The following is a 57,671-nucleotide window of genomic DNA, read 5'->3' on the forward strand; positions in this document are numbered from 1 at the left end:
CCGGGGGTGGCGCATTCCGCGTGCCCGGGGGTTGGCCGGTGGTGGTGCTCGGCCGTGCGGGGGATGTAACCGGGGCGGCCTGCCGGATGTTCCCGGCGGCTCGGCGCACTGGGACTCGACGGTCTCGGTGGCCGGCCACCTCGGGGTCTGCCAGGTATAACGACCCGGGCCGGCGGCCGATTCCGCCCCGGAGGTAGCCCCGACAACCCGACACTGACCGCGAAACCGGACAACCAGCCCAGCCGGCGAACGGACACGGCGGACGAGGCGGCGTGATCGACTCGGGTTCACAGAAATCGCGGTATCCGAGTGTCGGGGATGGCCCGACATCATGAAAGTCGAGTGTCATGTCGGTCCACGCCGTTCTGCGCCCGGACGGGGTCGACTCGGAGGCAGAGCGTCGCGCGGATTGGCCCGGCCAGCACCTCGCCGGCCCGAAGGGCACCGAGGTCGAGGCGCCCGTCGGGGCAGCGCGGCGGCGGCCAGATCGACGGTACGCAGCACCGGAGGACAGCGCGGGTTCCAGCACAAGATCGTGCTGGAACCAGGAAACAGGCCCCTCCCGACGTGACGAGACCACTACATCCAGGATCGAGCACGATCACGCTGGGCGCGACGGCGGGTACGGGGTGAGGCGGACGGCCCGGTATCGGGCAAGGCGCGACGGCCGGTATCGGGCAGCGGGGATGGTCAGCGCGGACCGGATGGAGGCGGCGGCTGAGTCGAGGATCAGGACGTGGCGGGGTCGGTCTCTGGCACGGTGCGCTGAGTGGGGATGGTCGGGGTGCTCGGCCAGGGGACCTCGGGTGCGCGGTGGAAGGTGATCCCGGCGGCCGCCCAGCGCGGACCCTGACCGGCCAGCCGGTCACGGAAGTCGGCCCAGTCGTGGGTGGCCCGGGGTGACCAACCCAGCTCGGCGATGGCGGGGAGTCGGGGCAGGAGCAGGAACTCGATGTCGGCCAGCGAGGTGACCGACTCGGTCCAGAGCGGGGCTTCCACCCCGAGAACGGCGGTGGCGGGCACCTCGGCGACGTGTGTGCCCGGATCCCAGTCGTACGCCTTGCGCACGTCGATCAGGCCGGCCCAGTCGTGGCCGATCGGGGTGTCCGGGGCGTACTTCATGTCCAGGTAGGCGTGGTTGCCGGGGGAGACGACGAGTCGGGCGCCCCGACGGACCGCGTCGGCCGTGGTGGGGTCGTCGGCGTTCGTGCCCCACCACTGGAGGACCCGCCCGTCGAGGTGGGCGGCCGGTGCGAGCTGGTGCCAGCCGACGACCGTCTTGCCGAGGTCGGCCACGATGCGCTGGACCCGCTCGACGAAACCGGTGTAGACCTCACCCTTGACCTTGAACGCCTCGTCGCCGCCGATGTGCAGCAACGGCCCGGGGGTGAGTGCGGCCACCTCGCCCAGCACGTCGGCGACGAAGTCGTACGTCCGTTCGTCGGCCGGGTCGACGTAGCTGAAACCGACCTCGGTGCCGGTGTACGGAGGAGGCGCGATCTTGTCTGGTGCCAGCTCCGGGTACGCGACAAGCGCCGAGTTGGTGTGCCCGGGGAGGTCGATCTCCGGGACGACGGTGATGTGGCGGGCGGCGGCGTAGGAGACGATCCGCCGGTAGTCCGCCTTCGTGTAGTGCCCCCCGGGGCCGCCACCGACCTCGGTCGTCCCGCCCACGGAGGTCAGCCTCGGCCAGGAGTCGACGGCGATCCGCCAACCCTGGTCGTCGGTGAGGTGCAGATGCAGGTGGTTGAGCTTGTAGCGGGCCAGGTGGTCCACCACGCGCAGGACGTCCTCGACGGTGAAGAAGTGCCGTGCGACGTCGAGCATCGCGCCCCGGTACGGGAAGCGGGGGGTGTCGGTGATGGTCCCGCCGGGCAGCGCCCACCGTGCGGTGACCGGGGTCGGGCTTTCGATGGCCGGTGGCAGCAGGTGGCGCAGGGTCTGCACGCCGTAGAACAGGCCGCTGGCGGTGCCGGCGGTGAGGCGTACCCCGTCGCGGGCGATGTCGAGCCGGTAGCCCTCCGCACCGAGGTCGACGGTCGCGTCCAACACCAGCGCGATGCCGTCGACCCGCTCCGGCGCGTCGGTGGACGGCGGCGCAGGCGTGACGGCGTCGGTGGCCGGCAGTGGACGGGAGGCGGCGTGGACGACCGGCAGCGGGTAGCCGGTGGCTGGGCGGAGCAGCTCGGCGAGTTGCGTGGCGACGGCCAGCGCGGCGGGGTCGGCGCTGACCACGATGACCGCTTCGGCCGGGAGCACCCAGTCCTCGGTCGGATCCGGCTGGACCTGCGCGGGGGCGGGGACGACGTCGGCCAGCCGATGCGGGGCCGACGGGGTGAGCAGGTCGCCCGCCGCCCGTTCGGCGGCCTGGGCCAGCCTGGCCGGGTCCGGTTCCCGCGTCGGCAGCGGCACCTCGCCGGTGGCGGGGGCGGCGGTGGGGCCGGGGGAGGGAATGGTCGACACGGCGGCGACTCCGGGGGGTGTATTCGCGTCGGTTATGGCAAAAGCGAGGTTCACCGGCTGGCGTGTCGTCAAGCGTACGACGCTCGGCCGGGATGCGTGATGGTGCGCATGGAAGCGTTCCCAAAAACCGGTACGAACACGGATAGTCGTGATGGCTGTGCCAATTGTCACCGAACGGTCCCAGGTCGCCCGATGTTCGCTTAACCTTCGCCCACCGATCGGCGTCGACCCCGGGATTGCCGGCGGTCCGTCCCGGGGTAGGAAAAAACTGAACCTTCGTTAAGTGTCCATCCGGCGCGTGTGTGGAGGCTTTGGTGGCAGCGCAAGGAACCGTCGATCACAAGTACGTCTACGACTTCTCCGAAGGCAACAAGGACCTCAAGGACCTGCTCGGCGGCAAGGGGGCGAACCTCGCCGAGATGACAAACCTCGGCCTGCCCGTTCCCCCCGGCTTCACCATCACCACCGAGGCCTGCCAGGCGTACCTCGCGACGGGACAGGAGCCGGACGGGCTCGCCGATCAGATCGAGGCGCACCTGGAATCGCTGGAGCGCGCGATGGGCAAGCGCCTCGGCGACCCGCAGGATCCGCTGCTGGTGTCCGTCCGCTCCGGCGCCAAGTTCTCCATGCCCGGCATGATGGAGACCGTCCTCAACGTCGGCCTCAACGACCAGAGCGTGGAAGGACTCGCACGACAGGCCGGCGGCGCGGGCGATCAGGCCGCCTCCGGCGGCAACGACAGGTTCGCCTGGGACTCCTACCGCCGCCTGATCCAGATGTTCGGCAAGACCGTCTGCGAGGTGCCGGGCGAGGAGTTCGAGCACGCGCTCGACGAGATCAAGAGCGCCAAGGGTACGCAGAACGACCTCGACCTGGACGCGGACGACCTGCGCGGGCTGGTCGACGCGTACAAGAAGATCTTTGTGAAGCACACCGGTCGGGAGTTCCCGCAGCAGCCGCGTGAGCAGCTCGACCTCGCGATCCGGGCGGTCTTCGAGTCGTGGAACGCCGAGCGCGCGGTGCTCTACCGTCGCCAGGAGCGCATCCCGGCCGACCTCGGCACCGCGGTCAACGTGGTGACCATGGTGTTCGGCAACCTGGGTCCCGATTCCGGCACCGGTGTCGCGTTCACCCGTGACCCGGCCAGTGGCGCGCAGGGCATCTACGGCGACTACCTGGCCAACGCCCAGGGCGAGGACGTGGTCGCCGGCATCCGCAACACGGTGCCGTTGCAGGAGTTGGCGCAGCTCGACAGGTCCTCCTACGAGGAGCTGCTCGGCATCATGGCCCGGCTGGAGGAGCACTACAAGGACCTGTGCGACATCGAGTTCACCATCGAGCGCGGCAAGCTGTGGATGTTGCAGACCCGGGTCGGCAAGCGCACCGCCGCCGCCGCGTTCGTCATCGCCGGGCAGCTCGTCGACGAGGGCCTGATCGACCTGGACGAGGCGTTGCACCGGGTCAACGGCGCACAGCTCGCCCAGCTCATGTTCCCGCGCTTCCAACTCGACCACGAGTTCGAGGCGGTCGCCACGGGCATCGGCGCGTCACCCGGCGCGGCGTCCGGCACCGTGGTCTTCACCTCCGCGCGGGCCGTCGAGCTGGCGGCCGAGGGGAGGTCGGTGATCCTGGTCCGCCGGGAGACCAACCCGGACGACCTGAACGGCATGATCGCCGCGCAGGGCATCCTCACCTCGCGCGGCGGCAAGACCAGCCACGCCGCCGTGGTGGCCCGGGGCATGGGCAAGACCTGCGTCTCCGGCGCCGACGAGATCGACGTGAACGTGCCGGCGAAGCGGTTCACCGTGGCCGGGCAGACCGTCGACGAGGGTGACGTCGTGTCCATCGACGGCACCACCGGCAAGGTCTACCTCGGCGAGGTGCCGGTCATGCCGTCGGAGGTGGTGCAGTACTTCGAGGGCAGCCTCGACCCGGAGCACATCGACAACGCGCTGGTGCGGGCCGTACACCGGATCATGACGCACGCCGACGGGAAGCGGCGGCTGGCGGTCCGCACGAACGCCGACACCGGCGCGGACGCGGCCCGGGCCCGGCGCTTCGGCGCCGAGGGCATCGGGCTGTGCCGCACCGAGCACATGTTCCTCGGCGACCGGCGGGAGTTGGTCGAGCGGCTGATCCTGGCTCGTGCCCCGGGTGAGCGGGAGGCGGCGCTGGCGGCGCTGCTGCCGTTGCAGCGGGCCGACTTCGAGGAGATCTTCCGCGAGATGGACGGCCTGCCGGTGACCGTCCGGCTGATCGACCCGCCGCTGCACGAGTTCCTGCCGCCGCTGGAGCAGCTCGCCGTCAACGTGGCGGTCGCTCAGGAGCGCGGCGAGGACGTCGCCAAGGAGGAGGCGCTGCTCGCCGCCGTCCGGCGGATGCACGAGGAGAACCCGATGCTCGGGCTGCGGGGCGTCCGCCTCGGTCTGGTCATCCCCGGCCTGTTCGCGATGCAGGTCCGGGCCATCGCCGAGGCGGCCGTCAGCTGCGCTCGCGGCGGCGGGACGGCGAAGCCGGAGATCATGGTGCCGCTGGTCGGGGCCGTGCAGGAGTTGGAGACGGTCCGCGCCGAGGCCGAGAAGATCATCGCCGAGGTGGTCGGGGACAGCGGGGTCGAGGTGCTGATCGGCACGATGATCGAGGTGCCCCGGGCCGCGTTGACCGCCGGGCAGATCGCCGAGGCCGCCGAGTTCTTCTCCTTCGGCACCAACGACCTGACCCAGATGGGCTGGGGTTTCTCCCGGGACGACGTCGAGGGCGCGTTCTTCTGGCGCTACCTCGAGCTGGGCATCTTCGGCATCTCGCCGTTCGAGTCGATCGACCGCGACGGCGTCGGCCGGCTGGTGCGGATCGCCGCCGAGGAGGGGCGGGCCGCCCGTCCGGGCCTGAAGTTGGGCGTGTGCGGCGAGCACGGCGGCGACCCGGACTCGGTGCACTTCTTCCACGAGGTCGGCCTGGACTACGTGTCCTGCTCCCCGTTCCGGGTGCCGGTGGCCCGGCTGGAGGCCGGTCGGGCCGTGGTGGAGACCGGCGGGTCGGACAGTCGTTGACGCGGGCCGGCGGCGGACCGGGTCACCCGGTCCGCCGCCGGCACCGACGATCAGATCGGCGGGCGCCGCCAGGTCGGCCGGGACGAGCGGCGCAACTGGGTGGGCAGGGTCGCCATCGGGGTACGCACGGCGAGTGGCGCGTGCCCATTCGGAACGGCGGTGGCGCCGCCACCGCCGACACGTGTGTCCAACACCGATCCGGTCCGCCGGGCCACCGCCCGAGCCTCCTGGTGCAGCGTCTCCAGATCCTCCACCGGCGACGCGGTGACCAGGGTCAGCAGGGCGGTGCGCCCCGCCGGGTAGGTCACCACGCAGCCAGCCGTCGTGCAGACCACCGACTCCCGGAACTCACCCCGCCGGACGGTGTCGGCCACCCGGTGCCCGAGCCCGAAACTGGCGGCGGCCAACGCGGCGAGATGGGTGGCGTCGGTGCTGGGCAGATCGCTGGAGATGAGCAACCCGTCGGTGCCGGCCAGCACCGTCCCGGCGACGTCGGGCCGGCGTCGACGCAGCCCGCGTAGCTCCGTACCCACCACCGTGTCTGCGTCCACGAGCTGCTCCCTTACCGGTCGGGATCTGCGTGTCGGTCGGCTCGTCACTTTCCGCGCTGGGAACGCTACCGCTGGCCACCTCCGCCCGCGAGCCTGTAACCCAGGGCGATCGGTCCACAACTCCGGGCCGATCGGCGGTTGTGGACGATTCAACGACGCGTCGGGGGCACGTCGACCAACCGTGACGGGCGTAACCTTGGCTCGCTCGCAAACGGCTGATTGCGTACGCCGTCGAACGGGAAAGGTGACTGAATGACAAGCGTCTGGGAGAACCTGACCGTCGACGCCCGCGATCCGGGCCGGCTGGCCCGCTGGTGGGCTGAGGCGCTCGGCTACCAGGTCATCAGGGACACTCCCGACGAGGTGGAGATCCGCCAGTCCGCGGACCGCCTGCCCGGCCTGGTCTTCGTGCCGGTGACCGAGGGCAAGGACCGCAAGAACCGGCTGCACCTCGACCTGCGCCCCGCCAACCGGGAGGCCGAGGTCGAGCGGCTCGTCGACATGGGTGCCCGGCACGTCGACATCGGCCAGGGCGACGTCGAGTGGACGGTGCTGGCCGATCCGGAGGGCAACGAGTTCTGCGTCCTGCGTGAGCGCGAGGAGTGAGCCGGTTTTGCGAGCCCCGCAGTCGCGAACACCGGCGGCTGCGTGAGCGCGAGGAGTAAGGCGGGCGCGCCGGACGCGCGGTTGGTGCGCGAGGCGCCCAAGGACACCGGGCACCGCCGGTCACCGTACGAGCGCGATCGTGCCCGGGTGCTGCACTCCGCGGCGTTCCGGCGGCTGGCCACCAAGACCCAGGTGCACACGGCCGGCACCGACGACTTCCTGCGTACGCGGCTGACGCACTCGCTGGAGGTGGCGCAGATCGCCCGGGAGATGGGTGCCCGGTTGGGCTGCGACCCGGACGTGGTCGACGTCGCCGGGCTCGCCCACGACCTCGGGCATCCGCCGTTCGGGCACAACGGCGAGTCCGCTCTGGACCTGCTGGCCACACCCTGCGGTGGCTTCGAGGGCAACGCGCAGACGTTGCGGGTGCTGACCCGGCTGGAGGCGAAGGTGCTCGCCCCGGACGGCTCGCCCGCCGGCCTCAACCTGACCCGGGCGTCGCTCGACGCGATCGGCAAGTATCCCTGGCCGCGTCGCCCCGGGCAGCGCAAGTTCGGGGTGTACGCGGACGACGCGCCGGTCTTCGGCTGGATCCGGGCCGGTGCGCCCGGCGACCGGCGCTGCCTGGAGGCGCAGGTGATGGACTGGGCCGACGACGTCGCGTACTCGGTGCACGACGTGGAGGACGGCATCCACGGCGGGTACGTCACGCTGGGTCCGCTGCTCGCGGACGCCGACGAGCGGGCCGCGCTCTGCGCCGACGTGGCCGCCGCCTACTCCGGCGAGTCCGCGGCCGACCTGGCCGAGGTGCTGGTGGACCTGCTGGCCGACCCGCTGCTCGCCCCGCTCGCCGGGTACGACGGCAGCCACCGCGCCCAGGTGGCGCTGAAGGCCACCACCAGCGGACTGACCGGCCGGTTCGTCTCGGCGGCGGTGGCCGCCACCGAGGAGCGCTCCGGTCCCGGCCCGCACCGCCGCTACGACGCCGATCTGGTGGTGCCGAGGCTGGTCCGGGCGCAGTGCGCGCTGCTCAAGGGCATCGCCCTGCGGTACGTGATGCGCCGTTCCGGTTACCGGGGCCGCTACGAACGACAGCGGACGATGCTTGCCGAGGTGGTGGCCGCGCTGCTCCGGCACGCCCCGGACGGGCTCGATCCGATCTTCGCCCCGCTGTGGCGGGCGGCCCCGGACGACACCGCCCGACTGCGGGTGGTGATCGACCAGGTCGCCTCGCTCACCGACCCGGCGGCGGTGACCTGGCACACCCGCCTGACCGGTAGGAGCGCACCGCCGACCGACCACGAGCCAGCTTAGGCTAGCCTAACTGACATGACGGAACGTCCCAGGAACGTCACCTCGGCCCACGTGCTGCGCAGCGAGCGGCCCACCCCGCACCTGATCCGGCTCGTCCTCGGTGGGGACGAGATGGTCGGCCTGCCGGTCGGGGAGTTCACCGACCACTACATCAAGCTGGTGTTCCCGCAGCCCGGCGTCGCGTACCCGCAGCCGTTGGACCTCGCCGCGATCCGCCGGGACCTGCCTCGGGAGCAGTGGCCCCGGCTGCGCGCGTACACCGTGCGGCGGTGGGACCCGCTGGCCGAGGAGCTGACCGTGGACGTGGTGCACCACGGCGACGAGGGGTTGGCCGGCCCGTGGGCCGCCGCGCTGCGTCCGGGTGACCCGGTGCACTTCGTCGGCCCCGGCGGGGCGTACGCGCCGAGCCCGGACGCGGACTGGCACCTGCTGGTCGGCGACGAGAGCGCCCTGCCGGCGATCGCCGCCGCGTTGGAGCGGCTGCCGCTGGGCGCGCCGGCCCACGTCTTCGTGGAGATCGGCGACCCGGCGGACGAGCAGAAGCTGCTCAGCCCCGGCGCGGTCGAGCTGACCTGGTTGCACCGGGGCGACCGCCCGGTGGGCGAGGCGCTGGTCGCTGCGGTACGCGCGCTGGAGTTCCCGAGCGGGCAGGTGCACGCGTTCGTGCACGGCGAGGCGGCCTTCGTCCGGGACCTGCGCCGACTGCTGCGCGGCGAGCGGGGCGTGCCCCTCGACCGGCTCTCCATCTCCGGTTACTGGCGACGCGGCATGGACGACGAGGGCTGGCGCTCCACCAAGGCCGACTGGAACAACCAGGTGGCAGCCGAGGAGGCCACCGCCGCCTGAGGGTCGTTCAACCCTCCTGCGTCTGGTTCGACTCCCGGGCGCTGGTGAGTCGTCGGCTGAGCAGCACGGCGTACCCGACGATCGCCGCCGCGAGCAGGGACAGCATCAACTTCGGCTCGTGCACCGTCGCGGTGATCAGGCTGACCGAGAGCACCCCGTAGGCGGCGATCGCCAACCGGGCGCGGCTCGGTCGGGTCCACAGCCAGTACAGGGCCAGGCCACACAACGTCCAGATCACCATCGACGCGCCCAGCAGCAGCCGCAGCTCCAGCGGCAGGCGGGCCGCGTTGTCGTCGACAAGCCGGACCACCTGGCCGAGCGACCAGCCGAGCAGCAGCAGCGCGCCGCCGAGGGGAATGTGCAGGAAGCTGTACGCCTGCCCGCCGCGTAGGCGGCTCTGGAGGAGTCGGGTGGTGACGAATGTGGTGTAGACCCACCAGACGGCCGCCGGGATCAGGAAGGCCATCGCGGCGGTGAGGATCATGTGCGGCGGAGGGTGGTCCGGCACCGCGAAGAGCAGGCTGGCCAGCGCGCTGCCGAGCACGATGATGGTGAACTGGCCGATCCGTTCCGGCAGGTGCCGGTTGTCCACCGGCCAGCGGTTGAGCCAGCGGACCCCGACCCACGGCGTGGCCAGTTCGATGACCATCGCGACGATCCACAGGACGGGACGCAGCTCGGTGGGCGCCATCAGCGACACCAGCCAGATCAGCCAGCCCGACCCGAAGCCGATCAGGTAGACGGTCGTCACCAGGCGGGCCATCGGGCTGGTCGGACGGGCCCGCAGGTACAGCAGGAGCAGCACGCCCCGCACGATCAGGTAACCGACCGGCAGGAGCACGCTCTCCGGCACCTCGTCGACCCCGAGTGTCATCGCGCCCGCGCCGACCAACGCGACAAGCACCAGCAGTCGGTGCGGCGCGTCGTCCGGGTCGAACCGGGTGTCGTAGTAGACCTGCCCCAGCCAGGCCCACTGGATCACCACGAAGAGCCCGATCACGGCCAGCACGGCCGTCGGCGACGGGCTCGGCTCGTTGCCCAGCCGGGCCGCCACCGCCGCCAGCGCGTACACGAAGATGAGGTCGAGGAACAGCTCCAGCCAGGTGGCGTGCCGGTGGCCGGCCTCGTCGGTCCGCGGGGCCAGTCCACGCAACCCCATCCGGCTGGCCAGCCAGTTCGGTACGTGGGGGGCTCCGGTCCGTACCCTGCGCATCTGGTCATGGTCCCCGGGCGGACCCGGCCCGCGGGCCGGAACCGCCCAGCCGGTCGGTGGTGGGGGTCACCGGCGCGGCCGGTGACCCCCGCGGTGGTGCCGGGTCAGCCGAGGTTGGCCCAGGTGGACCAGGGGCCGCTGGTGGTGGTCTGCCACATGCTGTAGAGGCTGCCGTTGCCGCCGCCGACGAACACCTGGAGTCGTCCGTCCGCGTTTGTGGCGACGGCCAGGTCGGTGGTGAGGCCGTTGCCGCCGAGGCTGGTCCAGTCGGAGAACGGGCCGTTGGCCGTGGTCTGCCACTTGTGGTAGAGCTTGCCGTCGCCGCCGATGGCGAACAGTTCGATCCGGCCGTCGGTCTTGGTGACGGCCTTGATGGCGTGCAGGTCGGTGCCGTCGAGGTTGGTCCAGGCCGACCAGGGGCCGCTGGTGGTGGTCTGCCAGATGCTGTAGAGGCTGCCGTTGCCGCCGATGACGAAGGCTTGCAGGCGTCCGTCGGCGTTGGCGGCGATGGTGAGGTCGGTGGTGAGGTCGTTGCCGCCGAGGCTGGTCCAGTCGGCGAACGGACCGTTGGCCGTGTTCTGCCACTTGTGGTAGAGCTTGCCGTCGCCGCCGATGGCGAACAGTTCGATCCGGCCGTCCTTCTTCTTCACGGCACTGAGCGAGCGCAGGTCGGTGCCGCCGAGGTTCGCCCAGGCCGACCAGGGGCCGCTGGTGGTGGTCTGCCAGACGCTGTAGAGGCTGCCGTTGCCGCCGATGACGAAGACCTGAAGGCGTCCGTCGGCGTTCGTGGCGACGGTGAGATCGGTGGTGAGGTCGGTGCCGCCGAGGCCGGCCCAGTCGGCGAACGGCCCGTTCGGGGTGGCCTGCCACTTGTCGTAGAGCTTCGAGTCGCCGCCGATGGCCAGCAGCTCGATCCGGCCGTCCGGCTTGGTCACGGCCGTGGGGGCCTGGAGGTCGGTGCCGCCGAGGTTGGCCCAGTCGCCGAACACGCCGTTCGCGGAGGTCTGCCAGGTGCTGTACACCGCACCGGAGCCGCGGGTCTGGAACGCCTGCAACCGGCCGTCGGCATTCAACGCCGCCGTCAGCGATCGGGCGGCCGGCCGCCGGGTGCCCCACTGGCCGAAGTCGATGGCCCAGGCCTCGTTGCGGTCACAGTCGGCCCCGCCGATGGGCACGCCGTTCTCCACCTGCCGCAGCTGTGCGCGGCTGTCCCACTGACCGGACGACCACGCGTACGTCTGCCAGCCCCAGCGAATCTTGCCGGCGTCGAAGAGTCGCTTGATCACGTAGTAGCCGCCGTAGGCGCCGACCCGCGCCCGGCCCAGCACCGAGGCCACTCCGTCGAAGTACGCGTTGATGGCGGGCTGCTGCGACGCCGAGGCGTCGAAGTCCACGCTGAAGTAGATCGGCCTGCCCGCCGGCATGCCGCAGGCCAACGCCTGGCTGTGCGCCTTGGTGGCGTTCTCGACCCCCTTCGCGTACCCCAGCAGCGCCTCACTGGCGGTGTACTCCCAGTTGGAGACGATGTCGATGCCGCCCGCGATGAGGGCGTCCGCCTCGCTCCGGGTGAGATTCTTGCCGGTGGTGCTGTCGCTCAGATATCGGCAGGCGAAGGTGTAACCGCCGGCCTGGAGGGCGCTGATGCTCGGGCGACCCCACGAGTAGTCGACGCCGCGGCGCAGGGCGGCCGCGGCCGCCGGGGATCCGAAGCTCAGCCCGGTGACGCCGCCGGCAGCGATGGCGGCCAGACCGGCCAGCACGCCGCGTCGGGAGATCTGGTTGGACAGGTGCGGTGCGGAGGAAACACGCATGGGAAGTTCCTTTCCAAGGGCTACCGGGGCGTACGAGGGCGCGGCTCCGCCGAGGGGCGGACCGGGAGTCTGCGGTGGAGCGGGGGTCACCGGCCGCGCCGGTGACCCCCGCGGTGGTGCCGGGTCAGCCGAGGTTGGCCCAGGTGGACCAGGGGCCGCTGGTGGTGGTCTGCCACATGCTGTAGAGGGCGCCGTTGCCGCCGACGACGAAGACCTGGAGTCGTCCGTCGGTGTTGGCGGAGATGGCGAGGTCACTGGTCAGGTCGTTGCCGCCGAGGCTGGTCCAGTTGGAGAACGGCCCGTTGGCCGTGGTCTGCCACTTGTGGTAGAGCTTCGAGTCGCCGCCGATGGCGAACAGTTCCATCCGGCCGTCGGTCTTGGTGACGGCCCGGACGGCGCTCAGGTCGGTGCCGTCGAGGTTGGTCCAGGCCGACCAGGGGCCGCTGGTGGTGGTCTGCCAGATGCTGTAGAGGGCGCCGTTGCCGCCGATCACGAAGACCTGGAGGCGTCCGTCGGCGTTGGCGGAGATGGCGAGCTCGGTGGTGAGGTCGTTGCCGCCGAGGCTGGTCCAGTCGGCGAACGTGCCGTTGGCCGTGTTCTGCCACTTGTGGTAGAGCTTGCCGTCCCCACCGATCGCGAACAGTTCGATCCGGCCGTCCTTCTTCTTCACGGCGCTGAGCGAGCGCAGGTCACTGCCGCCGAGGTTCGCCCAGGCCGACCACGGGCCGCTGGTGGTGGTCTGCCAGATGCTGTAAAGGCTGCCGTTGCCGCCGATGACGAAGACCTGGAGGCGTCCGTCGGCGTTCGTGGCGACGTTCAGGTCACTGCTGAGCCCGCTGCCGCCCAGGCTGGTCCAGTCGGAGAACGGACCGTTCACCGTGCTCTGCCACTTGTGGTAGAGCTTCCCGTCCCCACCGATCGCGAACAGCTCGATCCGGCCGTCCGCCTTCGTCACCGCCGTCGGCGACTTCAGGGCGCTGCCGCCGAGACTGACCCAGTCGCCGAAGACGCTGTTGGGGGCGGACTGCCAGGTGCTGTGCACCGCACCGGAGCCACGCGTCTGGAACGCCTGCATACGACCGTCCGCGTTCAGCGCCACCGACAGCTTCGTGGCCTGCGGCTTCGCGGGAGTCGTCGGGGAGGTGATCAGACCGGTACGCCGGATCGGCTTGAAGCTCGACAGGTCACCCGAACTGTTGAAGCCCAGGTGGCCAAAATTGCTGTTCTTGTACGGGTTCTGGACCGTTTCGTCATCAGTGTTGAACGAATAGACGTAGGCGCCCTTGCCGTGGTCGTTCCGATCCGCCCAGAACGCGAACAGCTCTATGTGGCCGGACCGTACCATCGCGTCGCCGGGCTGCCAGTCGTCTCTGCTCCCCAGCGTGTACCAGCGGGAGTTGGACCCCTGGAAGTCGCCTGTGACGTAGCTCGTGTTCAGGTGCCAGGCCATCGACACCAGACCGGAGCAGTCGCGCCGGTAGGTCTTGTCCCCGTCCACATCGCTCGCCCAGGTGCCGGTCTGCGTGTACGTGATGCCGCGCTCCACCCAGTCCTGGGCCCGGGACAGGACCTCGTTGCGACTGATGGGGCCCTCGATTTCGGAGGCCTGGGCGGGGGCCGGTGACAGGCCGACCAGTCCAGTGGCGATCATGGCCAGTGCGCCGATGATGCTGCTCGCTCGCCGCGTACGGCGGATTCCTGACTGCACAACTTTTCCCTTCGAGGTGGATGAGTGCCGGGCGGTGACGACCGGACCGGGAGCATCGAGACCCTTGGCTGGATCTGCTGCGGCCGGTTAAGATCCGCGACACAGGCGTCACCGTGGGTACCGTCCGAAGTGGTCGGTCCCTGGTTGGTCCTGCTATGCGGTTGTGGGTCGGCAACCGTCCCTTCGGATGAGGACACATGAGCCGTGGCACCCCGTTGAGCGGTGTCGCGTGCTGTTCGCGGTGACTGGCTGGGGAGACCCTCGCAGCCGGATGCGGTAGCGAACCTGAACGGATCCTTGACAGCGTGGGCGGCCCCGATCGTGGGCCGTGTAGGCACTACGGGCGCGGGGGCGAAGCCGTGGAACTACGGATATTGGGTGACCTGCAGGTTGTGGTCGACGGGCAACCGGTGGAGCTGGGTCCGCCGAAGCAGCGGTTGGTGTTCGCCGTACTCGCCGTCGACGCGGGTCGCAGCGTGCCGATCGAGGCGCTCGTCGATCGCGTCTGGGACGAGACGCCGCCGGCCGACGCACGCGGCGTCCTGTACACCTACCTGACCCGCATCCGGCGGATCCTGACCACCGCCCGGTCTGCCGAGACGGTGCCGATCACCGTGGGTCGCAGTCAGACCGGCTATCTCCTCTCCGCCGACCCGGACCGCGTGGACCTGCACCGGCTGCGCCGCCTCGCCGAGCAGGCGCAGGGCCTGCCGGCCGAGCATCCGGACCGCCCGGCTCTGCTCCGGGAAGCGATCGACCTGTGGCGCGGGGAACCCCTCGACGGCCTGCCCGGCGACTGGGCGTCGCGGGTCCGGGAGGGTCTGCGTCAACAGCTCATCCGGGTCCTGCTCGACTGGGCCGACAGCGAGATCACCCACGGCCGGCCCGGCCCGGTCACCGAGCGGCTCACCCTGGCCGTGGACCGAAGCCCGCTCGTCGAGCCGTTGGTGCTGAGCCTGATGCGGGCCCTCTACTTCAACGGACGCCGAGCCGAGGCACTTGAGCTGTACGCCCGGACCCGGGCCCGACTCGTTGACGACCTGGGGGTCGACCCGGGGACAGACCTCCAGGACCTGCACCGGGAGATCCTGCGCGGCACCCTGCGGGCACCGGTGGCGCCCACACCCGTTGTCGAGGTGCCGCGCCCGGCGCAGCCGTCTGCCGTCGTACCCGTGCCGGTGGAGGCCGACCCGGAGCCGCCGCACCGCACCGGCGCGGGACCCGGGTGTCAGCTCCCGGCCGACCTGCCCGATCACGTCGGGTGCGAAGCGCAGATCTCCCGCGCGCTGACGGTGCTGCAACCGGATGGTCGGCCTGCCGAGGGCACCGCCGCACCCGTGCTGATCCTCTCCGGTCTGGGTGGGGTCGGGAAGACTGCCCTCAGCATCCGACTGGCGTATCTGCTGCGGCACGCGTACCCGGATGGTCAGATCTTCGTCACGCTCAGTGGTCGCGGCCGTGACCCGGGGGAGGCGGTCGACCGGGTGTTGCGGGCCCTCGGCGCCACGAACATCCACCAGCTCCCCACGCTGGCGGACAAGCTTGGGCAGTACCGGGCCATGTTGAGCGGGCGGCGCTTCCTCATCGTGCTCGACTCGGCGGTTAGCGCCGAGGAGGTCCGGCCCCTGGTGCCCGGCGGCCCGGGCAGCGCCCTGATCGTGTCCAGCCGGGCACTGCTGACCACCGTTCCCGGTGCCGAACACATCGAGGTGCCACTGCTCGACCAGGCCGACTCGATCCACCTGTTGGATCGCGTCATCGGGCCGGACCGGGTGGCGGCGGAACCGGAGGCGGCCGACGCGCTTGTGGAGATGTGCGCGGGTCTGCCACTCGCCCTGCGGATCGTCGGCGCGCGGATCGCGGCGCGCCCACACCGCCGGATCGCCCGCCTCGCCGAGCGCATGCGGGACGAACGCGGGCGGCTCGACGAGATGACCGCGGACGGGTTGGCCGTGCGGGTCAGCGTCGGGGTCGGCTACCAGGCGCTCGATCCGGCGGCCCGACGGGCGTTCCGGCTGCTCGGCTTTCTCGGGGTGCCGAGCTTCGCCGAGTGGCTGGTGGCGGCGCTCATCGGCGGGTCGGTGGACGATGCCGAAGAGCTGTTGGAGCAACTCGCCGACGCCCGGCTGGTGACCGCCCTACCCGACCCGACGCACGGGCTGCTCCGCTACCACATCCACGACCTGGTCCGGCTGTTCGCCTGGGAACGCGCCGTCGACGAGGACGCCGACGTCGCGCTGCGCGCCGCGGTGGCCCGAGTCCTGGCGACGGCCACCGACCTGGGGGAACGGCTCAACCAACGGCAGCCGTACGCCGTTCCGCCGCTCTACCGGCAGACCCCGCAGCCGGTCGACGTGCCGACGGTCCCGCTCCCGGCGGACCATCAGCTACCCGGCTGGCTGGAGGTCGAGGCGTCGACACTCATCGTCGCGGTGGAGCGGGCCGCGGACCTTGGCATGGACGTGGCGGCCTGCGCGCTGGCGGACGCGCTGGTCTATGCGTCCTTCGCCGTCCGGAACGACTTCGTCGGCTGGGGGCGCACCCACGCGGCGGCGTCCGCGGCGGCACGTGCCGCCGGGAACGCCGTCGGCGAGGCGGTGATCGCGTGCGGCATCGCGCTGCTGCGTTACAAGGAGGACCGGTTCGTCGAGGCCGAACAGAATTTCCGCAGCGCCATCGAGCTGTTCGAGGCGTCCGATCACGAGCACGGGTCGGCGGCAGCGCGCAGCGGGCTCGGCGCCGTGCTGCGCGAGGTGGGCCGGCACCGGGAGGCCGTCCCGTTGCTGACCGCGGCGGCCGAGGTGCTGAACCGGATCGGCGGCGACAACGCGGCCGCGCACGCCACCTACGGGATCGGACACTGCCTGCGGGATCTCGGCGACGACGAGGAGGCGGTGCTGTTCATCGGCCGGGCCATGGATGCGTACCGGGCGCTCGGTCACGTCCGGGGGGAAGCCATCGCCGCCCGGGGGATCGGCCTCGTGCACCGGGCCCGGGGTGAGCTGGACGACGCGCAGCGCTGGTGCGCTCAGGCCCACGAGCTGATCGTGGCGAGCGGTGACGAGCTGCTCGCCTGCTACACCGAGCAGGCGCTGGCGAAGGTGTGGCTGCGGCAGGGTGACGTGGGTCGGGCACTGGCGCCGTTGGAGCGCAGCCTGGCGACGTGCCGCCGGTTGAATGACAGGTTCGGCAGTGCGCTGGTCCAGCGGACCGTCGGTGAGCTGCACCTGGCGGCTGGGCGGCCGGGGGCCGCCCTGGAGGCCCTCGGGCTGGCCCACGACGGTTGGGCCGAACTGCACCATGATCTCGGTGCGGCACGGACATTGCGCGATCTTGGTGCGGCGCACGCCGCGTTGGGTGACGTCGCGTCGGCGCACCGGGTGTGGGAGACCGCCGCGTTGACCTTCGAGCGGCTCGGCACGCGGGAAGCCCGCGAGGTGCCGGACTGGCACGAGCGGTGGCGGTGCGGGTGCGCCGCGACAGCCCTGGCGGGCCGGACCGTGACCGGTGCGCACCTGGTCTGACTGCCGGTGACCTTGGCTTCCAGGTTTCGTCAAGACCAACCGCAGGCCACCTCCCTAGCGTCGGACCAGCACCGGGCATCGCCCCGGACGGCAGTCCGACGAGAAGGAGAAATGATCATGACGATTCGACGCAGTGGCGCGTGCCTGGTGGCGGCGGTGGCGCTGGCCCTGCCGGCGGCCGGATGTGCGCACGACGAGCGCACCGGCGGGGCGGCGAGTGCTCCCGCCCCGACCTCGTCGGCGCCGGTCGCCGCGGCGGAGCCGACCGCTCCCGCGCCGGAGCCGACCGCTCCCGGACCGCAGGCGACCGTCCCGACCTCCGGCGTCCCCGCGCCACCGGCTTCCGCCTCGGCTCGGCCCGGTGCGGGCGCCGGTCGGGCGGTCGACCCGGCCCCGACCACCACCCGGCCGATCCGTCTGGACGACGAGCAACACGTCACCGACACGCCGTCCTGCCGCCCCGAGGTCCTGCTCGCGGCCACCAGAGCGGCAGTGAGCGGGCAGACTGTGCAGGACGTCGCGGTCTTCGCCTGCCGCAACGGCTACGCCCGGCTGATGGCTGTCGCCCCGCAGCCGGCCGAGATCCCCGACGGCCAGATGTTCCTCCACCAGGAGGCCAAGGGCTGGCGGGTCGTCGCGCGTACCTCGGCAGCCACCGACTGCGGTGACACGGGCCTCAACGCCGCCGTCCAGACGGCGTGCGCCGGCCTGGCCTGACCCTGCGCGGACCGGCCCGCGGGCCGGAACCGCCCAGCCGGCAGCGGTGGCCGCCACACCGGCATCCCCCGGCCGGCGTGTCGTCGGTCCGGCAGGGCAGGATGTACGCCGAGGGGGTGGCGCATGGCTGGGCGGATCCGGGACGAGGACATCGCACTGGTCCGGGAACGCACCTCGATCGGGGATGTGATCTCCGAGACCGTCACCCTGAAGTCCGCCGGCGGCGGCAACCTGAAGGGCCTGTGCCCGTTCCACGACGAGAAGAGCCCGTCGTTCAACGTGTCCCCGGCCCGCAACGTCTGGTACTGCTTCGGTTGCGGGGCCGGCGGCGACGCCATCAAGTTCCTGATGGACGCCGACCACCTCAGTTTCGTGGAGTCCGTCGAGCGGTTGGCCGGCCGTGCCGGCATCCAACTGCGCTACATCGAGGACGACAAGGGCACCCCGCGCCCCCGCCCGCAGCAGGGTCAACGGCAGCGCCTGGTCGCCGCGCACGCCGCCGCCGTCGAGTTCTACCGGGCGCAGCTCAGCACGGCGGGCGCCCGGCCGGCCCGGGAGTTCCTGGCCAAACGGGGCTTCGACCGGGCCGCCGCCGAGCGCTACGGCTGTGGCTTCGCGCCGGAGGGCTGGGACCCGCTCACCAAGCACCTGCGCCAGCAGGGCTTCACCCACCAGGAGCTGGTCACGGCCGGGCTGTCCCGGGAGTCCCGCTCCGGCACCCTGATCGACAGGTTCCGCCGTCGGCTGCTCTGGCCGATCCGCGACCTCGCCGGCGACGTGATCGGCTTCGGCGCGCGCAAGCTCTTCGACGACGACGACGGCCCGAAGTACCTGAACACCCCCGAGACGCCGATCTACAAGAAGTCGCACGTGCTCTACGGCATCGACCAGGCCAAACGAGAGATCGCCAAGCAGGGCCGGGCGGTCATCGTCGAGGGTTACACCGACGTGATGGCCTGCCACCTGGCCGGGGTGACCACGGCGGTGGCGACCTGCGGCACCGCGTTCGCCGCGGACCACATCTCCGTGCTGCGGCGGCTCCTGTTCGACAGCGACGAGGTGGCCGGCGAGATCATCTTCACCTTCGACGGTGACGCCGCCGGCCAGAAGGCCGCACTGCGGGCCTTCGAGGACGACCAGCGGTTCGTCGGGCGCACGTTCATCGCGGTCAGCCCGGACAACATGGACCCGTGCGACCTGCGGCTGGCCAAGGGTGACCTGGCCGTGCGGGATCTGGTCGCCCGCCGGGAGCCGCTCGTCGACTTCGCGCTGCGTCACGTGATCAGCCGCTTCGACCTGGACACCGTCGACGGCCGGGTCGAGGCCATGCGTCACGCCGCGCCGCTTGTCGCGCGACTCAAGGACCGGGAAAAGCGCCCCGAGTACGTCCGCAAGCTCGCCATGGACCTCGGGATGGAGATCGAGCCGGTGCAGCGGGCGGTGCTCGCCGCCGCCAACACCCCGCCGCCCGGCACGCGCGACGCCGCCCCCGGCAACCGCGCCGCCGCCTCCGGCGCCCGGCCCGCCCCGGCTCGCCCCGAGCCGGCCCTGGACAGCCCGCAGTCGATGGTCGAGCGGGAGGCGCTGAAGCTCGCCCTCCAGCAACCGGTCCTGGCGGGGCCGATGTTCGACGCGGTCGAGGCGCCCGAATACCGCCACCCGGTGCACGTCGCGGTGCGTACCGCCATCGCGACCGCCGGTGGGGCCGCGTCGGCGACCGGCGGCGCGGTCTGGATCGAGTCGGTCCGGGACGCCTGCGAGGATCTGGCCGCGGCGGCCCTCGTCGGTGAGTTGGCGGTGGAGCCGCTGCGCATCGACGGCGAACCGGACCCGCGCTACGTGTCGATCACGATGGCGCGGGTGCAGTTCGGGTCGGTGACCGCCCGCGTCCGGGACCTCAAGTCGCGCATCCAGCGGATCAACCCGGTCAACAACAAGGACGAGTACTTCGCCGCCTTCGGTGAGCTGCTGTCCCTGGAGCAGCATGCCCGGGCGTTGCGTGAGCAGGCTGCGGGAGGCCTCTAGATGGGACTGTTCAGCCGCAAGCCGAAGCTGCCACCGGCCGACCGGCCGCCGCTGGCCCCGGACGAACGGGTGCTGGCCTGGGCGGCCGTCGGCAACGGCGAGGGCGACGGGGTGGTGGTCGCCAGCAACCTCGGGCTGTGGCTGCCCGGTCGAGGGCACCGGCTCGGCTGGCACACCATCCTCAAGGCGGTCTGGTCCGGCCGGGAGCTGACCGTCACACCGGCCGAGACAGTTGCCGAACGCGACGGTTACACGCTCGTCGCCGACGGCCCGGCCGAGACCTACTTCCTCCTCGATCCGCAGGAGCTGCCACACCAGGTGCGGGCGCGGGTGACGCGTTCGGTCGCGTACACCGAGCACCAGCCGGTGCCCGGCGGCGCGGCGCGGGTCGCGGCCCGCCGCGTGGCGGGGGCCGACGGTCTCACCTGGACGGTCCGCCTCGATCCCGGCACCCCGGCGGACGACGAGGCCCTGCTCGCCGAGACCGACCGCCTGGTCGGCGTGGCCCGCGCCGCCACGGCTCCGGGCGACCTCTGAGCGAACGCTCGGTTGCTCAACTCCCCTGGTAGTAGCGGCTGGCGCCGGGATGCAGTGGGATCGGCTCGCTCAGCGCGGCACTGGCCCGGGTGAAGTTCGCCGCCTCGGGATGGACGGCGATCAGTTCTCTCTGGTGGTCGAAGAGCGTCCGGGTGAGGTCGTACGCCAGGCCGTCGGGCATGTCGGCGCTGACCAGGATCACGTTCGCCACGGTGATGGTGGGCGCGTCACTCGCCGTGTTGTAGACGTTGGCGGTCAGCGTCGCGGTGGTGTAGACGGGGCCGTAGCCCTTCTGTAACGGCTGGAGGAGGTTGTCCAGCGGCAGTAGCCGGAACGCCCCCGGTGAACTGGTGAGCAGGTCCTTGATGCCGGGGGTGGGCAGACCACCGGAGAAGAACAGGGCGTCCAGCCTCCCGGCCCGCATCTGTTTCACCGTCTCGGGCAGCGACAGGGTGAGCCGTCGGACGTCGCGGTCCGGATCGAGACTGGCCGCGGTGAGCAGCCGGCCGGCGATGATGTCGGTGCCGGACTTCGGCGAGCCGGTGGAGACCCGCTTGCCGCGCAGGTCGGCGACGTTCTCGATCTTGCTGTCGGCGCGCACGATCAGATGCGTGTAGTTGCTGTAGATGCGGGCCAGCGCGCGAACCGGCTGCGGCTTCCCGTCGAACGCGCCCTTTCCGGCGATGGCGTCGGCAGCGGTGTCGGCGAGACTGAACGCGATCTCCATGTCGCCGGTGGTCAGGCGGTTGATGTTCTCCACCGAGGCGCCGGTCGGTTCGGCCCGCGCCTCGTAGCCGGGCAGATTCCGATTGATCAGGTCCGCGTAACCGCCGCCGAGTTGGTAGTAGACGCCTGTGGTGTTGCCGGTGGCCAGGAAGATGCGCCCGCCGTGCCAGGCGTCCGACGGGGGCGACTCGCCACCGCAACCGGCGACGAGCACGGCCAGCAGCAGCGCCGCCACCAGCCGCCGCACTCGTGTGGTCACCGGCGTACCGCCGGCTCCAGGGCCTCGGCCACTCGCTGTACCAGGGTTGCGGTCTCGTAGCCGATCTGGCCGAGGTCACAGCCGGGTGCCGCGAGCACGCCGAGCAGCGCGCGTGAGCCGACCGCCATCACCAGCAGCACACCGCCGTCCATGTCGACGATCTGCTGGCGTACGCGGCCGGCGGACATCAGTCGGGCCGCGCCGACGGTCAGACTCGCCAGTCCGCTGATCACGGCGGCGAGTTGATCGACCTGGTCGATCGAGAGGTGTGGGGAGGCGGCCAGTCGAAGCCCGTCCTCGGAGACCGCGAGGGCGTGCGACACGTCCGGAACCTGGTCCACGAAGTTCGCGAGCAGCCAGTCCAGACCTGTTGGCGCGGGTGTGGTCATCGGATTCTCCCGTTGGGTGTCGTGTACGGGTTGGAGCGGGCGGCGCTCGCGACGCCTTCGGCGAGGGCGGTGAGGCGACGCCGGACCACCTCGGGGTCGAGCAGATCCGACTCGCTGACGGGGGACGGTGGTGGGGACAGGTGCTCGGGTAGCTGCGCGGGCAGTTGGTCACCGCGGCTCCGACGAGGCAGCCCGCCGGCGGTGAACTGCGGGGTCGGTGGGGCGGCCGGCGGCGGCGCGGGAGCAGCGCTGGGAATCGGCCCGGTGGGCGGCGGTACCGTGGCGACGCCGCGAGCCTGCCCGCCCGCCGCGCCCTGGGCGGCGACAAGTGGCCGTGCCCCGGCGGCAGCGTTGCTGGCCGGTCGGAACCAGGCCGCCGGCCGTCCGGCCAGTGGCCGACCCGCCACGGGCTGGTGATGGGCGACCGTCTCGATCCGGGTCAACAGCTGGTCGGGGAGTTGCACCTGGGCGATGGTGCCGCTGTCGGTGCTGTAGAGCTGCACCCGAATCCCGTACCGGACGGCCAGGTGAGCCACGACGTGCAGTCCCATGCTGCCGGCCGCCGCACTGCTGATCATGGCTGGCCTCGCGAGCCGGTCGTTGATCGACGCCAGTCGGCCCGGCCGGATGCCGATTCCGTGGTCGTGGACCCGCAGCAGCAGCCCGTCCACCGTCTGCCGGCCGTCGACCAGCACGGGCGTGTGCGGCGGTGAGTAGACGGTGGCGTTCTCCAACAGTTCGGCGAGCAGGTGCACCAGGCTGCCGACCGCCGCGCCGTGCACCCCGGCCGCCGGCAGGTTCAGCTCCACCCGGGGATAGTGCTCGATCTCCGAGGCCGCCGCCCGGACCACGTCCTCCAGGTGCAGCGGAGTCTCGTGCCCCCGGCTCGGCTCCCCGCCGGAGAGGACCAGCAGGTTCTCCCCGTTGCGACGCAGGCGTGCGGCGAGGTGATCCAGTGCGAAGAGGCGTTCGAGGATCCGGGGATCGGTTTCCTCGCGCTCGAAGTCGTCCAGCAGCCGTAGCTGGCGGGTGATCAGGGTGCGGATCCGCCGGGCCAGCGCCTCGGCCATCCGCGTCATGTCCAGGCGCAACTCGGCCTGCGCGCCGGCAAGGCGCAGCGTGGCCTGGCTGACCGTGCCGAAAGCCGCGGCGACCTGGGCGACCTCGTCGTGACCACGCGCTATCGCGGCGGTGGCCGCGCCAGCGGCGCTCTCGTCCGGGCGCTCCGCCCCGGCGGCGATGGCGGTGATCCGCTCCGGTAGCTCGTGGTTCGCCATGGCCAACGCCGCGGCCCGCAGGCGGCTCAACCGCCGGCTGATCCGGATCGCCAGCACCACGGCCGTGATCAGCGAGCCGAGCGCCACGGCACCGGTCACCCCACCGGTGAGCAGGGCCTTCCTCAGCGTGTCCTGGGCCAGCGCCGCCGCGTCGCGGTCGAGGTCCTCGGAGAGTTCACGGCCGAGCAGGTTGTATCGGCGCAGGGTGCCACTCTGCGCCACGAACCAGGCGTCGCCATCGGTCTTCATCGCCTCGGCGCCACCGTCGGTCTCCAGCACCGCGTTCCGCATGGTGCGGGCCGTCTCCACGTCACCGCCGGTCAGCAGCCGGGCCCAGGACCTGCTCGCCGTGTCGGTCGCGATCCGGAGGAACTCGGCCTCGCGCTGCTCCTGAGCACCGTTGAGCGAACCCAGCGAGGCAAGCTCGCCGGCGTCGAGGCGGCCCCGGACGAAGACGGCGCGCAGCAGGTCACGTTCGACGGAGGCCAGGTGCTCCTGGGTGGCGACGGAGGCGACCTCCCGGGCGGCGTTGGCCAACTCCGGGTCACGCAACTGAGCCGGCAGCGCGTCCGCGACGGCCAGCAGGGACTCGACGGTACGGGCGTACGCCGTGTCCGCCTCAGTGCCGATCAGCGCCAGGGCGCGGTTGGGGGAGAGCCCATCGAGTTGACCTCTGGCCCTGCCGAGCACCGACGTCAGCTCGGGCACCGACTCCCGGGCCTGCTCATCGGCGGAGCGGAACCGCTCGACGGCAGCGTCGACGCGGCGCCGTTGGGCGTCCACGAGTGGCCGTCCGGCGGTGCCGCCGCGTTGGCGCAGCGCCGCCGTCTCGCCGAGTTCCCGCTCCAGTTCGTGAACCAGCTGGACGGTGACGGTGGCGGTGCCGGAGAGGACACGGGCCCGGTCGGCGTCCGCGCTGGCGTCCAGGGCGGCCTTGGTCTGCGCGGCACCGAGCACGGTCAGACTGATGATCGTCACCAGGATCGGCGCGAGTAGCTGGGTGCGGATCGAGCGAAGGTTCTCGAGAACACCGCCGGTGCGATGCTGGCGTACGTGGGCGGGGAGCGGCACGGGGGCCTCCCGGGTCGGGATGGTGCCCGGCCCGGGCGGTGAGCCCGGGCCGGGACGATCGGATCAGCTTGCGGCGTTCAGCTTCGTCAGCGCCGTGTCCGCCCCACGGTGCAGCTGCACCGGGTCGGTCTTGCGCGCGTTCGTCAGGTCGATGCCCTTGGCCGCCGGGTTGGCCTGGCTGAGGGCGTCCTTCTTCTCGAACACGGTCCTCGTGATGACGCAGGCGACGTTGGCGTCGAGGTCGTCGCGGACCAGCAGCACATTCGGCACCACGATGGTCGGGACGTCGGCGGGGGTCTGGTAGACGTCCTTGGCGATCGTGCCGGCCTGGTACGCGGGGTTCAGCTCTGCCATCTTCGGCAGCAGCGGGCTGATGTCGATGAACTTCACCTTGTCGGCCGCGGTGGTGAAGAGGTCGGTGACGCCGCCGGTCGGGGTGCCGCCGGACCAGAAGAAGCCGTCGATGCTGCCGTCCTTCATGCCGTCGACGGTCTTGGTCAGATCGAGTCGCTGTGCCTGGATGTCCTTTGCCGGGTCGAGGCCGGCCGCGGTGAGTAGCCGCTGCGCGATGACCTCGGTACCCGACTTGGGCGATCCGGTGGAGATCTTCTTGCCCTTCATCTCGGCGACCGAGGTGATTCCCGCGTCGGCCCGGACGACGACCTGGGTGTAGTTGTCGTAGATGCGCGCGAGCGCCTTCACCGGCTGCGGCCCCTTGAAGCTCCCCTTGCCCTGCGTCGCGTTGACCGCGGTGTCGAAGAGCGAGAAGGCGACGTCGTACTGTCCGGCGACGAGTTGCTCGATGTTCTGCACCGAGGCGCCGGTCTCGGCGGCGGTGCCGGTGAGCTTGCCGCCGCTGGCCGTGGCGAGTTGCCCGGCGAGCGCGTTGCCGACGACGTAGTAGACCCCGGTGGCGTTGCCGGTGGCGATGCCGACCCGGGTGTCCTTGGTGACCTCGCAGCCGACCGCGCTGGAGGTGTCGTCGGTGGCCGCATTCTTCTGACGGCCTCCGCATCCGGCGACGCCGGCCGTGAGCAGGGTGACTGCCCCGAGACTCGCGGCGATTCGCACGTTGATCCGTCTCACCTGTTCTCCTTCTGATGGTCTTTCTGGTTGACGCCCCTGCCGGCGGCGGCCGTCCGGTTGGCCGTTCCGCGACGGAGCAGAACACCCGCCACGGTGAGCGCGACCAGGGCGGCGCCGACCATGACGGGGACAGGTTCGAGCCACAGCAGAACCAGCCCGGCGAGCGCGCCGACGATCCGCTCGGGCCTTCCGGCCGGGCCGATGCCGGGCAGCCATCCACCGGCCGCCACCGCGAGCACCGCGACCCCGAGCGCGGTGGTCAGACCGGCCAGCAGGATGCGGTCCACCCCGCCGATACCGAGCAGCCCGAGCCCGGTTGGCGTGAGCACGAAGGCGATCGGGATGAGGTACGCGGGTAGCGCGTACCGCAGGGTCTGCCACATGGTCGGGACCAGTCGTCCGCCGGTGACGGCGGCGGCGGCCACCGCGGCGAGCGCGGTTGGCGGCGAGGCCTCGGAGAGCACCGCGAAGTAGAAGACGAACATCGCCGCGGCGGGTGCGGCGACGCCCAGGTTGAGCAGCGCGGGGCCGATGATCACCCAGCCGATCACGAACGAGGCGGTGACCGGCACGGCCAGGCCGAGCAGCGTGAGCGCGAGCGCGGCGAGCAGGGCGGTGAGCAGGAGCACGACGAATGGGTCGGAGCTGATCGCCTGGGCGCCGCTGAGCAGCAGCGCCGCAGCCTGCGGGCCGAGCCCGGTCTTGGTGGTGGTGGCGGTGATGATGCCGGCGGCGGCGCAGACCGCGGTGACCGCCAACACTCCGCGCACTCCGTTGCTGAGCGCCTCGATCAGGCGTGCGGCGGTGAGTCGGTGCCGCCGGTCCAGGAAGGAGAGCACGGCCGCCAACGCGGTGGCCAGCACCACCGCCCTGGTCGCCGAGGCGCCGAGGGCGAGCATCACGACGATCACGATCAGCGAGAGGAAGTGGTAGCCGAAACGGGCCAGTAGCGACCAGGCCGACCCGGCGTCGATCGTGACCCGACGTACTCCGGAGCGGCGGGCGTCGATCTCGACCGCGAGCAGGATGCCCAGGTAGTAGAGCAGGGTCGGCACGGTGGCCCAGCCGAGCACCTGGAGGTACGAGACGCCGAGGTACTCGGCGATGATGAACGCGGCGGCCCCCAGCGTCGGCGGTGACAGGATCGCGCCGACGCCGGCGGCGGCGAGCATGCCGCCGGCCCGCTCCGGCGGATAGCCGGCTCGGCGCAGGATCGGCCAGGTGACCGAGCCGATGCTGACCGTGGTGGCCGCACCCGAACCCGAGACGGTTCCGAGGAGGAAGCCGGCGGCCACCGCGGTGCGTCCCGGTGCGGTGCGGGAGCGGCGGAACGCGGCGGCGGAGAGTTCCACGAAGAACCGACCGGCGCCGGAGAGGTCCAGCACCGCGCCATAGATGGTGAAGAGCACGATGTACGAGGCGGCCACGTCCAGTGGGGTCCCGTAGAAGCCGCTGTCGGAGTTGTAGAACGCGTCGATGAGCTGCCCGAAGTCGAGACCGGCATGGGCCACCGGCCAGGACTGCGGCAGCAGCCCGCCGTAGTAGCCGAAGGCCAGGAAGAGCAGACAGACCGCCGGCAGGATCCACCCGGTGGTTCGGCGGCACGCCTCCAGCAGCAGGAGCAGCAGCACGGTGCCCAGCATCAGGTCGACCGGGTCGAGCAGCCCCTGTCGGTCGAGGAAGGCGTCGTATCCGCCGCCTCCCGTACCGACGGCCACCGGCAACACCGGGTAGAGGCAGCTCAGCAACGCGGCCACGGCGAGCACCCAGTCGACCGGGGTGGGGCGCATCCGGCTCGTCGGTCTGCTCGCCGGGTCGGTCCGCGCTGCCGGGGTGCCTCGTCGGGGCAGGCGCACTCCCGACGGATACGCCAGGAAGACCATCGGCAGGACGCCGGCGAGGAAGATGATCAGGTAGAACTTGCTGCCCTGAGCCAGCGGAAAGAAGACCTGGTAGATGGCGAGGAGCGCGACGGCAAGGGTGACGCCCGCGAAGAAGAAGCCGAGTGGCCCGGTGAACACCCGGCCCGGTTTCTCGTCCTCGAACTGTGCGGTCAGCTCGCGGTCGGGCTGCCCGCCCACGGGCACGGGATCGGTCCCACCGGGTTCGGCGGCTGGCCCCTTCTCGGCGGCTGGCGTCAGCGGCTGTTCGTCGATGTCGGCCGGTGCGGGGGCGTCGTCGTTTCGGGGCGAGGGGACGGAGTCCTGAACAGGTTGGGCGGATGACACGCTGGGGGACACTACGGGGGACTGCGCTGTCTGGGAATATTGTTGATCGTGATTGCTGTGGGTGACTATTGTTTGCTGAGGGGAATCCCCGAGAATGTCGATTCTAGAATGGGATTCGTGTCTGCGGCAGTCGCGGACAGTCGGCGATTCGGCAGGTGGTGCAGGCTGCGTGGTCCCGCTCGCGGGGTCGGTGAGTGGTGGGAACCAACGGATACGCATCCCCAACATGTGATCACTAAAAGTCACATCATTCGTCGCGGCACGCCGGCTTCGCGCTGCTTTGCCCATCTTCGTCCGGTTCGGTCTTGCCCCGTCGCGAGGCGAAAAAACTTGCCGGTGTGACCTTCTTGTTATCGCGTCGGCCATCCGGGTGTTGCTGAATCCCGGAGCCTCTTTGCCGCCGACAAATTGCAAAGACCCGGCACTGCTGACGGTCCGGGCCATCCATGGTGATCTTGATCCGGTCGACGCGCTATTGGGGTGGTGCTGTCCGCGGTGTCGGTTCGGGGCCGGTGGTGCCTTCGGGCGACCACTCATTCCGGCTCGGATTGGGCTCAACGGCAAGATCGACGCGGTGGGGGGTGGGGTCTGGCGTCGAATTTGCGTGGAGGGTTGTCGGACCCGGCGGATAGGGTCTGGCGGTGACTTCGGGGCGGCCACTGATTCAGGCGCGAGGGTTGGTGAAGCGCTTCGGTGACTTCACCGCCGTGGATGGCATCGACGTCGAGGTGCGCTCGGGTGAGGCGTTCGGTTTCCTCGGCCCCAACGGCGCGGGCAAGTCCTCCACCATGCGGATGGTCGGGTGCACGTCCCCACCCAGCGGTGGTGAGCTGCGCATCCTCGGCATGGACCCGGTCGCCGACGGTCCGGCGATCCGAGCCCGGCTGGGCGTGTGCCCACAGTTGGACAATCTCGACCCGGAGCTGACCGTTCGGGAAAATCTGACGGTCTACGCACGCTACTTCGGCATCGCCCGCCGAGCGGCCCGGGAACGGGCCGACGAGTTGCTCGACTTCGTCCGGCTCACCGAGCGGGCCGACAGCAAGGTCGATCCGCTGTCCGGCGGGATGAAGCGCCGGTTGACCATCGCCCGCGCGCTGGTCAACGATCCGGAGATCGTGCTGCTCGACGAGCCGACCACCGGGCTCGACCCGCAGGCCCGGCACCTGGTGTGGGAGCGGCTGTTCCGGCTCAAGCAGCAGGGCGTCACGCTGGTGCTCACCACGCACTACATGGACGAGGCCGAGCAGCTCTGCGACCGGCTGGTGGTGATGGACGGCGGGCGGATCGTCGCCGAGGGCTCGCCTCGGGCGCTCATCGAGCGACACTCCACCCGGGAGGTGGTCGAGCTGCGCTTCGCCGCCGAGTCGCAGGAGCCGTTCGCCCGCAAGCTCGACGGCCTGGGGGAGCGGGTCGAGGTGCTGCCCGACCGGGTCCTGCTCTACGTGCCCGACGGCGACGCGGCGGTCGCCGACGTCGCCGCGCTCGGGCTCGACCCGGCCAACGTGCTGGTGCGGCGCAGCGGCCTGGAGGACGTCTTCCTGCACCTGACCGGCCGCACCCTGGTCGACTGACCCACTCGGCTGTCCGGAGATCGGGGTGTCGGCGTGGCGCTGACGCCCCGACTTCCCGGACGTCGAGTCGATCACGAGGCGGGGGCCGGGCACGGGCGCGCCGGGTTGCGGGCGGGCGACGGTTGACGGCTGCCGGGCCGCCGTTAGGGTGACCGGCGGCCTGTCGTACCCCGAAGGAGCTTCATGTCCGATCTGGTGACCGCCAACCGACGTCAGGCCGGGCTGACCGCCCTCTACCTGGGCATCTTCGCGATGGTCTGGTTCAGTGTGCCGGCGGCGGAACAACCGCTGCGCGCCCTGCTGGTGGTGGGCAGCATCGCCGCACTGCTCACCGCCGCGCTGGGTGGCGTGCTGGCGGCCCGACTCCGAGGCGCCGGCAGCCCTCGGGACCGGGCAGCCGACCGCCCGTACCTGCTCATCGTCGTCGCCGAATTCGCCGCCGCCGGGCTGGGTGCCGCCGTGCTTGTCGCCGCCGGCTGGTCCGAGTACGTGCCGGTGCTGGTCTGCCTGGTGGTCGGCCTGCACTTCTTCCCGCTCGCCCCGCTCCTGCGGGACCCGCTGCTGCGTCCGCTCGGCGTCGCGCTGTGCCTGGTGGCAGTGGCGGGGCTGGTCACCGGCCTCGCCTCGGCGGTGTCCGCGGGTCTGGTGGTCGGCGTCGGCGCGGGAGTGCTGCTGCTCGGTTACGCCGTGCAGGCGCTGGTCCGCGCCCACCGACCGGCCTGACCGGCGGAGGCCCCCGCGAGCGAGGTGGTCCGATCGTCTCCCGCGTGATCGAGCTGCCAACAATCAGCGGGCTCTGGCCCAGGTGAGAAAGCGGTCGCTCAGCCGATCGTCAACGGCCTGGCCTGGCAGATCCCCGGTCGCCTCGCACAGCAACGTGGCGAGGTAGACGAGCAGGCCGATCCGGTCCTCGCGATATTCGCCGAGCAGCGCCAGCCGGGCCGGGGAGCAGGGCCACGCCGCACCGCAGACCCGGCAGCGCCAGGAGGGGCGCGCTGCCACGTGTGGGCGGTAGCGGGGCATCAGAGGCTGTCCCGATCCCGCAACCAGTGGCTGCCGTTCGGGCGGGCGCGTCGCCGGCACCTGAGTCGCACGGGGAACCTCCGTCGGGTGGGAGGGGAGCGCCCCGGACCGTGGTCACGGGACGCTCCCAGCCTGGTTCCGCCCGCCGTCCTCTGCCCGTGAGCGGTTCCGCTGCGTGACAGTCTGCTGAGGATCCGACTACCGTGGGAGATTGCGCGCGCCGACGACCAGCGCGTGCGGTGATCGGCCCGGCACGGTACGAGGATGTACGGAGGCTGTCCGTGGAGAGTTCGTCCATGCTGGAGCACTTCGCCGAGGAGCTGCGCCTGGCCCGGGCCACGAGTGGCCTGTCCCAGGCGACGCTTGCCGAGGCCCTGAGCTATTCAGGAGCCCTGGTCGCCAAGGTGGAGACGTCCGAGCGGCGGCCGAGCCTGGACTTCGCGCGACGGTGCGACGCCGTGTTCGCGGCCGACGGCCGGTTCGAACGCATCCAACGGCGGATCAGCCGCGAGGCCGTGGTGCCGTGGTTCCGCGACTGGGCCGGCGTCGAGCAGGAGACCACCGCGCTGCGGTGGTTCGAGCCGCTCTACGTGCCGGGCCTGGTGCAGACCGAGGGGTACGCCCGCGCGATCCTGGCCGGTGCCGGGCTCTTCGCGGCAGACGAGGTCGAGCAGCAGGTGACCGCCCGGCTCGATCGGCAGGGCGTGCTCACCCGGGACCGGCCACCGCTGCTCAGCGTGGTCGTCGACGAGTACGCGCTGCGCCGCCACATCGGCGGGCCGGAGGTGATGCGCGAGCAGTTGCGGCACCTGGTCAAGCTCGGCTCGGCCCTGCCCCGGGTCCGAATCCAGGTCGTGCCGCTGTCTGCCGGTGCGTACGCTGGGCTCGATGGTCCCTTCGTGATCGCCACCACAGCCACCGGTGAGGATGTCGTCTTCCTGGACGGGCAGCGCCACGGGCAGGTGATCGACCGGGCCGAGTACGTCCGGCAGATGGTCGAGGTGTGGGAGTCGATCCGCGGCGAGGCACTATCGCAGCAGCAGTCCCTCGACCTGATCGCGGAAGTGGCGGAGACATGGAGCTGACCGGCGCCCGCTGGCGCAAGAGCACCCGCAGCAACGGCAGCGGCGGTGCCTGTGTGGAGGTGGCCGACAACCTGCCCGGGGTGGTGGCCGTTCGTGACTCGAAGGACCCGACCGGCCCGGTGCTGGTCTTCGCGCCGGACGCGTGGCGTGCGTTCGTCGGGCTCGGCGCCCTTCGCGGGTAGCTGAGCCGGTCGCGGCGGGTCGCGGCGGGTCGCGTCGGTCGCCCGTTGCCGGCGCTTCGGACCGCCAGATCCACTCGGTTTCCTGCAAACCGGGGTGTCGCAGCGCTGTGGACCCCCCGGTTTCCGTGAACCCGAGTGGATCATCAGCGACGAGCCGGCCGAAACCCGGGCGACACGGCGACGTGCTCGTCGTAGGGTGGCCGGCGGCCTGTCGTACCCCGGGGGTAGGAAGGTCGGGGACGGGGGTGGTCGTGGTGCGTGTGGCGGGGCGGGCGCGGTTGCCGTGGGTGCCGGCCTGGGCGGTGTTCGAGCACTACCTGGTCGGTCTTCGTCGCACCTGGCGGGCCGGGGTGTTCTCCTCGTTCCTGCTGCCGGTGCTGACAGTTGTCGGCTTCGGGATGGGCGTCGGCGCCTACGTCGACCAGGGCGTCGACGGGGTGCGCTACCTCGACTGGCTGGTCCCCGGGCTGATCGCCTCGACCGCGCTGCAGGTGACGGTCGGTGACTCGACCTGGCCGGTGTTCAGCAACTTCCAGTGGGTCAAGACCTACTTCGCGCAGAGCGCCTCGCCCCTGCGGGTCGGCGACATCGTGTTGGGGCACCTGGCTTTCGTGCTGTTCCGGGTGCTCACCACCATCGCGGCGTTCCTGCTGGTCACCGGGCTGTTCGGGGCGTTGCGCTCGCCGTGGGCGGTGGCCACCCTGCCGGTGGTGGCGTTGCTGGGGCTGGCCGTTGCCGCGCCGGTCTTCGCGTACACCGCCTGGGTGTCCACCGACAACTGGCTGGCGATGCTGTTCCGGTTCGCGGTCATCCCGATGACGCTCTTCGCCGGGGTGTTCTTCCCGGTGGAGTCGCTGCCCGACGCGCTGCGGTGGCTGGCGTACGCGACGCCGCTGTGGCACGCCGTCGACCTCTGCCGCGCGGCCACGCTCGGGGTCGTCCCCCAGTGGTCGATCGCCGGGCACCTGCTCTACCTGGCCGCGTGGGCCGGTGTCGGCTGGCTGTTGGCGCTGCGCGCCTTCCGCCGCAAGCTCGTCGTCTAGGGAGATCCCGTGGTCACGCTGCTCCTGCCCCGGCTGGTGGACGTCTCCTCCGCCTCCCGGCGGTCCGCGTCGGTGGTGGGGCGCAACGTCGCGGCGCTGAAGTCGGTCTACTGGCTGCTCCTGCTCTCCGGCTTCCTGGAACCGCTGCTCTATCTGCTCTCCATCGGCGTGGGCGTCGGGACGCTGATCGGCGACCTGCCGCTGCCCGACGGGCGGCTGGTGCCGTACGCCGAGTTCGTGGCTCCGGCGATGCTGGCCTCCTCGGCGATGACCGGGGCGCTCTCCGAGACCACCTTCAACTTCTTCGGCAAGATGAAGTACATGAAGCTGTACGACGGGATGATCGCCACCCCGGTACGGCCGTTCGAGATCGCCCTCGGTGAGCTGGGCTGGGCGATGCTGCGGGGCAGCGCCTACTCGGCCGCGTTCCTCGGTGTGATGATCGCCTTGGATCTGACCAGCGTCACCCGTGCGTTGACCGCCCTGCCGGCCGCGGTGCTTGTCGGGTTCGCGTTCGGGGCGCTCGGCATGGCGGTCTCCACGTTCATGCGCAGCTGGCAGGATTTCGACCTGGTGGCCTCCGCGCAGTTCACCCTGTTCCTCTTCTCCGGCACGTTCGTGCCGGCGCAGGCGTACCCGACCCTGCTGCACTGGCTGGTCGAGATCACCCCGCTGTACCGGTCGGTGCACCTCATCCGTGGCCTCGCGCTGGGCACCGGGGGTTGGCTCTGGCTGCTCGACGTGCTCTACCTGCTGGCGGTGCTGGCGGCCGGCCTGCTGGTGGCGTCGCGCCGGATGGGCAGGTTGCTCGACCAGTAGGGGTTATCGGCGCCGGTCCACGGGGCATGTCGGAGGTGACACCACCACCGACGATGAGGAGGGGCGATGGCCTCGGACGAGTCTGCCGCCCGCCGGACGCCTGCCGACGCCAGTGCGCCGGTCGGGCCCGACGCGGGGCCGGACAGCCCCACCGATCTGCCTGGCAGCGGCTGGAAGGCGGCGCTGCGGCGCACGGTCAGCGAATTCCAGGACGACAGCCTGACCGACTGGGCGGCGGCGCTCACCTACTACGGGGTGCTGTCCATCTTCCCCGGCCTGCTGGTGCTGATCTCGATCCTCGGCCTGCTGGGCACGGGTGCCACCGAGGGGGTCAAGGACACCGTCGACCAGGCGGTGCCGAACGACAGCATCCGGCAGATCGTCACCGACGCGATCACCACGGCGGACAAGAACGGCGGTTTGGCCAGCGTCGCGGCGATCATCGGTGTGGTGGCCGCGTTCTGGTCCGCGTCCGGCTACATCGGCGCGTTCATGCGCGCCTCGAACAGCATCTACGACGTGCCGGAGGGCCGGCCGATCTGGAAGACGCTGCCGATCCGTCTCGGCGTGACCGCGGTGGTCGGGGCGCTGTTGCTGGTCAGCGCGGTGATCGTGGTCTTCACCGGCCGTCTCGCCGAGGCGGTGGGGGACGTCGTCGGCCTCGGCGCGACCGCGGTCACGGTGTGGGACGTCGCCAAGTGGCCGGTGCTGTTGATCCTGGTCAGCCTGATGTTCGCGATCCTCTACTGGGCCTCACCGAACGCCCGGCACGGCGGTTTCCGCTGGGTCAGCCCGGGTGGGGTGCTGGCCGTGGTGATCTGGCTGGTGATCTCCGGTCTGTTCGCCCTCTACGTGAGCAACTTCGGCTCGTACGACAAGACGTACGGGGCGCTGGCCGGTGTGATCATCTTCTTGGTCTGGCTGTGGCTGAGCAACATCGCGATCCTGCTGGGTGCCGAGTTCGACGCCGAGTTGGAGCGGGGCCGTGCCATCGCGGCCGGCCATGGAGTCGACGACGAGCCGTACGTCGAGCTGCGCGACGACCGCAAGCTCCGCAAGAAGCGCAACGCCGCCGGCCGCCGCTGACGGTTCCCGCACCGCAAACCCGAAACCGCCCCGCCACCAGCCATTGGTCGGCGGGGCATTTTCGTGTGTGTCGATGCAACTGCGGGCGAGCGGACGCAGGCGGCCCGTGATCCTTTTCTTGATCGACTAGTAGCTTTTGTTCTTTCGGACAAAAGTTCATCTCGGAACGGTTGAAGCTCTGGACACGCGGTGCAGAGCGCTCCTACTGTGTCGGACACAACACTTCGACATTGCGTCGATGTGAACGATGCCAATGAAGAGGTGACCCCCGGTGCGCACCGTCGACCCCCTGCACGTACGGCTGTTGCGGTTGCTCCGCGACGAGGGGGCCGTCTCCCGCGCCGAGTTGGGCGACCGACTCCAGATGCCTCGCCCGCGCATGCTGGCCGAGCTGGATCGTCTGGTCGCACTGGGTTACGTCGCCGAGGCGGGGCTCGCCGCCTCCCGGGGTGGACGACGCTCCACCCTGGTCGAGTTGAACCCGAAGCTGCGCTTCGCCGCGGTCGACCTCGGTGCCAGCTCGATGGACATCGAGGTGGTCAACGGCCGCCTCGAACCGGTCGCCCACTACACCGAGCCGGCCGACATCCGCAACGGACCGAAGGTGACCCTGCAACGGGTCAACGAGCTGCTGCACAAGGCCCGGGTCGACGGCGCGTACGAGCGGTTGGACGCGGTGGGCATCGGCGTACCCGGTCCGGTCAGCTTCCGCGACGGCGTTCCGGTCTCGCCGCCGATCATGCCCGGCTGGGACCGGTATCCGGTGCGCGAGCTGCTCAGCCGGGAGCACGGTTGCCCGGCGGTGGTCGACAACGACGTCAACATCATGGCGATCGGTGAGCGGCACGGCGGGGTCGCCCACTCGGTGGACGACTTCCTGTTCATCAAGATCGGCACCGGCATCGGGTGCGGCATCTACCTCGCCGGCGAGGTCTACCGGGGCACCGACGGCTGCGCCGGCGACATCGGCCACATCCAGGTCGACTCGCACGGCCCGATGTGCTCCTGCGGCAACGTCGGCTGCCTGGAGGCGCTGTTCAGCGGCGCCGCGCTGGCCAAGGACGCCGCGACCGCCGCCCGCAGTGGGACGTCGCCGGCGCTGGCCGAGCGGCTGGCCCTGCGGGGGATCGTGACCGCGCTGGACGTCGCCGAGGGCGCCGTCGAGGGCGACGTGACCTGCATCCAGCTCATCCGGGACGGCGGACGACGGGTCGGTGGGGTGCTCGCCGGCCTGGTCAGCTTCACCAACCCTTCGATGATCGTGATCGGCGGCGGGCTGGCCCAACTGGGGCACATCCTGCTCGCCGAGATCCGCAGTGTGGTCTACCGCCGGTCGCTGCCGCTGGCCACCGGCAACCTGCCGGTCGTGCTGTCCGAGCTGGGTGGACGTGCCGGTGTCACCGGCGCGGCGGTGCTCGCCGGCGACGTCGCCTTCGGGGAAGCCGCATGAACCCTGACCGAAATCCTGTCGTGAGCGAGGAGGAGACTGTGGCTCTGCCCGAGGATGACCCCGCCACCGCGTCGGCCGAGGCCGTCGCCGAGGCACCGCTGGTCGAGGCTCCCGCCGACACCGTCGCGGGCGAGGTGGTCCTGCGCCTCACCGATGTCGTCAAGACGTTCCCCGGCGTACGCGCACTCGACGGTGTGCAGCTTGAGGTGCGTGCCGGCGAGGTGCACTGCCTGCTCGGGCAGAACGGCGCCGGCAAGTCGACCCTGATCAAGGTGCTCTCCGGCGTGCACCAACCGGATTCCGGGCAGGTGGAGTGGCGCGGCGAGCCGGCCACGTTCACCAACCCGCAGGCCGCGATGAAGGCCGGAATCGCCACCATCTACCAGGAGCTCGACCTCGTCGAGGACCTGTCGGTGGCGGAGAATGCCTTCCTCGGGCACGAGTACCGCAGCTTCGGGTTCGTCCGACGCGGCCGGATGGCCCGGCACACCCGGCAGATCCTCAGCAGGCTCGGCCACGGTGAGATCCCGCCCGGCCGGATGGTCCGGTCGCTGCCGGCCGCCGGCAAGCAGATCGTCAGCATGGCCCGAGCGCTCTCGCACGAGGCCCGACTGATCATCATGGACGAGCCGAGCGCGGTGCTGGCCCACGACGAGGTCGGCAACCTGTTCCGGATCATCCGCGAGCTGACCGCGCAGGGCATCGCCGTCATCTACATCTCCCACCGCATGGAGGAGATCCGCGAGATCGGTGACCGGGTCACCGTACTCAAGGACGGTCGGACCACGGCGGCGAACCTGCCGGCGCGCGAAACCCCGACCCGCGATCTGGTCAGCCGGATGACCGGCCGCACCATCGAGTACGTCTTCCCGGACCGGCCGGCCGAGGACCCCGCCGGCGCCGACCTGCTCCAGGTGGAGGGGTTGACCCGCACCGGTGAGTTCGCCGACGTCTCGTTGAACGTGCGGGCCGGGGAGATCGTCGGCATCGCCGGCCTGGTCGGCTCCGGCCGCTCCGAGCTGCTGGAGACCATCTACGGCGCCCGTCTCGCGGAGGCCGGCTCGGTCCGGATGAACGGCAAGGCGCTGCGTCCCGGCGTCGGCGCCGCCGTGCGGGCGGGCATGGGGATGGCCCCGGAGGAACGCAAGAGTCAGGCGCTGCTGCTCGGCGAACCGATCTACCGCAACGTCACGCTGGCCACCTTCGGCCGGTACGCGCGGCTCGGCTTCACCAACGCCGCCAAGGAGCGCGCCGAGGCGGACCGGATCGCGGAGAGCCTGGAGCTGCGGCCCCGGGACGTCGACCGGCCGGTACGCACGCTGTCCGGCGGCAACCAGCAGAAGGTGGTGGTCGGGCGGTGGCTGCTCGGCGGCACCAAGCTGTTGCTGCTCGACGAGCCCACCCGGGGCGTGGACGTGGGCGCCCGGGCTGAGCTCTACCAGGTCATCCGGGGTTTGGCCGCGCAGGGCGTCGGGGTGCTGCTGGTCTCCAGCGAGGTGCCCGAGGTGCTGGGTCTGGCCGACCGGGTGCTGGTGATGCGGGAAGGGCGGGTCGTGCGTGAAGCAGCGGCCGGCGAACTCGACGAGAACACTGTGCTCGACCTCGTGATGGCGGGGTCCTTGATGGAAGGCGCACCGGCATGAGCGACGCGACTCCCACTCCCACCGCGACACCGGAGCGCCCGCAGCTTCCGGCCCAGTCGCCGCCGGTGGACCCGGCGGAGACGGCGGTGGCCAGCAAGAAGGCAGGGTCGGCGGGCCGCCTTTCCTGGTGGCGCGGCGACGGCGGTGACGGCGCGAAGCGCAACCTCGGTCTGATCGGGGTGCTGGCCGCGCTGATCCTGGTCGGCGCGATCACCAAGCCGGACCTGTACGGCGACCCGACCTGGGTCTGGAACAACGTGCTGGCGATCCTGCAACTCGCCTCGGTCGTCGGCGTGGTCACGGTCGGGATGACCTTCGTGATCATCGGCGGTGGCATCGACCTGTCGGTCGGTGCGATCGTCGCGCTGGCCGGGGTCTGGTGCACCACGGTGGCCACCCAGAGCTACGGCGCCGGCGGCATGATCTTCACCGCCCTCGTGGTCGGCATCTGCGTCGGCCTGGTCAACGGTGTGCTCATCTCGTACGGAAAGTTGGTCCCCTTCATCGCGACGCTCGCGATGCTGGTGGCGGCCCGCGGTCTCGCGGCGTCGATCTCCAACAAGCAGACCCAGGTGTCGACCAGCACCGTCATCAACGACATCGCGGCCCGCAAGATCATCGGTATCCCGATCCTCGTCTACATCCTGGGCGCGGTGGTGCTGGCCGGCTGGGTCCTGCTCAACCGCACGACCTTCGGCCGGCGGACCATCGCCGTCGGCGGCAACCCGGAAGCGGCCCGGCTGGCCGGCATCAACGTCCGGCGGCACACCATGCTGCTCTACGCGCTCTCCGGTCTCTGCTGCGGCATCGCGGCGATCATGCTCACCTCGCAGGCCACCTCGGCGCAGGCGGCGATGGCCAACCTGTACGAGCTGGACGCGATCGCCGCGGCGATCATCGGCGGGACGTTGCTCAGCGGTGGCCGGGGCACGATCGTCGGCTCGCTGCTCGGCGTCATCATCTTCGCCACGATCACCAACCTCTTCGCCATCAACGGCCTCTCCATCGAGGCGCAGAACATGGTCAAGGGCGGCATCATCGTCGCCGCCGTCCTGATCCAGCAGTTCCAGTTCAAGTCCGTCACCCGGCTCTTCGCGCGGAACAGGGTCACCACCGCAACCTGACGCACCGCACCGATGTCCCTGGCCAGGTCGAGAAATTCGACACCGGCCGGACCCCGCACACCCTTACTCACTCAAATCCCGCTCCCAGGAGGTCGTTCATGACCCAGCACAGTCGCGACGTGTCGCGCCGCCGGTTGCTCTTCGGTGGAGCCGCAGTTGGCGCCGCCACCCTGTTGACCGCCTGCACCAGCAACGAGACCCCGGCGGCCAGCACCCAGACCAAGGCCGCCGGCAACGCCGAAGGCAACAACGCCCCGGGCAAGAGGGTCGTCATCGGCTTCTCCGCCCCGGCCGCCGACCACGGTTGGATGGGCGCGATCCACGCCAACGCCAAGGCGCAGGCCGCCGCGTACTCCGACGTGGAGTTCAAGGAGGTCGACGGCGGCTCGAACTCGGAGGCCCAGCGCTCCACGCTCGGCACGCTGATCGCCCAGAAGCCGGACATCATCGTCGTGCTGCCGCACGACGGCAAGGAGGTCAACGCCGTTGCCCTCCAGGCGATGCAGGCGGGCATCCCGATCGTCAACCTCGACCGGGCGTTCCCCGACGCGCTGGCCTCCCGGCTGGTGATCAAGGGCGACAACTACGGCATGGGCGTGTCGGCCGGGCACTACATCGGCAAGATTCTCAAGGACAAGGGCGTCACCAACCCGGTCATCGGTGAGATCGCCGGCCTGGAGATCCCGCTGACCGTCGAGCGCAGCAACGGCTTCAAGGCCGCCCTGGCGACCTACGGCTTCACCGTGAAGAACCGCCGCTCGGCCGAGTTCACCTCGGACAGCGGTCAGCGCGAGGCGGCCCAGCTGCTCCAGGCGCTGCCGAAGATCGACGCGATCTGGAACCACGACGACGACCAGGGCATCGGTGTGCTCGCGGCCATCAAGCAGGCCAACCGGTCGGAGTTCTTCATGGTCGGCGGCGCGGGCTCCAAGCTCGCGATCGACGCCATCAAGGCCGACAACAGCGTGCTGAAGGCCACGGTCACCTACAACCCGTCGATGGCCTCCTCGGCGATCTCGCTCGCGCGGCTCATCGCGCAGGGTCGGGGCCTGGGCGACCTGACGGAGCTGCAGGTGCCCAAGGAAGTGACGCTGGCCTCGGAGACGATCACCAAGGAGAACGCGAGCAGCTACGACAAGCTCGGGTTCTGACATACGGGGGGAGACCCACCTTGTCCACGACAGACAAAGAACTGCGGGTCGGCATGGTCGGCTACGCGTTCATGGGCGCCGCGCACTCACAGGCGTGGCGCACCGTGAACCGCGTCTTCGACCTGCCGGCGCGGGCCCGGATGGCGCTGATCTGCGGTCGAGACACAACGAAGGTGGCGGAAGCCGCCGATCGTCTCGGCTGGGACGCGTCCACCACGGACTGGCGAGACCTGATCAGCCGGGACGACATCGACGTCGTCGACATCTGCACACCGGGTGACAGTCACGCCGAGATCGCCCTCGCCGCACTGGCCGCCGGCAAGCACGTCCTGTGCGAGAAGCCGTTGGCCAACACGGTGGCGGAGGCACGGGCGATGACCGCTGCGGCGGACGCGGCCCGGGCCTCCGGAGTGCGATCGATGTGCGGGTTCAACTACCGCCGGGTCCCCGCGGTCACGATGATGCGTCAGATGGTCGCCGACGGACGACTCGGGGTGATTCGACACGTCCGTGCGACGTACCTGCAGGACTGGATCGTGGACCCGCAGTTCCCGCTGGTCTGGCGGTTGCAGAAGGACAGGGCGGGCTCCGGCGCGCTCGGTGACATCGGTGCGCACATCATCGATCTGACCCAGTTCGTCACCGGTCAGCGGATCAGTGGGGTCAGCGCGGTCACCGAGACCTTCGTCAAGGAGCGGCCGTTGCCGGCCGAGTCGAGCGGGCTGGCGGCCAGTGTGGACGGCGGTTCGGCGCCCACCGGACTGGTCACCGTCGACGACGCCGCGGTCTTCGTGGCCCGGCTCGACGGTGGCGCCCTGGCCACGTACGAGGCGAGCCGGTTCGCCACCGGTCGCAAGAACGCGCTGCGCGTCGAGATCAACGGCTCGCTGGGCAGTGTGATCTTCGATCTGGAGCGGCTCAACGAGCTGGAGTTCTACGACGCCACCCGGCCAAGCGTGGAACAGGGTTTCACCCGCATCCTGGTGACCGAGGGCGACCACCCGTACATGTCGGCGTGGTGGCCTCCGGGCCACATCATCGGCTACGAGCACTCGTTCACCCACGAGATGCGCGACTTCATCGAGGCGGTCGCCACCGGCGTCGACCCGACTCCCTCCTTCGCCGACGCGTTGCAGGTCCAGTTGGTGCTGGACGCGGTGACCCGCTCGGCGGAGCTCGGCTCCTCCTGGACCGAGGTGGAAACGGCGCTGGTCACAGCCGCCGCCTGACAGTTGACCATCCGCGATGGCGGTGTTCGCACCGCCATCGCCCAACCGGCTTTCCGACGCCGACCGGCGAGGGACCGACCGCGGATTGCGCCCCGCGGCCGGGACGAGGTCGGCAACGGAGAGCGTGCAGCCGGGCCGTACGGCCCGGTGGCGCACGAGCAGGACGGTCGTCCGGTGCGGCCGGACCGGGATTCCCCGGCCGCACCGGAGGACCGCCACCATTTGTGGAAATCCAGAACCTGATCGCACCGCCCGCTGCTGCCCCCACCCGTACCGCATCCGCTCGCCGGTCTCCGGCGGGTCGTGCCGCGGTCGGTCACCAGGTGGGCACGGCGGCCTGAGACGCCCGGTCGGGGCTTGCCAACGCCCCGGTCGGTCGGATGCGGGGGAGGCAGGGTCGAGACGCCGACCCGACCCTGCCTACCAGCCCCGTCTGCCCGCACCCGTACCGGGAGCCGGTCCGGCGTCGTCGCCGCCGACGCCGACGTCGGAAACCGGTGTCGTTCCGGTGCGGGGCGGGCGGGCGGGGCCCATCCAGCCACGGCCCATATCTTTCCGAACAATATTCTGATATCCCTATATTTAGCGGTACCGACGATTCCTCGAGAACGGGGAAGGAGCACCATGCGAACAGGTGTCTGGCTGATAGGAGCGCGTGGTTCAGTCGCGACCACCAGCATCGTCGGAGGGCTCGCGCTGCGAGCAGGTCTGGCCGGACCCACCGGCTGCGTCACCGAGCTTCCCGAGCTGCGCGGCCCGGCCCTGCCGGCCTTCGCCGATCTGGTCTTCGGCGGACACGACCTGGCCACCACCCCGTTGGGCAAGCGCGCCGAGGCGCTGGCCGACAGCGGCGTCATCCCCTGGCGGTTGGTCGCCGCGCTCCGCGACGAGCTGGGCGTGGTCGAGCAGGAGCTGCGCCCCGCCCCGGTCGGCGACACCCAGGCCGACCGGGCCGAAGCCGTGGTCCGCGACCTCACCAGCTTCCGCGAGCGGCACGGGCTGGACCGGGTGGTGGTCGTCAACGTCTCCGCCACCGAAGCCACCCCGCCACCGCATCCCGGGCACGCCGACCCCGACGCGCTGCGCGCCGCGCTCACCGGTCCGGACGAGGTGCTGCCACCCAGCTCCCTCTACGCGTACGCGGCACTGCTGGCCGGCTGCTCGTACGTCGACTTCACCCCGTCCACCGGGCTGCGCCTGCCGGCGCTCGCCGCGCTGGCCGACGAGGCTCGCCTGCCGTACGCCGGGCACGACGGCAAGACCGGGGAGACCCTGGTCAAGTCGGTGCTCGCGCCGATGTTCGCGATGCGCAACCTGGACGTGCGCTCCTGGTCCGGGTTCAACCTGCTCGGCGGTGGCGACGGCGCCACCCTCGCCGACCCGGCCGCGAACGCCGCGAAGGTGCAGAGCAAGCAGCGGGTGCTCGGCGAGACGCTGGGCTACGTCCCGCAGGGCGGCACCCGCATCGAGTACGTCGAAGAGCTCGGCGACTTCAAGACCGCCTGGGATCTGATCACCTTCGCGGGCTTCCTCGGCACCGGCATGCGGATGGAGTTCACCTGGCACGGCTGCGACTCCGCGTTGGCCGCGCCGCTGGTGCTCGACCTGGCCCGACTCACCGCCGCCGCGCACGCCGCCGGGCACGTGGGTCCGCTGACCGAGCTGGGCTTCTTCTTCAAGGACCCGCTCGGCACGCCCAGCCACTCACTGGGCGAGCAGTGGGCCCGGCTGACCGACTTCACGCGGCTGCTGCACTCCGGCGCGGACGGTGCCGATGACCACGCTGGCTGACCTCGCCGAGCTGGTCCGGGCGCCGGCGGCGCTCTCCGTACCCGGCGACGTGGTCGCCGGGGCGGCGGCAGCCGGCGCGTTGGGTTCGCGTACCCCCGCCCTGGCCGGCGCTTCGGTGCTGCTCTACTGGGCCGGCATGGCCGCCAACGACTGGGCCGACCGGGGCCTGGACGCCGTGGAGCGGCCCGAGCGGCCGATCCCCAGCGGGCGGGTCACCCCGGCCGCCGCGGTCGGTCTCGCGGCGGGCCTCACGGCCGCCGGCGTGGGCCTGGCCGCCGCCGTGGGCGGTCGCCGCGCCGCCGCGCTCGCCGTGCCGCTGGCCGCCACCATCTGGGGGTACGACCTGCTGGCCAAGAACACCGCCGCCGGGCCGGCCGTGATGGCCGCCTGCCGGGGGCTGGATGTGCTGCTCGGCGCGTCCGGCGGCCGGGTGACCAGGGCGTTGCCGGCGGCGGTCACCGTCGCCGCGCACACCTGGACGGTCACCGCGCTGTCCCGCCGGGAGGTCAGTGGCGCCGACGCGGCCCTGCCGATGCGCACCCTCGCGGGCACCGCGCTCGTCGCCGCCAGCGCCGCCATCCCGCGCGCCCGGCGCGCGGCTGCCCGAGCCGCCGACCACAGCGGTGCCACCGTCCAGGGTCGGGCCACCGACGAGGTCGGCGCGCGCGTGAGTCGCACCCGATCGGCCGGGGTCGCGGCCGTGCTGCCCGCCGTGCTGGCCGGGTGGTATGCCGCCCGCTACGGCGCGGCCCAGGCCGAGGTGATCCGGGACCCGTCGGCCGGGCGGGTTCGCGCCGCGGTCGGCGCGGGGATCACCGGACTTCCCGCCCTCCAGGGAGCGCTCACCGCCCGCGGCGGCGCCGGCCTGCTCGGGTTGGCGGTCGCGGCGGCCGCGCCGCTGGGTCGACGCCTGGCCCGGAAAGTCTCCCCGACATGACCGTTCCCCACCCCCGACCCGCACCGCCGACGGCCGACGCCACGACGCTGCGCCTCGGGTACGGCACGAACGGCTTCGCCAACCACCGACTCGACGACGCGCTCGCCGTCCTCGCCGAGCTCGGGTACGACGGGGTGGCACTCACCCTCGACCACGACCACCTGGACCCGTTCGCGCCCGGGCTCGCACGCCGGGTCGCCGTCCTCGGTCGGCGGTTGGAGGAGCTGGGTCTGGCGGTGGTGATCGAGACCGGAGCCCGGTACCTGCTCGACCCGTGGCACAAACACGCCCCGACGTTGCTGCACGACGACCCGACCCGGCGGATCGAGTTCCTGCGCCGGGCCGTCCGGATCGGCGCCGACCTGGGCGCGGAGGCGGTCTCGTTCTGGGCCGGCGTCCGACCCGACACGGTGTCGCCGCAGTGCGCCTGGGACCGGTTGGTCGCCGGCTGCGCCACGGTGGTCGACGCGGCCGACAGCGCCGGCGTCACCCTCGGCTTCGAGCCCGAGCCGGGGATGTTGGTGCAGGACATCGCCGACTGGCGTCGGCTGCGCGCGGCCCTCGGCGACCCGGCCCGGTTCGGCATCACCCTCGACATCGGCCACTGCCGCTGCCTGGAGCCGTGGCCCGTGCCGCAGTGCGTCGCGGAGGTGGCCGACCACCTGGTCAACGTGCAGATCGACGACATGCGCCGGGGCGTGCACGAGCACCTGGAGTTCGGCACCGGCGAGATCGACTTCCCGCCGGTGCTGGCGGCCCTGGCCGAGGCCGGCTACCGCGGCCTGGTCGCCGTCGAGTTGCCCCGCGACTCGCACGCCGCACCGGACGTGGCCGCCCGGTCCATCGATTTCCTGCGCGCCGCGGCGGCCACCTCGACAGGCGGTGACCGCCGGCGACAGGAGGTGCCTGCCAAGGCCCTCAGCTCTGCACCAACGGACGCGACAGATCCGGACACCGACCGTCGCGTGGAGTGAAGCAGAGCAAAGGACGCGGTCGGGCACCTGCGGAGCTGCACAGCAGCACGAGGGAGGAGACGGGATGACACCGGATTCACTACGGGCCGCGCTGCGAGGCGTACCGGATCCTGATTGGCTGGACACGGCACTGCGCCGGGTCACGACCGAGCCCACCGCGATCACCCGGCTCTTCCCCGCCGCCGGACGACGCTGCGGTCGGGCCGCGCTGCCCGACGCCCCCGGCTGGACCGCCGACGACGCGGCCCGCGTGCTGCTGCTCACCAGCCTGCCCGGCGACCACGCGGCGTACGCCGAAAGCCTCTACCAGCACGGTGACGCGGCCGAACGGCGAGCCGTGCTGCGGGCCCTGCCGCTGCTGCCGATCGGCGCCGCCGGGGTGCCGCTGCTGCACGACGCGATCCGCACCAACGACACCCGGCTGGTCGGTGCGGCCCTCGGCCCGTACGCCCGGCACCTCGACCCGGCCGCCTGGCGCCAGGCCGTGCTCAAGTGCGTGTTCAGCGGTGTGCCGTTGGCGGTGGTCGCCGACCTGGAGACCCGAGCCGACGGGGAGTTGGCCGCGATGCTGGCGGCGCTCGCCGCCGAGCGGCACGCCGCCGGCCGGGACCTGCCCGCCGACGCCACCGAACTGCTCGACCGGCTCACCGCCGCACTGCCCCGAGAGGCGTGACATGCGTATCTTCGACCCGCACATCCACATGACCTCGCGCACCACCGACGACTACGAACGGATGGCCGCCGCCGGCGTACGCGCCGTGGTGGAGCCGTCGTTCTGGCTGGGTCAGCCACGCACCAGCGCCGCCTCGTTCACCGACTACTTCGACTCGCTGATCGGCTGGGAGCCGTTCCGGGCCGGGCAGTTCGGGGTGCGGCACTTCGCCACCGTGGCCCTGAACCCCAAGGAGGCCAACGACCCGCGCTGCCGTCCCGTCCTCGACCTGCTGCCCCGTTACCTGGACAAGGACGCGGTGGTGGCGGTCGGTGAGATCGGGTACGACTCGATGACGCCGGAGGAGGACGAGGCGTTCGCCGCGCAGCTCGCCCTCGCGGTGGCGTACGACCTGCCGGCGCTCGTGCACACCCCGCACCGGGACAAGGCGCGCGGATGCGAACGGACCCTCGCCGTGGTCGCCGAATCCGGCATCGAGCCCGGCCGGGTGGTGGTCGACCACCTCAACGAGGTGACCGTCAAGCTGGTCCGGGACAGCGGCTGCTGGTTGGGCTTCTCCATCTACCCGGACACCAAGATGACGCCGCAGCGGATGGTCGAGCTGCTGCGCGAGTACGGCACGGACCGGATGCTGGTCAACTCGGCGGCCGACTGGGGACGCTCCGACCCGCTGCTGACCCGGGCCACCGGTGAGGCGATGCTGTTGGCCGGGTTCAGCGACGACGAGGTCGACGCGGTGCTGTGGCGCAACCCGGTGGAGTTCTACGGGCAGTCCGGCCGGCTCGACCTCAGCGACCTGGACGTCGCCGAGAAGGTGGACCCGCAGACGGGCAACTCGATCCTGCGCGGCGGCAGCTGATGCGGCTGCGACACGCTGGTGGCGACACGGTCCACCTCAGTTACTGCACGAACGTGCACCCCGCCGAGGACCTCGCCGGCATCCTCGGTCAACTGGACACCTACGCCGTGCCGGTGCGCGAGGCGCTCGGCAGTGACCTGCTCGGGCTCGGCCTGTGGCTGGCCGCCCCGGTCGCCGCCGAGTTGGCCGCCGACCCGACGCTGCGCCGCCGGCTACGCACCGAGCTGGACGCGCGCGGGCTGGAGGTGGTCACCCTCAACGGCTTCCCGTACGCGGCCTTCCAGGCCCCGGTGGTCAAGCAGGACGTCTACCACCCGGACTGGACCACCGAGCAGCGCCTGACGTACACCCTGAACCTGGCCCGGGTGCTCGCCGACCTGTTGCCCGACGACGCGGCCCGGGGCTCGATCTCCACGCTGCCACTGGCCTGGCGTCAACCCTGGGACACCGCTCGGGCCGACGCGGCCCGCGGCCGGCTGGACCAGTTGGCCGCCGGCCTGGCCGCCGTGCAGCGCGACACCGGCCGCGAGGTGCGGGTCGCCTTCGAGCCGGAGCCGGGCTGCGTGGTGGAGAGCACGGCCCAGGCCGCCGAGTTGCTGTCCGGGATGGACACCGAGCGGTTGGGCGTCTGCGTCGACCTGGCCCACCTGGCCTGCGCCTGGGAGGAGCCGGCCGAGGCCCTGGAGCGTCTGCGGGCGGCGGGGCTGCCGGTGGTGAAGGTGCAGGTCTCCGCCGCCGTCGAGGCGGCCGACCCGGCCGGCGGGGCCGACGCGCTGCGCCGCTGGGTGGAGCCGCGGTTCCTGCACCAGACCCGGGGCGCCGGCTGCGCGGGCGGGGCCGACCCGGCCGACCCGGCGTACGCGGCCGACGACCTGGACGAGGCACTGGACCGGGAGTTGCCCGGCCCGTGGCGGGTGCACTATCACGTGCCCCTGCACGCCCCACCCGAGGAGCCGCTCGGCTCGACCCTGCCGGTGCTCCGCACGGCCCTGAGAGCGCTCTTCGACGCGCCGACCGCCGGCTGTGACCACCTCGACGTCGAGACGTACACCTGGGGGGTGCTGCCCGCCGCGCGACGGCCCGGCACCGACGCGGAGCTGGCCGCCGGCATCGCCGCGGAGCTGGCCTTCGCCCGAGACGAGTTGGTCGGCCTCGGCCTGACCGCAGAGCGAACCGTGAGCATGGGGGTGACGCGATGAGCCGGCGACTGGTGGTCCTCGACGTGGTGGGGTTGACCCCACGGTTACTGGCGCACATGCCCCGGCTGCGCGGGGTCGCCGACGGCGGCTTCCGGGCCGAGCTGGGCACCGTGCTGCCCGCGGTGACCTGCTCGGTGCAGTCCACCTTCCTCACCGGCGAGCCGCCCAGCGGGCACGGGATCGTCGGCAACGGGTGGTATTTCCGGGAGCTGGGCGAGGTGCTGCTGTGGCGGCAACACAACGCGCTGGTCGGCGGGGAGAAGCTCTGGCAGGCGGCCCGCAAGGCCGAGCCCGGCTACACCGTGGCCAACGTCTGCTGGTGGTACGCCATGGGCGCGGACGTCAACTGGACGGTGACGCCCCGACCGGTCTACTACGCCGACGGGCGCAAGGAGCCGGACTGCTACACCGACCCGCCGGAGCTGCACGACGCGCTCACCGGGCGGCTGGGCACGTTCCCGCTGTTCACCTACTGGGGACCGACCGCCGGGCTGCCGTCGTCGCGGTGGATCTGCCAGGCGGCCGAGCAGATCCTCGCCGACGTGTCACCCGACCTGACCCTGGTCTACGTCCCGCACCTGGACTACGACCTGCAACGGTTCGGCCCGTCGTCGGCCCAGGCCGCCGCCGCCGCGGCCGAGCTGGACGCGGTGCTCGGTCCCCTGCTGGACGCCGCCCGCGCCCGGGACGCCACAGTGGTGGTGCTGTCCGAGTACGGCATCACCGACGTGTCCCGGCCGGTGGACGTCAACCGGTTGCTGCGCTCCGAGGGGCTGCTGCGGGTGCACACGCAGGCCGGCATGGAGTACCTCGACCCGTGGACGTCGAAGGCGTTCGCGGTCGCCGACCACCAGATCGCGCACGTCTACGTCAAGGACCCGGCCGACGTGCCGGCGGTGGCGAAGCTCTGCGCCGGCCTGCCCGGCGTGGCCGAGGTGCTCGACGCCGACGGCAAGGCCGCACACGGGCTGGACCATCCGCGCGCCGGTGAGCTGGTGCTGGTGGCCGAGCCGGACGCCTGGTTCACCTACTACTACTGGCTGGACGACGACCGGGCACCGGACTTCGCCCGGCTGGTGGAGATCCACCGCAAGCCGGGTTACGACCCGGCCGAGTTGTTCTTCGACCCGGCCAACCCCGGTGCCGCGAAGGCCCGCGCCGGGGTGGCCCTGGCCCGCAAGAAGCTCGGCATGCGGTACCTGATGAGCGCGGTCGGCCTGGACGCCGGTGCGCGGGCGGTGAAGGGCTCACACGGCCGGTTGCCGGACGACCCGGCGGACGCCCCGGTGCTGCTCTGCTCCGACCCGGCGGCGGCCCGGGACAAGATCGCCGCGACCGAGGTCAAGGAGCTGCTGCTGGAGCTGGCCGGGCTGCGTGACGGCGGGCCGGGGGAGGGGTCGTGACGGTTACCGTCGCGCCCGCCGACGCCAGCGGGCTGCGGGCACGCTTCGACGCCGAGCTGGCCGGGTTCCTCGAACGGCAGGGTCCGGACTGGCCCGACGGCGCGCCCCGCGGGGTGTTCACCGCCCTGCAACGGTTCGTGCTGGCCGGCGGGAAGCGGATCCGCCCGCTGTTCTGCTACTGGGGCTGGCGCGGGGCGGGGGCGCCCGACGGCACCCCGATCGTGGTGGCCGCCGCCGCGCTGGAGCTGTTCCACGCGTTCGCGCTGATCCACGACGACATCCTGGACGGCAGCGACCGCCGCCGGGGCGAGCCGTCGGTGCACCGGCTCTTCGCCGACCTGCACGCCCGCTCGGCGTGGCGCGGTGACCCCGAGGCGTACGGGCGCAACACCGCCCTGCTCTGCGGGGACCTCTGTGCGGCCTGGTCGGATCAGATGTTCCACGAGTGCGGGCTGAGCACCGAACAGGTGCACCGCGGGTACGGCGTGTTCGCGCTGATGCGCACCGAGGTGATCGCGGGGGAGTACCTGGACCTGGTCTCGGGTGTGGGTGACGGCTCGGTGGCCAGCGCGCTCACCGTGATCCGGATGAAGGCGGCCCGCTACACGGTGACCCGGCCGTTGCAGATCGGGGCGGCCCTGGCCGGCGCGGGGCCGGAGTTGATCGCCGCGCTGGGTGAGTTCGGTGACCCGTTGGGTGACGCCTTCCAACTCCGCGACGACGTGCTGGGCGTCTTCGGGGACCCGGCGATCACCGGCAAGTCGATCCTGGACGACCTGCGTGAGGGCAAGCCGACCGTGATGATGGCGTTGGCCCGCAGTGCGGCCGACCGCTCGCAGACCGTCCGGCTGCGGGAGCTGTTCGGCAACCCGGCGTTGGACGCCGAGGGTGCTGCGGAACTGCGCGGGATCATCGAGGAGACCGGTGCCCGGACCCGGATCGAGCAGATGATCCGGGTCCGGACCGAGGCCGCGCTCGGTGCCCTGGAGAGCGCCCTGGTGGTGGACGAGGCGCGCGCGGCGCTGATTGCGCTGGCCGGACAGGCGATCGACCGCCACGCGTGATCGCCGACTTTCGAACGGATCGACGAAAGTTGGCGTAGAACCACCGGAAGGTATGGACACATCGACACTCGCAACTTAGTGTCGTGACCAACACGACAATGTTTCGTCGAGGTGAACCGGCGGCGCGGTAACCCATCGACCACCCTCACCGCTACGGCATCCGGCGCGACGGCGCGCGCCCGCCTGGCAGTCACTCGTCAGGAAGGGGCAGCACACATGTCCATCAAGGACGCTCCACACCATCGATCTCGACGATGGTCCTCCGCCGGATCGGCGCTGCTGCTGGCGGTCGCCGCCGGCACTGTCGCATTCGCCGCCGGCTCGGCCCCCGCGCAGGCGCACACAATCGTCGCCACCGACTTCCAGCAGGTCGAACTCGCCCGCGGCGTCACCGACATGGGTGAGCCGATGTCGCTGGCCGTGCTGCCGGACCGCTCGGTCCTGCACACCGCCCGCAACGGCACCCTGCGCCGCACCGACGCGAGCGGCACCACCTCAGTGGTCGGCACCCTGCCGGTCTACAACCACGACGAGGAGGGGTTGCAGGGCGTCGGGGTCGACCCCAACTTCGCCAGCAACCGGCAGATCTTCCTCTACTACGCGCCGCCCCTCTCCACCCCCGGCGGCGACGCGCCGGCCACCGGCACCGACTTCTCCGCCTGGCAGGGAGTGAACCGCCTCTCCCGGTTCACCCTCAACGCCGACTTCACGATCAACCAGTCGAGCAAGGTCGACGTGCTCGACGTGCCGGCCGACCGTGGGCTGTGCTGCCACGTCGGTGGCGACATCGACTTCGACGCCGCCGGCAACCTCTTCCTGTCCACGGGTGACGACACCAACCCGTTCGAGTCCGCCGGCTACTCGCCGCTGGACGAGCGGACCAACCGCAACCCGGGGTACGACGCGCAGCGCAGCGCCGGCAACACCAACGACCTGCGCGGCAAGATCCTGCGGATCAAGGTGAACGCCAACGGCTCGTACTCCATCCCCTCGGGCAACCTGTTCGCGCCCGGCACGGCCAGGACCCGGCCGGAGATCTACGCGATGGGGTTCCGCAACCCGTTCCGGATCAGCGTGGACAAGGCCACCGGAGTCGTCTACGTCGGTGACTACGGGCCGGACGCCGGCACCACCAGCTCCACCCGCGGGCCGTCCGGCCAGGTGGAGTTCAACCGGGTCGCCGCGCCGGGCAACTACGGCTGGCCGTACTGCACCGGCACCAACACCTCCACCGAGACGTACAACGAGTGGGACTTCGCCAGCAACGCCAGCGGGGCGAAGTACAACTGCGCCAGCGGGCCGACGAACAACTCGTTCCGCAACACCGGCCTGACCACCCTGCCGCCGGCCCAGCCCGCCTGGATCCGGTACGCGGGCGACGCCGGCACCCCGACCGAGTTCGGCGGCGGCTCCGAGTCGCCGATGGGTGGCCCGGTCTACCGGTACAACGCCTCGTCGACCTCCACCACCAAGTTCCCGCAGTCGTTCGACGGGCAGTTCTTCGCCACCGAGTTCGGCCGGGGCTGGATCAAGCCGATCCACGTCAACTCCGACGGCTCCCGGGGTGCCATCGACACCTTCCCCTGGGTCGGCAAGCAGGTGATGGACTCGGCGTTCGGCCCGGACGGCGCGTACTACGTGCTCGACTACGGCACCGGCTACTTCAACGGCGACGCCAACTCGGCGCTCTACCGCTTCGACTACGTCGGCAGCGGGAACCGGGCACCGACCGCGGTCGCCAACGCCAACCGGACCTCCGGTGCGGCACCGCTCGCGGTGACGTTCTCCTCGGCGGGCTCGTCCGACCCCGAGGGCGGCACGCTGACGTACTCGTGGGCCTTCGGTGACGGGACCAGCTCGACCGCCGCCAACCCGACGAAGACGTACTCCACGAACGGCACCTACACCGCCACGCTGACCGTGCGGGACCCGCAGGGCGCCACCGGCAGCAGCAGCGTACGGATCAGTGTCGGCAACACCGCGCCCACGGTCACCATCAACAACCCCGGCAACGGCCAACTGTTCAGCTTCGGTGACACGGTGCCCTACAGCATCACGGTCACCGACCCGGAGGACGGCACGATCGACTGCACGAAGGTCAAGATGACCTACGTGCTCGGGCACGACCAGCACGGGCACCAGATCACCTCGAAGACCGGGTGCTCCGGCTCGATCACCATCCCGGTCGACGGTGAGCACGACGACGCGGCGAACATCTTCGCGATCTTCGACGCCGAGTACACCGATGCCGGTGGCCTGACCACGCACACCCAGCACACGCTGCCGCCGCGGCACCGGCAGGCCGAGTTCTTCGGCACCTCGTCCGGGGTCAACGTGTTCAGCAAGGCCACGGCCGAGGGCGGCAAGACCGTCGGTGACATCAACAACGGCGACTGGATCGCGTTCCAGCCGTACCGGCTGGGCAACGTGACCTCGTTCACCGCCCGGGTCTCCTCGGCGGGTGCCGGTGGCACCCTCCAGGTCCGGGCCGGCTCGGCCACCGGCACGGTGCTCGGCTCGGCCACGGTCCCGGTGACCGGCGGCTGGGAAACCTTCGCCACCGTGACCGGCACGATCACCAGCCCACCGACCGGTACGACCACGCTGTACCTGACCTTCGCCGGGTCGGGCACCGGGGCGCTCTACGACCTGGACGCGTTCACGTTCGTCACCGGCACCGCCACCAGCGGCAGTGGCCCGATCAAGGGCCTGGGTGGCAAGTGCCTGGACGTCCGCAACGCGTCCTCCGCCGACGGCACGCAGATCCAGATCTACACCTGCAACGGCAGTGCGGCGCAGACCTGGGCGGTCACGCCGAACTCCACGATCAAGTCGTTGGGTAAGTGCCTGGACGTCGCCGGCGCCGGCACCGCCGACGGCACCAAGATCCAGCTGTACACCTGCAACGGGACCGGCGCGCAGAACTGGGCCGCCCAGGCCGACGGCACGCTACGCAACGCGGCGTCGAGCAAGTGCCTCGACGTCTCCGGCAACAGCTCCGCCGACAGCACGGCGGTCCACCTGTGGACCTGCCTCGGCGCGGCCAACCAAAAGTGGATCCTGCCCTGAGCTGAGTGGTGGGGCCCCTCGTCACCGCCTACGGTAGGGCGAGGGGCCCTTCCTAACCACAGTTAGGAGAGCGATATGCGCAGACGCCTGCGACCCGTCCTCGGTGCGGCCCTGGCCGCACTCGCCGTCATCGCCTGCACCACCCCGGCCAGCCCGGCCAGCGCCGCCGACGCCCCGTACGACGTGCTGGTCTTCTCCAAGACCGCCGGGTTCCGGCACGACGCGATCCCGGTCGGCATCCAGACCATCCGGGACCTGGGCGCGGCGAACAACTTCACGGTCACCGCCACGGAGGACGCGAACACGTTCACCACCGCCAACCTCGCCCAGTACGAGGCGGTCGTCTTCCTCAACACCACCGGCGACGTGCTGAACGCCAGCCAGCAGACCGCCTTCGAGTCGTACATCGCCTCCGGTCGCGGTTACGTGGGCGTGCACGCGGCCTCGGACACCGAGTACGACTGGCCGTTCTACGGCAACCTGGTGGGCGCGTGGTTCGCCTCGCACCCGGCGATCCAGCAGGCCAACGTCAAGGTGGAGGACCGGGGGCACGCCGCGACCGGCCACCTGCCGCAGACCTGGACCCGCACCGACGAGTGGTACAACTACCGGACCAACGCCCGCTCGACCGCCCACGTGCTCGCCACGCTCGACGAGTCCTCGTACTCCGGCGGCGGCATGGGCGCCGACCACCCGTTGAGCTGGTGCAAGAGCTACAACGGCGGCCGGTCCTTCTACACCGGGGCCGGGCACACCCAGGCGTCGTACGCGGAGCCGGCGTTCCGGACCCACCTGCTCGGTGGCATCCGGTACGCCTCCGGTCGGAGCAAGGCCGACTGCCGGCCGGAGACCGGTTACACCCCGCTCTACAACGGCTCGACGACCGGCTGGTCGCAGGCCGGCCCGGGTAACTTCGCCAACTCCGACGCCACCCTGACCTCGGTGGGCGGCATGGGGTTGTTCTGGTACAACGCCAAGCAGTTCACCAACTACTCGCTGAAGCTCGACTGGAAGATGGCCGGGGACGACAACTCCGGCATCTTCATCGGCTTCCCGCCGTCGAGTGACCCGCAGTCGGCGATCAACAACGGCTACGAGGTCCAGATCGACGCCACCGACGCGGTCGACCGCACCACCGGCGCGGTCTACACGTACAAGGCCGCCGACACCGCGGCCCGTGACGCGGCGCTGAACGCGCCGGGGGAGTGGAACACCTACGAGCTGCTGGTCGAGGGCGAGCGGCTACAGGTCCTGCTCAACGGGGTGAAGATCAACGACTTCACCAACACCGACCCGGTCCGCTCACTCGCCGGCCACATCGGCATCCAGAACCACGGTACCGGTGACGACGTCGCGTTCCGCAACATCCGGATCAAGGAGCTGGGCACCACCCCGACGCCCACCGGCACGATCCAGGCCGAGGCGTTCAGCTCGGCCAACGGCGTCTCCGCGTTCACCAAGGAGGGCGCCAACGGTGGGCAGACCCTCGGCTACATCGAGCCGGGTGACTGGGCCGCGTACAACGGGGTCAACCTGACCGGGGTCACCTCGTTCACGGCCCGGGTCGTCTCCGGCGGGGCGGGTGGCGCCATCCAGGTGCGTACCGGCTCGGCCACCGGCCCGGTGCTCGGCACCGTCGCGGTGCCCAACACCGGCAGCTGGTCCACGTACGCCAACGTCACCACCGCGCTCTCCAACGTCCCGTCCAGCACCCAGAACCTCTACCTCACCTTCACCGGTAGCGGCACGGGGCTCTTCGACCTGGACGACTTCACCCTGGTCAAGGGCGGCGGCGGCACCCCCGGCGTCGGCCCGATCAAGGGCCTGGCGGGCAAGTGCCTGGACGTGCGCGGCGGCGGTACCGCCGACGGCACCCAGATCCAGCTCTACACCTGCAACGGCGGCACGGCACAGAACTGGACCGTGTCCGGCTCGACCATCAAGGCGCTCGGCAAGTGCCTGGACGTCAACGGTGGTGCCACCGCCAACGGCACCAAGATCCAGCTCTGGACCTGCAACGGCAGCGCTGCGCAGAACTGGGCGGCCCAGTCCTCCGACAGCAGCCTGCGCAACCCGTCGTCGGGCAAGTGCCTCGACGTCTCCGGAAACAACTCGGCGGACAGCACCGCCGTACACCTCTGGACCTGCCTAGGCGCGGCGAACCAGAAGTGGACCCTGCCCTAACCAGCTAGAACGGGAGGGGCCGACGCCCACAGGCGTCGGCCCCTCCCGCGCCGCGCCGCGCCACTCCCACGGCACCGATCTTGCACTTTCTGTCGGGACCTATGCCCACAATGCCAACTTTTCGGCGACACAAAGTGCAAGATCGGCGCGGCGTCGGGTGGGGTCGGGTGGGGTGTGCGCGTTCCGGTGACGCGGGAGACCGGCGCACAGCCGACTGCCGTACCTTGACCTGCATGGGGCGGTTCGCGCAGTGGCGCGGGATGGTGCTGGAGCAGGGGCATCGGCTGCGCGGTGCGCTTCGGCGCCCGGAGGAGCTGGACGACCCGTTCGATCCGACGGGCAGTCTGAACCGCCTCGACGCGCTGGTGGAGGGCTTCGCCGCCGCTCAGCCGGTGCGGTGGAGCCTGGCCGGTCAACCCCGGCCGCTGCCGGGACCGGTCGACGCGGTGGCGTACCGGATCATCGAGGAATCGTTGACGAACGCGGGCCGGCACGCTCCCGGCGCGCCGGTCGCGGTCCGCCTGCGCTACGACGCCACGGGCATCACCATCGAGGTCCGCGACGAGGGTGCCGGCCCCCTGCCGTCCGGCGGTGGCAGCCAGGACGCCGGGCGGGGTCTGCTCGGGGTACGCAGGCGCGCGGAACGCCTCGGCGGCACGTTGTCCGCTGGCCCGCGCGCCGGTGGCGGCTTCACCGTACGGGCCGCCCTGCCGGCGCCCGAGGAACTGGCCGAATGATGATCGCCCCGCAGGGCTTTCGCAATCGGGTGCCACGGAAATAGGGTGGGGGCGGCGACCGTGCTGGTGGCCGGTGACCCGGTGGGAGGCGCAACCCGCCGGGCCCAGGTGCGTCCGCACCCACCGGTGACCGCTCGGTGCCGCGTACGTCCGGTCACCCTCGCCCCGGTCCGCACCTGGAATCCCCCATGACAACAGGGGAGATGAACAATGGCGCGACCCATCACGCTCTTCACCGGCCAGTGGGCCGACCTGCCTTTCGAGGAGGTCTGCCGGCTCGCCTCCGAGTGGGGCTACGACGGTCTGGAGATCGCCTGCTGGGGCGACCACTTCGAGGTCGACAAGGCGCTCGCCGACGACTCGTACGTCGAGCGCAAGCGGGAGACCCTCGCGAAGCACAACCTTGAGGTCTTCACGATCTCCAACCACCTCGTTGGTCAGGCGGTCTGCGACCACCCGATCGACGAGCGGCACCAGGACATCCTGCCGGGCCGGATCTGGGGCGACGGGGAGCCCGAAGGGGTTCGTCAGCGGGCCGCCGAGGAGATCAAGGACACCGCGCGGGCGGCGGCGAAGCTCGGAGTGAAGACCGTCGTCGGCTTCACCGGCTCGTCGATCTGGCACACCCTGGCGATGTTCCCGCCGGTGCCGCCGGCGATGATCGAGCGCGGCTACCAGGACTTCGCCGACCGGTGGAACCCGATCCTCGACGTGTTCGACGAGGTCGGGGTGCGGTTCGCGCACGAGGTCCACCCCAGCGAGATCGCGTACGACTACTGGACGACCAAGCGGACGCTCGAGGCGATCGGCAACCGGCCCGCGTTCGGGCTGAACTGGGATCCGTCGCACTTCGTCTGGCAGGAACTGGACCCGGTGAACTTCATCTTCGACTTCGCCGACCGGATCTACCACGTGGACTGCAAGGACGCGAAGGTGCGCACCGGCGACGGCCGGCGTGGCCGGCTCGCCTCGCACCTGCCCTGGGCCGACCTGCGCCGCGGGTGGGACTTCGTCTCCACCGGCCACGGCGACGTGCCCTGGGAGGACTGCTTCCGCGCGTTGAACGCGATCGGCTACACCGGCCCGATCTCGGTCGAGTGGGAAGACGCCGGTATGGACCGGCTGGTCGGCGCCCCGGAGGCGTTGCAGTTCGTCCGCCGGCTGGCCTTCGACGCACCGAGCGCGGCCTTCGACGCGGCGTTCAGCAGCAAGGACTGACCGCACGTCGGACAGACCACGGGCCGGTCGCCCTGCGGCGACCGGCCCGTCGACGTGCGATTGGTCAGAGCGTGCTGGCGTTCGTGCCCGAGCCGGACGGCTTGGTGCGGGGGTTGTTGGTGGACGACGGCGACCCGGAGGTCGTGCCGACCGTGCTGGTGCCCGCCTTGGCGCCCACGGTGGCGGGCGTGCCGGCGAACGCGTCGTCGGCGGCGGTCAGCTCCTGCGTACCGGTGCTGCCGTTACCGGTGCCCAGCTTCTCGCCCAGTTTGGTCTGGCCGAGCTTGTCCTTGCCCTCGCTGTAGAGCTTGTTGGCCTGGGCCTGCGCGACCCCGGCCGCCTCCTGGACGGTCGGGTGGTCGAGCACCTTGCGGCCCCGAACAACGAGCTCCTCGTACTTTTCCCGGCCGGCACGGGCGCCCAGGACGAATCCCGCAGCCAGCCCGCCAAGAAACATGATCTTTCCGCGCATGGCGGCTCCTTCCGTACCTGACGCGCCGTCGCCCCGGCGAGTTGCCCCGTCGGAAGGCGACCTGTTCGCGCCTGCGTCCTCTGTCCGCAGCTAACTACCCATCCTGCTCTCCGCTCAAGCATGCTTGTGCCGGGATGGCGATTTACCCCGATTGTCAATGCGTCGCGGGCCGTGACCTGTGCACCTTGATCATCGGCGGGTGCGGCGGAACCCACTGGACCGCAACCGGGGGATGTCCTGTATTCTTTTCCCGTCGCACGGCACCGGGGTGATCCGGGGCG

Annotated in this window: 43 protein-coding genes and 1 pseudogene; 32 read left to right on the top strand and 12 right to left on the bottom strand. The window is 71.2% G+C overall.

All coding sequences use genetic code 11. The features are described 5' to 3' along the window. Positions 1-729: 729 nt before the first annotated feature. Complete coding sequence (locus AB0O48_RS24415) at positions 730-2,412, bottom strand: beta-N-acetylhexosaminidase (RefSeq protein WP_365068765.1); 1,683 nt, start codon at positions 2,410-2,412, stop codon at positions 730-732. 365 nt (positions 2,413-2,777) lie between these two features. On the opposite strand from AB0O48_RS24415, the gene ppdK reads away from it, so the two are divergent. Further along, positions 2,778-5,513 (top strand): pyruvate, phosphate dikinase, encoded by a 2,736-nt coding sequence (gene ppdK, locus AB0O48_RS24420; protein ID WP_357244588.1) that lies wholly within the window; start codon positions 2,778-2,780, stop codon positions 5,511-5,513. Positions 5,514-5,563: 50 nt separating this feature from the next. Here the strand turns inward: ppdK and AB0O48_RS24425 are convergent, their stop codons facing one another. After that, on the bottom strand, positions 5,564-6,064 hold the full coding sequence (locus AB0O48_RS24425) for a roadblock/LC7 domain-containing protein (RefSeq protein WP_357244591.1): 501 nt from the start codon (positions 6,062-6,064) through the stop codon (positions 5,564-5,566). 252 nt (positions 6,065-6,316) lie between these two features. Here AB0O48_RS24425 and AB0O48_RS24430 point away from each other — a divergent pair, with 252 nt between their 5' ends. The 3 genes from AB0O48_RS24430 to AB0O48_RS24440 all read left to right on the top strand — a co-directional run bounded on the left by AB0O48_RS24430 (position 6,317) and on the right by AB0O48_RS24440 (position 8,830). Next, entirely contained in the window at positions 6,317-6,670 is a 354-nt protein-coding gene (locus tag AB0O48_RS24430; protein WP_357244594.1) for a VOC family protein, read from the top strand. An 81-nt stretch (positions 6,671-6,751) separates the two neighbouring features. After that, positions 6,752-7,984 (top strand): deoxyguanosinetriphosphate triphosphohydrolase, encoded by a 1,233-nt coding sequence (locus tag AB0O48_RS24435; protein WP_357245181.1) that lies wholly within the window; start codon positions 6,752-6,754, stop codon positions 7,982-7,984. Between the two features lie 15 nt (positions 7,985-7,999). After that, positions 8,000-8,830 (top strand): siderophore-interacting protein, encoded by an 831-nt coding sequence (locus AB0O48_RS24440; RefSeq protein ID WP_357244597.1) that lies wholly within the window; start codon positions 8,000-8,002, stop codon positions 8,828-8,830. A 7-nt stretch (positions 8,831-8,837) separates the two neighbouring features. Here AB0O48_RS24440 and AB0O48_RS24445 read toward each other — a convergent pair whose 3' ends face one another. From AB0O48_RS24445 to AB0O48_RS24455, 3 genes are all read right to left on the bottom strand, one after another. Beyond that, a complete protein-coding gene (locus tag AB0O48_RS24445; RefSeq protein WP_357244600.1) occupies positions 8,838-10,043 on the bottom strand; it encodes a low temperature requirement protein A in 1,206 nt (401 codons plus the stop codon). Between the two features lie 104 nt (positions 10,044-10,147). Next, positions 10,148-11,854, bottom strand: coding sequence for a glycoside hydrolase domain-containing protein (locus AB0O48_RS24450; RefSeq protein WP_365068533.1), 1,707 nt, complete (start codon positions 11,852-11,854; stop codon positions 10,148-10,150). 124 nt (positions 11,855-11,978) lie between these two features. Next, positions 11,979-13,562 carry a hypothetical protein gene (locus tag AB0O48_RS24455; protein ID WP_365068535.1) on the bottom strand — a complete coding sequence of 528 codons (1,584 nt, stop codon included), beginning with the start codon at positions 13,560-13,562 and terminating at the stop codon, positions 11,979-11,981. Between the two features lie 359 nt (positions 13,563-13,921). On the opposite strand from AB0O48_RS24455, the gene AB0O48_RS24460 reads away from it, so the two are divergent. From AB0O48_RS24460 to AB0O48_RS24475, 4 genes and pseudogenes are all read left to right on the top strand, one after another. Continuing rightward, entirely contained in the window at positions 13,922-17,086 is a 3,165-nt protein-coding gene (locus AB0O48_RS24460) for a BTAD domain-containing putative transcriptional regulator (protein WP_365068537.1), read from the top strand. Positions 17,087-17,203: 117 nt separating this feature from the next. Next, entirely contained in the window at positions 17,204-17,803 is a 600-nt protein-coding gene (locus tag AB0O48_RS24465) for a hypothetical protein (protein WP_365068539.1), read from the top strand. Positions 17,804-17,904: 101 nt separating this feature from the next. Then, a pseudogene (gene dnaG / locus AB0O48_RS24470) lies at positions 17,905-19,828 on the top strand (DNA primase). Beyond that, a complete protein-coding gene (locus tag AB0O48_RS24475) occupies positions 19,829-20,365 on the top strand; it encodes a hypothetical protein (RefSeq protein ID WP_357244616.1) in 537 nt (178 codons plus the stop codon). A 16-nt stretch (positions 20,366-20,381) separates the two neighbouring features. Here the strand turns inward: AB0O48_RS24475 and AB0O48_RS24480 are convergent, their stop codons facing one another. From AB0O48_RS24480 to AB0O48_RS24500, 5 genes are all read right to left on the bottom strand, one after another. Then, positions 20,382-21,350: a TAXI family TRAP transporter solute-binding subunit gene (locus AB0O48_RS24480; RefSeq protein ID WP_357244619.1), complete on the bottom strand. Its 969-nt coding sequence runs from the start codon at positions 21,348-21,350 to the stop codon at positions 20,382-20,384. Continuing rightward, positions 21,347-21,739 carry a roadblock/LC7 domain-containing protein gene (locus AB0O48_RS24485; protein WP_357244622.1) on the bottom strand — a complete coding sequence of 131 codons (393 nt, stop codon included), beginning with the start codon at positions 21,737-21,739 and terminating at the stop codon, positions 21,347-21,349. The genes AB0O48_RS24480 and AB0O48_RS24485 overlap by 4 nt, the downstream gene beginning before the upstream one ends. Then, the gene (locus tag AB0O48_RS24490) at positions 21,736-24,087 is read right to left on the bottom strand and encodes a nitrate- and nitrite sensing domain-containing protein (RefSeq protein ID WP_357573040.1); all 2,352 of its coding nucleotides are present in this window, start codon (positions 24,085-24,087) and stop codon (positions 21,736-21,738) included. Before AB0O48_RS24490 ends, AB0O48_RS24485 begins: the two co-directional genes overlap by 4 nt. Positions 24,088-24,150: 63 nt before the next feature. Continuing rightward, a complete protein-coding gene (locus AB0O48_RS24495; protein WP_357244627.1) occupies positions 24,151-25,173 on the bottom strand; it encodes a TAXI family TRAP transporter solute-binding subunit in 1,023 nt (340 codons plus the stop codon). Further along, positions 25,170-27,194, bottom strand: coding sequence for a TRAP transporter fused permease subunit (locus AB0O48_RS24500; protein ID WP_365068768.1), 2,025 nt, complete (start codon positions 27,192-27,194; stop codon positions 25,170-25,172). The genes AB0O48_RS24495 and AB0O48_RS24500 overlap by 4 nt, the downstream gene beginning before the upstream one ends. Positions 27,195-28,042: 848 nt before the next feature. Here AB0O48_RS24500 and AB0O48_RS24505 point away from each other — a divergent pair. Both AB0O48_RS24505 and AB0O48_RS24510 read left to right on the top strand, forming a co-directional pair. After that, entirely contained in the window at positions 28,043-28,975 is a 933-nt protein-coding gene (locus AB0O48_RS24505) for an ABC transporter ATP-binding protein (RefSeq protein ID WP_357244630.1), read from the top strand. A gap of 183 nt (positions 28,976-29,158) precedes the next feature. After that, complete coding sequence (locus tag AB0O48_RS24510) at positions 29,159-29,698, top strand: hypothetical protein (protein WP_357573041.1); 540 nt, start codon at positions 29,159-29,161, stop codon at positions 29,696-29,698. 63 nt (positions 29,699-29,761) lie between these two features. On the opposite strand, the gene AB0O48_RS24515 is transcribed toward AB0O48_RS24510, so the two are convergent. Next, positions 29,762-29,977 carry a flavin reductase gene (locus AB0O48_RS24515; RefSeq protein WP_357244636.1) on the bottom strand — a complete coding sequence of 72 codons (216 nt, stop codon included), beginning with the start codon at positions 29,975-29,977 and terminating at the stop codon, positions 29,762-29,764. Between the two features lie 302 nt (positions 29,978-30,279). On the opposite strand from AB0O48_RS24515, the gene AB0O48_RS24520 reads away from it, so the two are divergent. The 22 genes from AB0O48_RS24520 (at position 30,280) to AB0O48_RS24625 (ending at position 56,918) form a co-directional block, all read left to right on the top strand. Beyond that, positions 30,280-31,083: a helix-turn-helix transcriptional regulator gene (locus AB0O48_RS24520; protein ID WP_365068544.1), complete on the top strand. Its 804-nt coding sequence runs from the start codon at positions 30,280-30,282 to the stop codon at positions 31,081-31,083. After that, a complete protein-coding gene (locus AB0O48_RS24525; RefSeq protein ID WP_365068546.1) occupies positions 31,074-31,265 on the top strand; it encodes a DUF397 domain-containing protein in 192 nt (63 codons plus the stop codon). Before AB0O48_RS24520 ends, AB0O48_RS24525 begins: the two co-directional genes overlap by 10 nt. A gap of 245 nt (positions 31,266-31,510) precedes the next feature. After that, complete coding sequence (locus AB0O48_RS24530) at positions 31,511-32,308, top strand: ABC transporter permease (RefSeq protein ID WP_357573043.1); 798 nt, start codon at positions 31,511-31,513, stop codon at positions 32,306-32,308. A 9-nt stretch (positions 32,309-32,317) separates the two neighbouring features. Then, positions 32,318-33,127 (top strand): ABC transporter permease, encoded by an 810-nt coding sequence (locus AB0O48_RS24535; protein WP_365068549.1) that lies wholly within the window; start codon positions 32,318-32,320, stop codon positions 33,125-33,127. Positions 33,128-33,193: 66 nt separating this feature from the next. Then, positions 33,194-34,213 carry a YihY/virulence factor BrkB family protein gene (locus AB0O48_RS24540; protein WP_365068551.1) on the top strand — a complete coding sequence of 340 codons (1,020 nt, stop codon included), beginning with the start codon at positions 33,194-33,196 and terminating at the stop codon, positions 34,211-34,213. A 271-nt stretch (positions 34,214-34,484) separates the two neighbouring features. Further along, the gene (locus AB0O48_RS24545; protein WP_357244655.1) at positions 34,485-35,663 is read left to right on the top strand and encodes an ROK family protein; all 1,179 of its coding nucleotides are present in this window, start codon (positions 34,485-34,487) and stop codon (positions 35,661-35,663) included. Between the two features lie 134 nt (positions 35,664-35,797). Next, a complete protein-coding gene (locus AB0O48_RS24550; RefSeq protein ID WP_357245185.1) occupies positions 35,798-37,306 on the top strand; it encodes a sugar ABC transporter ATP-binding protein in 1,509 nt (502 codons plus the stop codon). Then, on the top strand, positions 37,303-38,430 hold the full coding sequence (locus AB0O48_RS24555; protein WP_357244658.1) for an ABC transporter permease: 1,128 nt from the start codon (positions 37,303-37,305) through the stop codon (positions 38,428-38,430). The genes AB0O48_RS24550 and AB0O48_RS24555 overlap by 4 nt, the downstream gene beginning before the upstream one ends. 98 nt (positions 38,431-38,528) lie before the next feature. Further along, the gene (locus AB0O48_RS24560) at positions 38,529-39,581 is read left to right on the top strand and encodes a substrate-binding domain-containing protein (protein WP_357244662.1); all 1,053 of its coding nucleotides are present in this window, start codon (positions 38,529-38,531) and stop codon (positions 39,579-39,581) included. Positions 39,582-39,601: 20 nt separating this feature from the next. After that, complete coding sequence (locus AB0O48_RS24565) at positions 39,602-40,810, top strand: Gfo/Idh/MocA family oxidoreductase (RefSeq protein WP_357244665.1); 1,209 nt, start codon at positions 39,602-39,604, stop codon at positions 40,808-40,810. A 624-nt stretch (positions 40,811-41,434) separates the two neighbouring features. Next, positions 41,435-42,601: an inositol-3-phosphate synthase gene (locus tag AB0O48_RS24570; protein ID WP_365068554.1), complete on the top strand. Its 1,167-nt coding sequence runs from the start codon at positions 41,435-41,437 to the stop codon at positions 42,599-42,601. Beyond that, complete coding sequence (locus AB0O48_RS24575; protein WP_365068556.1) at positions 42,585-43,538, top strand: SCO3242 family prenyltransferase; 954 nt, start codon at positions 42,585-42,587, stop codon at positions 43,536-43,538. Before AB0O48_RS24570 ends, AB0O48_RS24575 begins: the two co-directional genes overlap by 17 nt. Next, a complete protein-coding gene (locus AB0O48_RS24580; protein ID WP_365068558.1) occupies positions 43,535-44,512 on the top strand; it encodes a sugar phosphate isomerase/epimerase family protein in 978 nt (325 codons plus the stop codon). The genes AB0O48_RS24575 and AB0O48_RS24580 overlap by 4 nt, the downstream gene beginning before the upstream one ends. A 64-nt stretch (positions 44,513-44,576) precedes the next feature. Next, complete coding sequence (locus AB0O48_RS24585) at positions 44,577-45,185, top strand: EboA domain-containing protein (protein WP_357244677.1); 609 nt, start codon at positions 44,577-44,579, stop codon at positions 45,183-45,185. A 1-nt stretch (position 45,186) separates the two neighbouring features. Then, positions 45,187-46,044: a TatD family hydrolase gene (locus AB0O48_RS24590; RefSeq protein WP_357244680.1), complete on the top strand. Its 858-nt coding sequence runs from the start codon at positions 45,187-45,189 to the stop codon at positions 46,042-46,044. Beyond that, complete coding sequence (gene eboE / locus AB0O48_RS24595; RefSeq protein WP_357244683.1) at positions 46,044-47,243, top strand: metabolite traffic protein EboE; 1,200 nt, start codon at positions 46,044-46,046, stop codon at positions 47,241-47,243. Before AB0O48_RS24590 ends, eboE begins: the two co-directional genes overlap by 1 nt. Then, a complete protein-coding gene (locus AB0O48_RS24600) occupies positions 47,240-48,646 on the top strand; it encodes a nucleotide pyrophosphatase/phosphodiesterase family protein (protein ID WP_357244686.1) in 1,407 nt (468 codons plus the stop codon). Before eboE ends, AB0O48_RS24600 begins: the two co-directional genes overlap by 4 nt. Next, positions 48,643-49,710 carry a polyprenyl synthetase family protein gene (locus AB0O48_RS24605; protein WP_357244689.1) on the top strand — a complete coding sequence of 356 codons (1,068 nt, stop codon included), beginning with the start codon at positions 48,643-48,645 and terminating at the stop codon, positions 49,708-49,710. The genes AB0O48_RS24600 and AB0O48_RS24605 overlap by 4 nt, the downstream gene beginning before the upstream one ends. Positions 49,711-49,926: 216 nt before the next feature. Continuing rightward, positions 49,927-52,779, top strand: coding sequence for a PQQ-dependent sugar dehydrogenase (locus AB0O48_RS24610; RefSeq protein WP_365068563.1), 2,853 nt, complete (start codon positions 49,927-49,929; stop codon positions 52,777-52,779). 75 nt (positions 52,780-52,854) lie between these two features. Further along, entirely contained in the window at positions 52,855-54,963 is a 2,109-nt protein-coding gene (locus AB0O48_RS24615; protein ID WP_357573048.1) for a ThuA domain-containing protein, read from the top strand. A 233-nt stretch (positions 54,964-55,196) separates the two neighbouring features. Further along, on the top strand, positions 55,197-55,700 hold the full coding sequence (locus tag AB0O48_RS24620; protein WP_357571342.1) for an ATP-binding protein: 504 nt from the start codon (positions 55,197-55,199) through the stop codon (positions 55,698-55,700). Positions 55,701-55,910: 210 nt separating this feature from the next. Beyond that, positions 55,911-56,918 carry a sugar phosphate isomerase/epimerase family protein gene (locus tag AB0O48_RS24625; protein ID WP_112623875.1) on the top strand — a complete coding sequence of 336 codons (1,008 nt, stop codon included), beginning with the start codon at positions 55,911-55,913 and terminating at the stop codon, positions 56,916-56,918. A gap of 64 nt (positions 56,919-56,982) precedes the next feature. Here AB0O48_RS24625 and AB0O48_RS24630 read toward each other — a convergent pair whose 3' ends face one another. After that, on the bottom strand, positions 56,983-57,390 hold the full coding sequence (locus tag AB0O48_RS24630; protein ID WP_357244700.1) for a hypothetical protein: 408 nt from the start codon (positions 57,388-57,390) through the stop codon (positions 56,983-56,985). Positions 57,391-57,671: the final 281 nt, after the last annotated feature.

Origin of the sequence: Micromonospora sp. NPDC085948 (assembly GCF_040686315.1) — a bacterium.
In the GTDB taxonomy this organism is placed as follows: domain Bacteria; phylum Actinomycetota; class Actinomycetes; order Mycobacteriales; family Micromonosporaceae; genus Micromonospora.

Coding starts and splice junctions, on each gene's coding strand:
- eboE (WP_357244683.1), top strand. CDS start 46,044: ATGCGGCTGCGACACGCTGGTGGCGACACGGTCCACCTCAGTTACTGC.
- AB0O48_RS24465 (WP_365068539.1), top strand. CDS start 17,204: ATGACGATTCGACGCAGTGGCGCGTGCCTGGTGGCGGCGGTGGCGCTG.
- AB0O48_RS24560 (WP_357244662.1), top strand. CDS start 38,529: ATGACCCAGCACAGTCGCGACGTGTCGCGCCGCCGGTTGCTCTTCGGT.
- AB0O48_RS24585 (WP_357244677.1), top strand. CDS start 44,577: ATGACACCGGATTCACTACGGGCCGCGCTGCGAGGCGTACCGGATCCT.
- AB0O48_RS24555 (WP_357244658.1), top strand. CDS start 37,303: ATGAGCGACGCGACTCCCACTCCCACCGCGACACCGGAGCGCCCGCAG.
- AB0O48_RS24450 (WP_365068533.1), bottom strand. CDS start 11,854: ATGCGTGTTTCCTCCGCACCGCACCTGTCCAACCAGATCTCCCGACGC.
- AB0O48_RS24630 (WP_357244700.1), bottom strand. CDS start 57,390: ATGCGCGGAAAGATCATGTTTCTTGGCGGGCTGGCTGCGGGATTCGTC.
- AB0O48_RS24610 (WP_365068563.1), top strand. CDS start 49,927: ATGTCCATCAAGGACGCTCCACACCATCGATCTCGACGATGGTCCTCC.
- AB0O48_RS24590 (WP_357244680.1), top strand. CDS start 45,187: ATGCGTATCTTCGACCCGCACATCCACATGACCTCGCGCACCACCGAC.
- AB0O48_RS24445 (WP_357244600.1), bottom strand. CDS start 10,043: ATGCGCAGGGTACGGACCGGAGCCCCCCACGTACCGAACTGGCTGGCC.
- AB0O48_RS24575 (WP_365068556.1), top strand. CDS start 42,585: ATGACCACGCTGGCTGACCTCGCCGAGCTGGTCCGGGCGCCGGCGGCG.
- AB0O48_RS24430 (WP_357244594.1), top strand. CDS start 6,317: ATGACAAGCGTCTGGGAGAACCTGACCGTCGACGCCCGCGATCCGGGC.
- AB0O48_RS24440 (WP_357244597.1), top strand. CDS start 8,000: ATGACGGAACGTCCCAGGAACGTCACCTCGGCCCACGTGCTGCGCAGC.
- AB0O48_RS24615 (WP_357573048.1), top strand. CDS start 52,855: ATGCGCAGACGCCTGCGACCCGTCCTCGGTGCGGCCCTGGCCGCACTC.
- AB0O48_RS24580 (WP_365068558.1), top strand. CDS start 43,535: ATGACCGTTCCCCACCCCCGACCCGCACCGCCGACGGCCGACGCCACG.
- AB0O48_RS24625 (WP_112623875.1), top strand. CDS start 55,911: ATGGCGCGACCCATCACGCTCTTCACCGGCCAGTGGGCCGACCTGCCT.
- AB0O48_RS24620 (WP_357571342.1), top strand. CDS start 55,197: ATGGGGCGGTTCGCGCAGTGGCGCGGGATGGTGCTGGAGCAGGGGCAT.
- AB0O48_RS24485 (WP_357244622.1), bottom strand. CDS start 21,739: ATGACCACACCCGCGCCAACAGGTCTGGACTGGCTGCTCGCGAACTTC.
- AB0O48_RS24600 (WP_357244686.1), top strand. CDS start 47,240: ATGAGCCGGCGACTGGTGGTCCTCGACGTGGTGGGGTTGACCCCACGG.
- AB0O48_RS24510 (WP_357573041.1), top strand. CDS start 29,159: ATGTCCGATCTGGTGACCGCCAACCGACGTCAGGCCGGGCTGACCGCC.
- AB0O48_RS24540 (WP_365068551.1), top strand. CDS start 33,194: ATGGCCTCGGACGAGTCTGCCGCCCGCCGGACGCCTGCCGACGCCAGT.
- AB0O48_RS24570 (WP_365068554.1), top strand. CDS start 41,435: ATGCGAACAGGTGTCTGGCTGATAGGAGCGCGTGGTTCAGTCGCGACC.
- AB0O48_RS24475 (WP_357244616.1), top strand. CDS start 19,829: ATGGGACTGTTCAGCCGCAAGCCGAAGCTGCCACCGGCCGACCGGCCG.
- AB0O48_RS24525 (WP_365068546.1), top strand. CDS start 31,074: ATGGAGCTGACCGGCGCCCGCTGGCGCAAGAGCACCCGCAGCAACGGC.